General features: G+C 45.7%; 44 protein-coding genes (1 of these 44 running past the window's edge). 17 read left to right on the forward strand and 27 right to left on the reverse strand.

All coding sequences use genetic code 11. The features are described 5' to 3' along the window. From KDM90_RS04925 to mpl, 12 genes are all read right to left on the reverse strand, one after another. On the reverse strand, positions 1-3,575 hold a 3,575-nt coding region (locus tag KDM90_RS04925), incomplete at its 3' end, for a beta strand repeat-containing protein (protein WP_212674507.1). Between the two features lie 91 nt (positions 3,576-3,666). After that, on the reverse strand, positions 3,667-4,299 hold the full coding sequence (locus tag KDM90_RS04930; RefSeq protein WP_212674508.1) for a response regulator transcription factor: 633 nt from the start codon (positions 4,297-4,299) through the stop codon (positions 3,667-3,669). Positions 4,300-4,302: 3 nt separating this feature from the next. Next, entirely contained in the window at positions 4,303-5,715 is a 1,413-nt protein-coding gene (locus KDM90_RS04935) for an HlyD family type I secretion periplasmic adaptor subunit (protein ID WP_212674509.1), read from the reverse strand. Continuing rightward, a complete protein-coding gene (locus tag KDM90_RS04940; RefSeq protein ID WP_212674510.1) occupies positions 5,712-7,916 on the reverse strand; it encodes a type I secretion system permease/ATPase in 2,205 nt (734 codons plus the stop codon). Before KDM90_RS04940 ends, KDM90_RS04935 begins: the two co-directional genes overlap by 4 nt. 246 nt (positions 7,917-8,162) lie before the next feature. Further along, positions 8,163-9,137: a magnesium/cobalt transporter CorA gene (corA, locus tag KDM90_RS04945; protein WP_212674511.1), complete on the reverse strand. Its 975-nt coding sequence runs from the start codon at positions 9,135-9,137 to the stop codon at positions 8,163-8,165. 16 nt (positions 9,138-9,153) lie between these two features. Continuing rightward, positions 9,154-9,843, reverse strand: coding sequence for a monofunctional biosynthetic peptidoglycan transglycosylase (gene mtgA, locus KDM90_RS04950; protein ID WP_212674512.1), 690 nt, complete (start codon positions 9,841-9,843; stop codon positions 9,154-9,156). Between the two features lie 2 nt (positions 9,844-9,845). Then, a complete protein-coding gene (gene aroE / locus KDM90_RS04955) occupies positions 9,846-10,688 on the reverse strand; it encodes a shikimate dehydrogenase (protein WP_212674513.1) in 843 nt (280 codons plus the stop codon). Then, on the reverse strand, positions 10,685-11,581 hold the full coding sequence (locus tag KDM90_RS04960) for an energy transducer TonB family protein (protein WP_329605296.1): 897 nt from the start codon (positions 11,579-11,581) through the stop codon (positions 10,685-10,687). Before KDM90_RS04960 ends, aroE begins: the two co-directional genes overlap by 4 nt. A gap of 93 nt (positions 11,582-11,674) precedes the next feature. Beyond that, the gene (locus KDM90_RS04965; protein ID WP_212674514.1) at positions 11,675-13,759 is read right to left on the reverse strand and encodes a ribonuclease catalytic domain-containing protein; all 2,085 of its coding nucleotides are present in this window, start codon (positions 13,757-13,759) and stop codon (positions 11,675-11,677) included. Positions 13,760-13,870: 111 nt separating this feature from the next. Continuing rightward, the gene (locus tag KDM90_RS04970; protein ID WP_212674515.1) at positions 13,871-14,437 is read right to left on the reverse strand and encodes a chorismate--pyruvate lyase family protein; all 567 of its coding nucleotides are present in this window, start codon (positions 14,435-14,437) and stop codon (positions 13,871-13,873) included. Then, the gene (locus KDM90_RS04975; protein WP_212674516.1) at positions 14,424-14,996 is read right to left on the reverse strand and encodes a YqiA/YcfP family alpha/beta fold hydrolase; all 573 of its coding nucleotides are present in this window, start codon (positions 14,994-14,996) and stop codon (positions 14,424-14,426) included. Before KDM90_RS04975 ends, KDM90_RS04970 begins: the two co-directional genes overlap by 14 nt. A 12-nt stretch (positions 14,997-15,008) precedes the next feature. After that, positions 15,009-16,439: a UDP-N-acetylmuramate:L-alanyl-gamma-D-glutamyl-meso-diaminopimelate ligase gene (gene mpl, locus KDM90_RS04980; protein WP_212674517.1), complete on the reverse strand. Its 1,431-nt coding sequence runs from the start codon at positions 16,437-16,439 to the stop codon at positions 15,009-15,011. Positions 16,440-16,580: 141 nt separating this feature from the next. Here mpl and KDM90_RS04985 point away from each other — a divergent pair, with 141 nt between their 5' ends. The 7 genes from KDM90_RS04985 to KDM90_RS18240 all read left to right on the forward strand — a co-directional run bounded on the left by KDM90_RS04985 (position 16,581) and on the right by KDM90_RS18240 (position 23,053). After that, positions 16,581-17,183, forward strand: a complete 603-nt coding sequence (locus KDM90_RS04985) for a hypothetical protein (RefSeq protein ID WP_212674518.1) — start codon at positions 16,581-16,583, stop codon at positions 17,181-17,183. Further along, on the forward strand, positions 17,173-17,712 hold the full coding sequence (locus tag KDM90_RS04990) for a TlpA family protein disulfide reductase (protein ID WP_212674519.1): 540 nt from the start codon (positions 17,173-17,175) through the stop codon (positions 17,710-17,712). The genes KDM90_RS04985 and KDM90_RS04990 overlap by 11 nt, the downstream gene beginning before the upstream one ends. Positions 17,713-17,791: 79 nt before the next feature. Continuing rightward, positions 17,792-18,229 (forward strand): type II 3-dehydroquinate dehydratase, encoded by a 438-nt coding sequence (aroQ, locus tag KDM90_RS04995; protein WP_212674520.1) that lies wholly within the window; start codon positions 17,792-17,794, stop codon positions 18,227-18,229. A gap of 123 nt (positions 18,230-18,352) precedes the next feature. Beyond that, positions 18,353-18,814, forward strand: coding sequence for an acetyl-CoA carboxylase biotin carboxyl carrier protein (gene accB, locus KDM90_RS05000; RefSeq protein ID WP_212674521.1), 462 nt, complete (start codon positions 18,353-18,355; stop codon positions 18,812-18,814). A 113-nt stretch (positions 18,815-18,927) separates the two neighbouring features. After that, a complete protein-coding gene (gene accC / locus KDM90_RS05005) occupies positions 18,928-20,295 on the forward strand; it encodes an acetyl-CoA carboxylase biotin carboxylase subunit (RefSeq protein ID WP_212674522.1) in 1,368 nt (455 codons plus the stop codon). Between the two features lie 139 nt (positions 20,296-20,434). Next, on the forward strand, positions 20,435-21,349 hold the full coding sequence (gene prmA / locus KDM90_RS05010; protein WP_212674523.1) for a 50S ribosomal protein L11 methyltransferase: 915 nt from the start codon (positions 20,435-20,437) through the stop codon (positions 21,347-21,349). A gap of 12 nt (positions 21,350-21,361) precedes the next feature. Beyond that, positions 21,362-23,053, forward strand: coding sequence for a DUF3426 domain-containing protein (locus tag KDM90_RS18240; RefSeq protein WP_212674524.1), 1,692 nt, complete (start codon positions 21,362-21,364; stop codon positions 23,051-23,053). Positions 23,054-23,105: 52 nt separating this feature from the next. Here KDM90_RS18240 and KDM90_RS05020 read toward each other — a convergent pair whose 3' ends face one another. The 3 genes from KDM90_RS05020 to KDM90_RS05030 form a co-directional block, all read right to left on the reverse strand. Beyond that, positions 23,106-23,870: a response regulator gene (locus KDM90_RS05020; protein ID WP_212674525.1), complete on the reverse strand. Its 765-nt coding sequence runs from the start codon at positions 23,868-23,870 to the stop codon at positions 23,106-23,108. Between the two features lie 113 nt (positions 23,871-23,983). Beyond that, complete coding sequence (locus tag KDM90_RS05025; protein ID WP_230409622.1) at positions 23,984-25,120, reverse strand: HD-GYP domain-containing protein; 1,137 nt, start codon at positions 25,118-25,120, stop codon at positions 23,984-23,986. 175 nt (positions 25,121-25,295) lie between these two features. Further along, positions 25,296-26,381, reverse strand: coding sequence for an acyltransferase family protein (locus KDM90_RS05030; RefSeq protein ID WP_212674526.1), 1,086 nt, complete (start codon positions 26,379-26,381; stop codon positions 25,296-25,298). Positions 26,382-26,896: 515 nt separating this feature from the next. On the opposite strand from KDM90_RS05030, the gene KDM90_RS05035 reads away from it, so the two are divergent. After that, on the forward strand, positions 26,897-28,198 hold the full coding sequence (locus tag KDM90_RS05035; RefSeq protein WP_212674527.1) for an MFS transporter: 1,302 nt from the start codon (positions 26,897-26,899) through the stop codon (positions 28,196-28,198). Between the two features lie 196 nt (positions 28,199-28,394). Here KDM90_RS05035 and nagZ read toward each other — a convergent pair whose 3' ends face one another. From nagZ to KDM90_RS05065, 6 genes are all read right to left on the reverse strand, one after another. After that, positions 28,395-29,906, reverse strand: coding sequence for a beta-N-acetylhexosaminidase (gene nagZ / locus KDM90_RS05040; RefSeq protein WP_230409623.1), 1,512 nt, complete (start codon positions 29,904-29,906; stop codon positions 28,395-28,397). Positions 29,907-29,983: 77 nt separating this feature from the next. Continuing rightward, positions 29,984-30,994: an SIS domain-containing protein gene (locus KDM90_RS05045; RefSeq protein WP_212675004.1), complete on the reverse strand. Its 1,011-nt coding sequence runs from the start codon at positions 30,992-30,994 to the stop codon at positions 29,984-29,986. Beyond that, the gene (nagA, locus tag KDM90_RS05050; protein ID WP_212674528.1) at positions 30,987-32,153 is read right to left on the reverse strand and encodes an N-acetylglucosamine-6-phosphate deacetylase; all 1,167 of its coding nucleotides are present in this window, start codon (positions 32,151-32,153) and stop codon (positions 30,987-30,989) included. Before nagA ends, KDM90_RS05045 begins: the two co-directional genes overlap by 8 nt. Next, entirely contained in the window at positions 32,150-32,884 is a 735-nt protein-coding gene (locus KDM90_RS05055) for a GntR family transcriptional regulator (protein WP_212674529.1), read from the reverse strand. Before KDM90_RS05055 ends, nagA begins: the two co-directional genes overlap by 4 nt. A gap of 30 nt (positions 32,885-32,914) precedes the next feature. Beyond that, positions 32,915-33,886, reverse strand: coding sequence for a glucosamine kinase nucleotide-binding domain-containing protein (locus tag KDM90_RS05060; protein WP_329605297.1), 972 nt, complete (start codon positions 33,884-33,886; stop codon positions 32,915-32,917). A gap of 318 nt (positions 33,887-34,204) precedes the next feature. Next, positions 34,205-36,994 carry a TonB-dependent receptor gene (locus KDM90_RS05065; RefSeq protein ID WP_230409624.1) on the reverse strand — a complete coding sequence of 930 codons (2,790 nt, stop codon included), beginning with the start codon at positions 36,992-36,994 and terminating at the stop codon, positions 34,205-34,207. A gap of 913 nt (positions 36,995-37,907) precedes the next feature. Here KDM90_RS05065 and KDM90_RS05070 point away from each other — a divergent pair. Together KDM90_RS05070 and KDM90_RS05075 are read left to right on the forward strand one after the other, a co-directional pair. Next, entirely contained in the window at positions 37,908-39,440 is a 1,533-nt protein-coding gene (locus KDM90_RS05070; protein WP_212674530.1) for a tryptophan halogenase family protein, read from the forward strand. Continuing rightward, complete coding sequence (locus KDM90_RS05075) at positions 39,440-40,147, forward strand: DUF6445 family protein (RefSeq protein ID WP_212674531.1); 708 nt, start codon at positions 39,440-39,442, stop codon at positions 40,145-40,147. The genes KDM90_RS05070 and KDM90_RS05075 overlap by 1 nt, the downstream gene beginning before the upstream one ends. Before the next feature lie 115 nt (positions 40,148-40,262). Here the strand turns inward: KDM90_RS05075 and KDM90_RS05080 are convergent, their stop codons facing one another. Beyond that, entirely contained in the window at positions 40,263-42,908 is a 2,646-nt protein-coding gene (locus KDM90_RS05080) for a TonB-dependent receptor (protein ID WP_212674532.1), read from the reverse strand. An 861-nt stretch (positions 42,909-43,769) separates the two neighbouring features. Between KDM90_RS05080 and KDM90_RS05085 the strand changes: the two genes are divergently transcribed. Continuing rightward, complete coding sequence (locus tag KDM90_RS05085; RefSeq protein ID WP_212674533.1) at positions 43,770-44,522, forward strand: YoaK family protein; 753 nt, start codon at positions 43,770-43,772, stop codon at positions 44,520-44,522. A 178-nt stretch (positions 44,523-44,700) separates the two neighbouring features. On the opposite strand, the gene KDM90_RS05090 is transcribed toward KDM90_RS05085, so the two are convergent. Continuing rightward, positions 44,701-46,161 (reverse strand): M20/M25/M40 family metallo-hydrolase, encoded by a 1,461-nt coding sequence (locus tag KDM90_RS05090; protein WP_212674534.1) that lies wholly within the window; start codon positions 46,159-46,161, stop codon positions 44,701-44,703. A 419-nt stretch (positions 46,162-46,580) separates the two neighbouring features. Here KDM90_RS05090 and KDM90_RS05095 point away from each other — a divergent pair, with 419 nt between their 5' ends. Continuing rightward, a complete protein-coding gene (locus KDM90_RS05095; RefSeq protein ID WP_212674535.1) occupies positions 46,581-46,913 on the forward strand; it encodes a DUF3579 domain-containing protein in 333 nt (110 codons plus the stop codon). A 246-nt stretch (positions 46,914-47,159) separates the two neighbouring features. On the opposite strand, the gene nhaD is transcribed toward KDM90_RS05095, so the two are convergent. Beyond that, entirely contained in the window at positions 47,160-48,455 is a 1,296-nt protein-coding gene (nhaD, locus tag KDM90_RS05100; RefSeq protein ID WP_212674536.1) for a sodium:proton antiporter NhaD, read from the reverse strand. 181 nt (positions 48,456-48,636) lie between these two features. Between nhaD and KDM90_RS05105 the strand changes: the two genes are divergently transcribed. The 4 genes from KDM90_RS05105 to KDM90_RS05120 all read left to right on the forward strand — a co-directional run bounded on the left by KDM90_RS05105 (position 48,637) and on the right by KDM90_RS05120 (position 51,197). Beyond that, positions 48,637-49,092: a NanQ anomerase/TabA/YiaL family protein gene (locus tag KDM90_RS05105; protein WP_212674537.1), complete on the forward strand. Its 456-nt coding sequence runs from the start codon at positions 48,637-48,639 to the stop codon at positions 49,090-49,092. 73 nt (positions 49,093-49,165) lie between these two features. Then, a complete protein-coding gene (locus KDM90_RS05110) occupies positions 49,166-49,765 on the forward strand; it encodes a LemA family protein (RefSeq protein ID WP_212674538.1) in 600 nt (199 codons plus the stop codon). Beyond that, positions 49,765-50,685 (forward strand): TPM domain-containing protein, encoded by a 921-nt coding sequence (locus KDM90_RS05115; RefSeq protein WP_212674539.1) that lies wholly within the window; start codon positions 49,765-49,767, stop codon positions 50,683-50,685. Before KDM90_RS05110 ends, KDM90_RS05115 begins: the two co-directional genes overlap by 1 nt. Further along, complete coding sequence (locus tag KDM90_RS05120) at positions 50,685-51,197, forward strand: TPM domain-containing protein (protein ID WP_212674540.1); 513 nt, start codon at positions 50,685-50,687, stop codon at positions 51,195-51,197. The genes KDM90_RS05115 and KDM90_RS05120 overlap by 1 nt, the downstream gene beginning before the upstream one ends. Positions 51,198-51,288: 91 nt before the next feature. On the opposite strand, the gene KDM90_RS05125 is transcribed toward KDM90_RS05120, so the two are convergent. Beyond that, complete coding sequence (locus tag KDM90_RS05125) at positions 51,289-52,299, reverse strand: class 1 fructose-bisphosphatase (RefSeq protein WP_212674541.1); 1,011 nt, start codon at positions 52,297-52,299, stop codon at positions 51,289-51,291. A 45-nt stretch (positions 52,300-52,344) separates the two neighbouring features. Next, a complete protein-coding gene (pepN, locus tag KDM90_RS05130; RefSeq protein ID WP_212674542.1) occupies positions 52,345-55,035 on the reverse strand; it encodes an aminopeptidase N in 2,691 nt (896 codons plus the stop codon). A 325-nt stretch (positions 55,036-55,360) separates the two neighbouring features. Between pepN and KDM90_RS05135 the strand changes: the two genes are divergently transcribed. Then, complete coding sequence (locus tag KDM90_RS05135) at positions 55,361-56,080, forward strand: DUF4136 domain-containing protein (RefSeq protein WP_212674543.1); 720 nt, start codon at positions 55,361-55,363, stop codon at positions 56,078-56,080. 75 nt (positions 56,081-56,155) lie between these two features. Here the strand turns inward: KDM90_RS05135 and KDM90_RS05140 are convergent, their stop codons facing one another. Then, positions 56,156-57,671 carry the 3' portion of a DUF1631 family protein gene (locus KDM90_RS05140; protein WP_212674544.1) on the reverse strand. It continues 644 nt past the right edge of the window, so 1,516 of the gene's 2,160 nt are visible here — the last part of the coding sequence; its start codon lies beyond the right edge, outside the window; the stop codon is at positions 56,156-56,158.

The following is a 57,671-nucleotide window of genomic DNA, read 5'->3' on the forward strand; positions in this document are numbered from 1 at the left end:
GACACGCCCGCTGGGACGATCAAGTTGCTACCGACCAAGCTCACGCCATTGCTGAATGTCGGGGTGGTGTTGTAATCGCTCGTCGCTGTCGCGCTGCCGCCACCCAAGCTGTACGCATAGGTCGAGGCAATCGTGGTGCTGCCCGTCAAGGTCACGGTGTAGCTTAAGCTATTGCCTTCCACCACATTGTTGTCACCCACGCCTGGGGCACCTGGTTCCACCGTGCTGATGCTAGGTTGGTCATTGTCAATGATGCCGCCGGCACCGGTCACGCCACCGATCACCAATGGCAAACTTTCTGGGGAGGCACTGTCGACGATCGTGTCGTCGATCGTCGCCACCGTTACGGTGAAGCTAGACACGCCCGCTGGGACGATCAAGTTGCTACCGACCAAGCTCACGCCATTGCTGAATGTGGGAGTGGTGTTGTAGTCACTCGTTGCCGTGGCTGTACCGCCACCCAAGCTGTACGCATAGGTCGACGACACTGTTGTTATCCCAGACAAGGTAACCGAGTAAGTCAAGTCATTGCCTTCAACAACATTATTGTCGCCAACTCCAGGCTCTCCTGGCTCAACGACTATCACTGTCGGTTGGGTTGCCTCGGTAATTGTTCCAGTTCCAACAATTGCTGCCGAATTTTGAGACGTGGCAGCAGACAAGGTAATTGTTTCATTCGGTTCAACAATACCATCTTGAATTGCTAAAATCCTGACAAGAAAACTAGTCGCACCTGCTGGAACTTGAACGTTGGATCCAAGCGTATTCCAACTTGCACCGCCATCTGTCGAGTACTGCTGTGCTCCAGTGTCAACACCTATGATTGCCGAGCCAGATGCTGCATTCACATTGACCGTTGTTGCAAAATTACTCGCATTACTTAAACCGACGCTAAAAACTAAATTACCGCCTTCCGCTACGCTTGGGCTTGATACAGAAACAACCGTTGGAAAATCAGAATTATTACCACCGTCACCTGTACCATCATCATGAATAGTTGTCACAACATTGCTCGCTCCTAAGGCGGCATTAGTTGGGTTAGACAAAACCACTCTAAAGTTCTCAGCACCTTCAAATACCGTATCATTGGTGATGGCGACTGTAACTGTCTTACTAGTTTCCCCTGGTGCGAAAGTCACCGTACCTAATGCAGCAGCGTAATCACTACCTGCAATTGCGGTGCCGTTCGCGGTGGCATAATTCACGCTGACTGGAGCTGTGCTCACCGAACTTAATGTGATGGTATAGGTAACCGTTCCAATCGCTTCATTGACATCGGCTGGTCCTGCAATACTTACAGTTGGAATTGCACCATCGATAATCGTACCAGTACCAACCACAGGTGCAGTATTTTGCTCTGTGGCTGCCGCTAAAGTTAAGGTCTCATTACCTTCCAAAATCCCATCAATCACTGTTCCTATTCGCACTTGGAAGCTACTTGCTCCAGCGGGCACAGTCACTGAACCTGTCAAAGGATTCCAGCTGACGCCACCGTCAGTCGAATATTCCTGTCCCTCAGTATCAATACCCAAGGTCGCGGAGCCAGAAGCAGCCGCCACACTGACCGATGTGGATGTTGTACTCGTATTACTTAAACCAACTGTAAAAACTAAATTGCCACCCTCAGTAACGCTCGGACTGGAAACCGAGATCACTCGTGGAATATCATTCCCAGTACCAATTTCATCGTGAATCACTGTGTTCGCGACACCATTACCAATGGCAGCATTGGTTGGATTCGATAAGACCACTTGATAATTCTCGGCACCTTCGAATATGGTGTCATTGGTAATGGCTACAGTGATGGTTTTACTTGTCTCCCCTGGAGCGAACGTAACACTCCCGGCGACGGATGTGTAGTCGCTACCAGCCAAAGCAGTTCCATTCAAGGTACCATAATTAACACTTACCGCCGCGCTGCTTGCCGTGCTCAAACTAATCGTGTAAGTCACCGTGCCGATGGACTCATCCACATCACTTGGACCGCTAATACTAATTGAAGGTACCGTTCCGTCTAAAATCGTACCAATTCCACTCGCAGGGGCAGTATTTTGGTTGGTCGACGCAGATAAACTAATCGTCTCACTTCCTTCAGCAATACCATCGAGTATCGTTGCGACACGCACCAGAAAACTTGTAGAGCCTGCTGGCACGCCAACTGTGTCCGTCAAACTTGACCACGTTGCACCGCCATCCAACGATACTTCCTGCGCTCCTGTATCAACACCCAGAATTGCAGTCCCGGACGCAGCCGAAACACTCACTTGTGTGGTACTTGCACTGGCATTGCTCAGGCTCACAGTAAAGACTAAATTACCGCCTTCCGCTACGCTCGGACTAGAGACCGAAATTACACTTGGAATATCATTGTCAATACCACCCAATCCAGTTCCATCATCATTGATTGCCGTGGTCGTCGCGCTAGCTGTGCCTAAGACCGCGTTGTTTGGAGTCGACAATACGACTTGTAGGGTTTCTGTGCCCTCGTACACAGTGTCATTGGTGATGGCAACCGTGATAGTTTTACTGGTCTCGCCCGGTGCAAACGTCAAAGTACCGAATCCCGCTGCGTAATCACTACCAGCAAAAGCAGTACCATTTACAGTGGTGTAATTAACATTGACTGCTGCGGTACTCGCGGCACTTAAAGTGACTGTATAAGTTACCGTTCCAATCGATTCATTAACGACGCCAGGACCACTTAGACTAATTGTCGGTGTCACTGGATCAACGATAGTCGATTGTCCAAGAATCACATTGGTATTGGACGCCGTACTTGCCGCAAGCGAATAAGTTTCATTTCCCTCTGTCACACCATCGTTCGCTGTTGCAACGCGAACCAATACACTCGTCACACCAGCGGGCACAATAACGCTACCATTCAAAGGAGTGAAACTTACGCCCCCATCCACGGATACCAACTGCGTTGTTGTATCAACACCGACCGTCGCAGTTCCAGAGATCAAACTCAAATTTAAATTGATCGCTTCAGACGATGCACCGCTCAAACGAACTTCGAATTGATTGACACCCCCTTCGGTAATGCTCGAACCTGAGACCGATGCAACTTCAACCGACTGCGTTGCCGGTGCTGCAGCCGTGTCCGCTGGCGGAGCTGCTGGCGTTGTTTGGACGTCGCCAACCAAAGTCGTCGGCGTGACGTTTTCCGCAATACGATCGACGCGAACAAAACTATTCCCATCGCCAGCATCACCACCGCCTAAGCCGGCAGCAGTTTCTTCCAATAATTTATCGAGGCTATTTTCACCAATAACTGCATTGGTGACATTTTGTGGAGAGGCATCTGCTGGCAATAAAGCTGCGTTGGCAATCTCGGTTTGAGAGGGAGCAAACACACTGGCGTCTAACGTGACCGTTTCATTCTGACGCACAACATAGCTGTGACCGGAGTCGAAAGCCAATTCTACTTGCGCGCCCGATGCGGTGACAATCACATCTTTTTCCGTGACAACATCGCCTACTTTAAGTTGACGTTGAGCTCCGTCGGGCGACTTAACAATTGCTTGACCTTGGATCGCAACTACTTTGCCAATAATGTTTGTCGAATTTGCCATATTAAGTCTCCAGACGGATAAATTGAATATCCAGACTCTAACAAATTCGTTTCCCTAGGATAATTGTACTAAGGTACTAGAGAATTTTGATTTAACTATCTTTTACAAGAAGTGCAAGTTGAAGTCGATTTTTTAATTGCAATTTATCCAAAACTGCACCGACATGGGCTTTGACTGTGCGCTCAGTGATATGCATTTGGGTCGCAATTTCTTTATTGGTTAGTCCGACTGCGATCGCTTTTGCTACTTCTAGCTCTCGCCCGGTTAACAATTTTGACCAGGTTCCCAAGACTTTTTCTAATTTCTGCTCTTCAATCTCGTTCTGACCCAATAATTTTTGCATGATTGACTCGCCAATCCAGATCCCACCCTGCTCAACAACACTGGCAATATTCATCAAAACTTCCACGCCCGCATGGGTGTTGCAGTAGGCTTTTGCCAACATCGAAAAAACTGCAAGCGCCTCTAGATCATTTGGCATATCGCTCATCGCAATAATTCTCGCCTGATGCACTTTCTGCTTCACCTCTAACAACTGTGCTGCAATAGTTTGATTCGCGTGTAAATGGAGCCAAACAATCGTATTGTTTTTCTCGTCCACAATGACATTAGAAATCGGCAACGCCTTCACTGAGGGGAAGGCTTTTTTCAATGAACTGGGCATCTCCATTGAAGTGGAGCAAAATACGTGTTGAGTTAAACTGACTTGTTCAAACAATTTCATCACCTAGCGTTCCGTGAATGCTGTTTGTTTTGCGCGCAAAACGGGTTTCAACATATAGGAGAGTATCGTCTTCTTTCCAGTGATGATATCAACCTCAGCAACCATACCTGGAATAATTGGTTGTCCACCATCCAAAGTCGCCTTATCGGTAGACACACGAACTGTGTAAAAAGTATTCCCACGGTCATCTGTCACTGAATCAGCACCAATATGTTCAAGCTTGGCACTTAGACCGCCATAAGTAGCAAAGTCATATGCTGAAAACTTCACTACAGCTTTTTGACCAGGGACCAAGAACGCAATATCTTTAGGTGCGACTTTCGCCTCCAAAATCAATTTACCATCGCTTGGAACTACCTCAACCACATCTCTACCCGGCTGCACCACGCCACCAATCGTATTCACCAAAAGACGCTTAACCGTACCCCGTACCTGCGAACGAATTGCCGTCTGCTTCACTTTATCGGCCAAACCTGTCCCACTTTGTATGAGAGAGTTCAAACGTGCCATAGTCTCAGAAAGCTCTTTACTTGCATTATTTCGGACGGCCAATTCCACTTCTTGGATTTTTCTTGTTGCTTCATTCATCGCGGCTGCCGCGCGCGCAATCTGTGCTGCAGCGACATCACGTTCCCCCTTGAAACGAGAGACATCTCTTTCTAAGCGTAGAATTTCAACTTCAGAAACGGCCCCCGTACTCAAAAGTGGTTTTGTGACGTTCAATTCTTTCAGGCTCGATTCGTAGGCATTTGCCGCTTGTTTTTGCCGTGCAATTCCTTCAGCTTGTTCTTGACTGCGCTGCTCGTACTGTTGCCGTGCAATTGACACTTGCGCGTTCAATTCTGAAGTCGCTGTCTCATAAAGTTTTTGCTCTTCCTCAGCAGTCTTTGGATCTTCCGCCACGACTTCTGGAGGCGGCAAAAAAGCTTTTCCCTCCCCAATCGCTCTGAGACGGGCAGCTTTCGCTGTCAGCGATAGGTATACTGCACGATTCTCTTTCACTGAAGATTCAAAGCGGGTTGGATCAATTTGCAATAGAACCTGACCTTCGTTCACAACTTGGCCTTCTTTAACCAAGATGTCGGTTACGATCCCACCATCTAAGCTTGGATAAACTTGCAACTGCTGCAAAGGAATAACTTTTCCCTCGCCCTTGGTAATTTCATCGACATGAACAAGCGCGGACCAAGCAATAAATAAAAGCGCAAAAAACAAGACTGCTCGCAATAGGATGCGCGCACGCAAAGGCTCCTGCTGCGCAATAATGCTCTCTGCATCTCGCATAAAATCCGACTCGGGAAGTCGCGCATCGTCACGCCAATGTTGCAACCACCCCCCAGGTGTGATGCCAAGACGCAAACGCAGCCTCTCGAGTGCTGCAAGGAGCTTTAAACCAAAGCGTTGCCAAAATCTCATAGTTTCGCTCGTCCTATTTGACCAGTCTGCAAAGCGTGCATCACTTTATCACGCGGACCATCAGCGACAATCGTTCCATGATCCACGACGATAATACGCGTCGCTAAATCCATTAAACTTGGCCTATGGGTCACGATAATCATCGTTTTGTGCCTACCGTACCGTCCGATCCGCTCTTTAAATTGCGCCTCTGAAGGATAATCCATTGCACTCGTTGGCTCGTCCAGCAGCAACACAGGAGGATCTAACAAAGCAGCTCGGGCAATCGCGATACTCTGGCGTTGACCACCAGATATCGACTCGCCTCGTTCGCTTATTAGCATATCAAAGCCTTCAGGGTGCGCATTCACAAACTCCGTCAGCCCTGCCAACTCCGCCGCGGCAACCACCGCGCGGTCATCTGCATAAGGCGCACGAATCGTAATATTTTCCCGCAACGTCCCGTAGAACAACATCGAGTCCTGCTCGACATAGCCTAAGTTACGCCGCAAATCAGCGGGATCAAGCTGCCTCAGATCCACGTCATCTAGCAACACCGCACCTTTAGACGGTGCATACAAACCCAAAATCAATTTCTCCAAGGTCGACTTGCCCGAACCAATACGCCCAATAATGACGACATGCTCACCTTGTGCAATTTTGAAATTCACACCTCGCAACGCTTCTTCACTGCGACCTGGGTAGCTAAAATGGACATTACGAAACTCAATTTGCCCCTTAATTTCCGGCCTATGCACGAAAGCTGTTTCATCACTACGCTCTGTCGGGGTCGCCATAATTTTCTCTAGCGATGCGAGCGAGTTCTTGGCACCTTCAAATTGCAACATCAAACCAACTACTTGCGCAACTGGTGCCATCGCGCGTCCCGCGAGCATCGTTGATGCGATCAATCCACCCATCGACATCATCTTCTCTTGGATCAAATAAACACCAGCAACAACAACAGCCACATTCACTAGTTGTTGAATCGTTGACGCCCCATTCATACTCGACGACGATAGCAGCTTCAACTCAGAATTCACCTTGGCGAGAAACGCGGTTGTTTTCTCCCATTTCTCTTGCATTTGACTCTCAGCGCCATGCGCTTTAATCGTCTCTAACGCTGTTAGACTTTCGACTAAAGTTGAGTTTCTTAAAGCAGCAGCACGAAATGTTGTTTCTGATAATTCTCGCATTTTGTGCTGCACTGTGTAGCTGTAGATAACGACTAAAATGATACCGATTAATGGTAAGAGTGCGATTGGCCAAGCAATCCATACCAATGCAAATAAGAACAAAATCGCAAACGGCAGATCGATTAAAGCGGTGACTGTGGCGGATGCAATAAAATCACGAACAGCCTCGAACGACCGCAAATTCGACGCAAACGCACCGACCGAAGCTGGTCGCTCCGACATTCGCATACCCAAAACTCGCTCCATAATCATTCCGGAGAGCTTTAAATCGATACGATTGCTGACTAAATTAATAAAATGCCCCCGCAGCACTCGCACGACATAATCCAATATAAGGACGAGTGTGATCCCAATTGCAAAGACCCACAAAGTTTGAAATGCAAAATTTGGTACAACCCTGTCATACACGTTCATCGTGAACAAAGGCATTGCTAGTGCAAATACATTGATCAATAATGCGGCCGCTAAAATATCTTTAAAAATCGGGCTTTGCTCCAATACCGCGCCCCAAAACCAATGTTTCTGAGGCACAGACACCAGTGGTGGCGTTCGTCGATCGAAGCGGAAATGGGGGCGGGAAAAGATGGCGACACCCGTGTAACGCTCAGCAAGTTCAGTGCGTGACATACTGACTGCGCCTTGTCCAGAATCTGGCAACAATAACTGCGCATGTTCACCGTCTGCACTCCACGATTGCAATAGGCAGGCCTCATTATTCTTCAGTAGGAGAATGACAGGCATCAACGCAGTATCAATTTTGAATAACTCGCGTCGAACCACCTTAGCCGAAAAACCTGCATGCGCAGCGGCACGTGCAAACAATGAAGGCGTTAGGCCCGCTGCAGGAAGCGGCAAGCCAGCAGTTAATGCCGCACGTGTACTCGGGCGACCATGAATTCTCGTTAATTCAACCAAACAATCTAGCAAAGGATCACGATGCAATAAGTCTTCTCGAATACCAGATCCAAACCCGATATTGCTGGTAGGCCTGCTTTGTTGGGCAGATTGAGTATCTTGCTGAGTCATTCGTTATCCGCCATCTGAGGTCGTATCAAGAACATGTAAAAAAATCACAACTATACATATCAAGGTTCGCAGCTTCCATCCAAAACTATTCAGCACAACATGCTGCGCGCTAACAAATTAAGGACAAATGCGCTGTTCTAGTTGATTTTACAATAAGGGTAAATTTCCCGAAAGGAAATTTACCCTTAAAGTCAGCGTCTTTACAATTCTTAACGAATTTACACGAATGCAGTCAGAGGGTACGACTTATTTTAACCAGCCGCGGTGTTTGAAATACCAAAATGGCGTGATTGCAGAAATCAGCATGAGTCCGAGTGCAAATGGATAACCAAAACTCCACTCCAACTCAGGGAACCACACTTTAAAGTTCATCCCGTAAATACTCGCAATCAAAGTCGGCGGTAAAAAAGCAACGGAGGCAACCGAGAATATCTTAATAATTTTATTCTGATTAATATTAATAAAACCGACCGTCGCATCCATCAAGAAGTTGATCTTATCAAACAAAAACGACGTATGACCATCTAAGGATTCGATATCACGCAAAATCTGCCGAGCCTCTTCAAATTGCTCCGCATTCAACAGTCTTCCGCGCATCAAAAAACTAACAGCTCGCCGCGTATCCATCATATTTCTACGAATCCGACCATTCAAATCCTCCTCCTGTGCAATCGCATTCAATGCAACTGCAGCATCTTGATCTGAAAAATCTTTTTGCAATACCGCTCTACTGACATCCTCTAGATTTTGATAAATACCTTCTAGCGCATCAGCTGAATACTCAGCATCCGTCGCATACAAGTCCATCAATACATCTTTATAGTCGGCAATTGATCCGGGTCGCGAACGCGCACGCATTCTGACCAATCTGAAAACAGGCAAATCCACAGTGTGGACAGAAAACAAAATTTCTCTTGCCAAAATAAAGGCAACTGTCACCGTACGCGCTGGCTCGTCATCGTCGTCGTCATCAATTAAGAAATCTGTCCGCAAATGCAGATCACCATTATCCGCTTCGTAGTAACGCGCTGAGGCTTCAATATCTTTTACCTCATCCTCGCCAGGCAAGGTCACTCCATAAATTCCTTTAACCCATTCGCGCTCTTCTTCATTCGGATCGGTCAAATCTACCCACACAGGCAGAGTATTTTCCAAGTCCTCACGACTTTCAATGTGGATTTGACTCAACCGACCATTGTGCAAAACAAAAACATTAATCATGCCAACCCCTTGCTCGCTATGGCAACTCTGATGAGTTCATGCGGCGTAAAATAATCTCACTGCGCTTTTGCAAATAAGCGGAGCCCGTGTTCTTATCGTAATATCGCGGTTTCGGTAACATCACTGCCATTTTCGCAGCCTGCGCTGCGGACAGTTTTGCAGCACTGATGCCAAAGTAGTGTTGCGCAGCCGCTTCAGCACCAAACACACCAACACCCCACTCCACCACATTCAAATAAATTTCTAGGATGCGCTCTTTATCCATGCACATCTCTAACATAAAGGTAATGATCAATTCCTGCCCTTTACGCAAATAACTGCGCTCACCCGACAAGAACAAATTTTTCGCTAACTGCTGAGTAATTGTCGAACCGCCTGAAACCACTTTACCTTTCTTCTTGTTTTTTTCAAATGCCTTTTGCATTGCATCCCAATCGACCCCGTCATGCTCAGAAAATCCATCGTCTTCTGACGCGATTACCGCCCGTTTAAGATTTTTTGAAATTTTCGAATAACTTACCCACTTTTGCTGCAGTTGAAATTGAGGATTTTTCTCGCGTAAAACTTCGTCTTGATGACGCATAAAACTTGTCGAAGTAGGATTGAAACTACGCCACCAAACAATTTGCACAAGAAAGTACATCTGAACCAACAAAAACAAACTTATTGGAAGCACAATCAACCACATAAAGAGTCGCTTTTTCATCGTTAGACTCCTACTCTTGGGCGCAAAGCATTGATCACTTTGAGCGTTTCAGGTCGAATCCCCCGCCATATCCAAAATGCTTCCGCAGCTTGTTCTACCAGCATCCCCAAACCATCGCGAATTTGCGCGCCAGCCAGAGTAGCAAACTGATTAAAAGGCGTCACCTGATCACCATACATCATGTCATACGCAAGACATCTGTCCGCAAAGATGCTGGCGGAAATCGGCGGCAAATCACCATGTAAACTCGCCGAAGTTGCATTAATCACGACGTCATAGTTCCCATTTAGCTGTTCCCAACTCAAGGCCTGCATCGGTATCGGTGCGCCTCCCGAAATCTCTCGCTTGGCGAGATTGATCAAATCCTCAGCTTTCTGCTTGGTACGATTGGCGATGTCGAGACGTACTGGATTTTGTTCCAACAAAGGCAAGATTGCACCGCGTGCAGCACCACCTGCCCCCAACAGCAACACCCGACACCCAGCAATCGGGCATCGTGCGTTCAACACGATATCGCGAACCAGACCTGCACCGTCCGTATTGTCACCTACAATTTTGCCCTCGCGAAAAGACAATGTATTGACAGCTCCCGCCATTCGCGCACGCTCACTCAACACGTCAGCCAGTTGAAACGCCTCTATTTTAAATGGCACTGTCACGTTTGCGCCCAAACCACCAGATTCAGCAAATTGATGGATCGATTGCGCAAAGCCATTTAACGGAGCAAGATACTTTCGATAATCTAAATTTTGTCCTGTCTGCTCAGCAAATAGCGCATGAATAATAGGCGATTTACTGTGCTGAATCGGATTGCCGAACACACCATATTGGTCAGGCAGACTCATTGCTGCCCCCCACGCATCTCTGTCTCAAGTTGTTGATCCCGCGTAAATTTGAATCGCGTAATGACAATCCAAATGTCGTCCTTATCTTTGGATCGCATATTCGGGGGAAAACTTCCAAATGGCGCAGCTTTCCTGACAATTTTAAGCGCGGCCGAATCTAACGCCGCGTTGCCAGAAGTCTTTTCCACTTTGGGGCCACCAGCTTTTTCATAAATCGTTCCATCCTGAAAAATCGGAATATAGATGATCACCTCACCATACATCTTCTTTCCGTTAAATTGAGGAAAATTAATGGTGCCGATCTCTTCTATCTTTTTTTGCAAAGCTTTGTAATAAATCGCATGTCCCACCGCCTGTGTACTTGGCGATAAAAACGTCTTCCTCGGGCGTTTATTTTGATCTTCTATCGTCTGCGAGATCTCTGCAATCGAACGCGCCAAGATCTTACTACTGTCGGTTTGATCCCTACCGTTTTCGGTTTGCTGGTTATCTTCAAGTTGTTTTTTATCGAGAACTCTTTGTGATTTAAATCGAGTTTCATTACGCACTTGATCTATCAATTGCTTCTGACGCTCTTCAAGTTCTTCGATTTTTTTCTGTGCAACTTGGACACTATCACCATCTTCACTACGACGCATATCTGGTAGTGGTGACTTCGAACGCCCTTCATCATTGGCGCCGCCACCATCTAGGTTGACCTGCGCCAAGGCTTGGGCTTGCATTGGACGTTTCGCATGTTTGGCATTAACAAGAATGATTTCCAAACCAGAATCCTCAACCGCCACTGTGTCGGCCTTGGGCAAAACAAAGTGCACCATCAATAAAATGGTATGGAAAAGTACAGAGACCAAGATCGCTGCGCTTAATATTAAATTATCAAGAATAAGCTTCACAAATTGCGTTCCTCATTGCACTTCTACTTCATTCTGTGTCCATGCCATCCAGCCAAGATACTCGTTCTACCCTGAGTGCCGCCTGAAACAACTTTAGCTAGAAGTGTTCTCATCATCTGCTGCATCTGCAACCGAATTTGACTCCTGAATCGGGCCCAAATTCTGCATCGCTTCAGATTCTGAAATCGTTGGTGTCGTCGTCAAGGTCTCTGTCGATTCATGTCCTTCCACTCCGGGCGGATCTTCTGGTGCTTCCTCCAGATCGTCCTCCGTAACCGTACTGAGCATTTCCAAGACGCGAACTTCGATACTCAAATCCAGCTCATCCCATCGAATCACTTCAAGACGAACCTGGGCTCCGCGCGCCATCTGTGGCATCCCAGGCAAGCGAATAATCAATGGAATCTCGAGCAAACGCAAGACTTCCTCTTTTAAAACAACAGCGTCAAATTGTTGTCTTTGCTCTTGTCCGATCCAGCGCAAGCACCAATATCGTTCCATATTGGTTTGAAATTCAGCATAGGCTGCATACGCAGCCTCAAACCCCGATACGATGGCAAATAAATCGGCATCTTTAGGTTTAAATGGTGCGACCAACGCAGCGGTGACGCCATGTTGTATGCATGCGATGATTTGCCATTGATTCACCAAATCGGTATAACGTCGCAAGGGAGAGGTGCTCCACGCATATTGATCTACTCCCAATCCTTGGTGGGGTGCCGCGTGCGTTAACATCCGAACTTGCATTTTGGCAGCCCAACCACCACTACCGCCACCTTGTGCTCTGTAGATACCCGGAATACCATGATCAGCCAACAGTTTTCCCCATGTGCTATTCGCTAATATCATGAGCTCTGCGACGATTTTATCAAGAGGTGCTCCGCGTTTGCGTCGCACAATACTGACGACATCATCTTCAACATAAAAATTAAAATCAACACGGTTTGTCTGTTCTGGTTTTAGACCAAAACTTTCGCGTTTTACCATCCGTCCAGCTTCCAAGACCTGGGCCCACTTCCACAACAAAGCAATATCCTCTTTGTGTGGATAGTCGCCTGCACTGTTTGCCAGATTTTCCTCCGTGACCAAAGAATCAAGATCGTTATGGCGAAGATTCGCATTCATCGGAATCGCTTCAAGCTTGCTCTCGCTTGCTTTGATTGCCCAATCATCCGTATTCAATGTGACATATAAAGACACCGCTGGTCGTGTTTGCCCGGCCCCAAGTGTGTAAATATCGACCAACTCGTCCGGCAACATTGTTATTTTGTCGCCTGGCATATATACCGTTGACATTCGACTGCGCGCAATCAGGTCTAATCCGTCGTTACGCTGAATTCCCAAAGCGGGCGCAGCAATATGAATACCCACTTTAACCGTACTTGCATCAATATGCGTTATCGAAAACGCGTCATCAATTTCAGTCGTCGTCACATCATCAATTGAAAATGCACGCACATCGGCAACTGGTAAATTTTGTGGCAAGCTTGGCATGGGGGTCGAAGGAAAGCCCGATCCCTTTGGAAAATATTCCAACAAAAACTTAGAAAGATGAAAGTGCTTGGCATTGGTTAATCCGCCAGTCGCTAACATCAATCGCGCAGCGTTCATCTGTAACACGCTACAGGCCTCGACTAAAGCTTTGTATTCAATACTATTTTTATCTGGCTTAAAAAGTAGCTGCAAGCCGAGATTTTTGAAGGCATCTGGCAAACGAAGCTGCTTTAATTCTTCAACGTAAGCTGCTTGAATCACCGCCTGCTGCTTCTTCTTTTCGATACCTGCGAGTGCTGCCTTTAGTGCAGCCTCAGGTGCTGCTTTGTAACGCCCACGTCCTTTCTTATAGAAGTAAAATGGCGCACCGTGCAACGCGAAGAGTAAGCTAGCCGCTTCGACAGCTTGTGGAGCATGTCCAAAATACTCGGCTCCTAGTTCGACAAATTCAAATTCATCCTGTCCAGCGACTTCCCACAAAAACTCCAAATCAATATCTGCAGCTTGTTGCTTTGCCGACTCCAACAATTCCGCTGCGGCTGGACTGCTAAAGTGTAGTAACACATCCTTTGATTTCACTTTAGTGCGTTTACCACTCGGTAGTTCGACCTGAAAAGCCTCTCCAGCCTGCGATAAAACACTACCTGCTTTGAAATCACCGGATTCTTCAAAAAATAAATTCATTCTATGTTTTTCTTTCATTGAGGCGCACTGAGACGCACATCAGACACTTGCAATATTTTCCATCGAGGTAAACTACGAATGGATGCCTCACACCTTGTTCATCGCCACCCACTATAAATGATCTATGTCAGGCAGGAAAACCTCGGTCACTAACAGAGGTGAGCCAAGTCGCGTGAATATCGATCGCCTTGCCCATAAGTGTGGAACGGGCGATTGAATTAAATCCAAACTCAAAATCCTCTTCACCAAAGGATGCCTCGCGTGTAGGCGTGCGTAAAATAATGCACCGCGCTTTACTTTTGGATCATTAAACAAGGTGGTACCGAGCGATCGATTTCCCAAACTCGCGAACAAAGGCCACTGCTTCGCATTCGCTATCAATGGCAGGATGGTATGCGCATAGACGACAGGAACATCATCGCAGCACAACAAAACTTCGCGGGCAGTCACTTGCAGAGTTCGTTGCAGACGAATCTCGGCATATTCATCGGCTAAACATTTGGCACGCCCTTGTGATAACCGATGCACTCGAAACTGTTCAGAATGTGCCATCAGTCGTGCAGTCAATGAATCACGATTCGACAACCAGTCCGCAATTTTTTGTGGAGCTTGAACGCCATTGATATGTCGATGCCAATGCGCAACTGATGGCGTCACTTTTACCCTATTTGTCCGCATCGCAAAACGCCAAAATCTGTTCTAAATAATCTGGGAATTCACTAATACCGTGATCACTCCCTTGGATGATCAACTGCTGAGCCTGCGCATAATGCATCTGCATTTCACGCCAATCTAGAACTTCATCTCCGGTAGCAGCGATCAATAAATACCGCTTTGGTAGTGTAATCTGCTCAACTTCAAATTGTTTGAGTTCTTCGAGATATTCTTCCTTGAATTCAAATAATTCTTCGCTGTGATAAGCCGTTTGCATACCGACATATTTTTCTAAATCGCGTGGCGGTTTTACAGCAGGATTGAGCAATATCGCTTTACAGTCATTTTTTTCCGCCAAAAAATTCGCATAATATCCGCCCAATGAAGAGCCGATGATCGTGCATTTTTCTAGCGGCTTTTCATCGATCAAAGTCTGGGCCAGTTCGATCGCCAACTTGGGGGACGCCGGGAGCTGTGGGCATGCAAATTCGTTGTTTCTCCCCAATGCAAGAAAGTGCGCGGCAAGGACTTGCGCTTTATATGAAGCGGGTGAGGATCGAAAACCGTGCAAATACAATATCATTGTGAACCGCGACTAAATCACTGCGTTAAATTTCTTTTCAAGTGCATTCAGAATTAACTGATGTACCCCACCAAATCCACCATTACTCATTACCAACACCGTATCACCAGGTATGGCATCAAGCACAATGGCATTCACTAGTTCGCTTAGCACATGATGCGTCGCCACGCGCGAGCCGAGCTCCTGAAAAGTTGAGGCAAGATCCCAACCGATTGCATCTTTCCCCTCCTGCGCACCAAACACATACGCCTTATCTGCCGCGGAAAGACTCGCCGGTAAAGCCTGTTTTATCGCCCCCATCTTCATGGTATTTGAACGTGGCTCGAGAACAGCCAAGATACGCCCCTTGCCAACTTGCCGGCGCAAGCCTTCAAGAGTGGTCGCAATTGCGGTAGGGTGATGTGCAAAGTCGTCGATCACGCAAATGCCGGCGACTTCGCCGCGCTTCTCCATGCGCCTCTTCACATTCACAAAGCGAGCCAGCGCTTCAATTGCAAGCTGCGGCGCCACTCCAACATGACGTGCCGCTGCAATCGCAGCGATTGCATTCATCCGATTGTGCGCACCGTTTAGTTGCCATGCGACGACACCCTGTGATTGTCCCCGGAAAAAAACCTCAAAATCCTCATTTTCCTGCAATCTAAAATACCAATCAGTCTGATCATCCCCATCAGAAAAAGCTTCCTTTTCACTCCAACACCCACGCGCAATCACATTCCGCAAGGTCTGCTCTTTTGCATTCACAATTAAGCGCCCAATACGAGGAACAGTTCGAACGAGATGATGGAATTGCGTTTCAATTGCACCAATATCGGGAAAAATATCCGCGTGGTCATATTCAAGGTTATTCAGAATCGCCGTCTTTGCGTGGTAATGAACAAACTTGCTACGCTTATCAAAAAATGCCGTGTCATACTCATCTGCCTCGATGACGAAGAAATCCGAGGCATGATGAGTTTCTTTTTGCGCCCCCCCGACATCACCGCTTCGACCTGATAAACGAGCCGAAACACCAAAATTCAGCGGAACCCCTCCGATTAAAAAACCAGGAGAATAACCCGCATACTCCAAAATCCAAGCCAACATTGACGATGTTGTTGTCTTACCATGGGTTCCAGCGACGGCCAACACCCACTTATCCCGAAGCAATTGCTCACCTATCCATTGCGGCCCAGAAACATAACGTAAGCCGCGATCGAGTATCGCTTCCATCAACGGATTTCCGCGAGACACCACATTTCCTATGACGTAAAGATCCGGATTTAACTCAAGTTGCGAAGGATCAAAGCCCTCGATCAAACTAATTCCTTGCGACTCGAGCTGAGTACTCATCGGTGGATAGACATTCGCGTCACACCCCGTCACAGTGTGACCCGCCTGTTTTGCTAACACAGCGAGTCCACCCATAAACGTACCGCAAATGCCTAAAATGTGAATATGCATATTACTCTGACTACTTTCAAGTGAATTTAGGATCAGTGCCCTGCTGTTGAGCTTTTTAGATCGCTGATTTGATCATTTTTCAACAGCGACCGCAATTCTACCTGAGACACGCTACTTCGCCGAATACGATATGATAGAAGGATGACGAATTTTAATTTTAGCGAGGGTGATCAAATCACCCATCTTCGAAACGAGATTGCCTCACTTGCTGCGAAAATGATCGCTGAGGAAGGGGCTGAATATGGCACAGCAAAAAAAAGAGCCGCCAAACAATTACTAGGAAATCAACGCATTAATGGGAATATTCTTCCCAGCAATGAGGAGATTGAACAAGAAGTCCGCAGCTATCAGGCTTTGTTTTTTGCAGATACACAGCCGGCACGGCTACAGCAATTGCGACGTTTGGCTGCAGAACTGATGAGTGAACTAAAGCAATTCAATCCCTACTTGATTGGTGCCGTTTTTAACGGAACTGCTGGAGAGCATTCAGACATTTATTTGCAGCTCTACACTGACAACGCGAAAGACGTCGCCATTTACTTGTTAAATCTCGGCATCAATTACGAAGTATCAGAGCATCAAACCAAGCGTGGAGAACCAATAGAGACGCTAAGTTTCTTGCACAAAGACGAAGGCGTCCATTTAATGATCCATAGCTTAGATGACTTAAGGCATACGGACAAAAAAGAACGCACAAACCTCACCGGCTTGGAAAACCTCATTGGAAAAGAGAATGAAAAATAAAACATTTACAATTTCAGCTTTAATTATTGCGGCCGTTTTTACCGCAGCGGGCTTAAGCCTAGGTGCAAAAAAATATGAACCTGTACCAGCGACGGATAGCGCAGCAAAGCAATTTTTTTCTTTGACCCTCAACGATCTCGAGGCGAAACCGCAGCCAATGAAACAATGGCAAGGAAAATTTCTCGTGGTTAATTTTTGGGCAACCTGGTGTAAACCATGTGTCGAAGAAATGCCAGAGCTCAAACAGTTGCAAGCAGACCTGAAAAATAATAACGTGCAACTTATTGGAATGGGAATTGATACTCCATCGAATATGCAAGAATTTGCAAAAAAATATCAAATTAGCTACCCCTTATACGCCGCAGGAATGGATGGAACCAGCGTATCACAGCAAATGGGAAACAAAGCAGGCGGCTTACCATTTACGGCCTTGATTTCCGAGGATGGCAAAGTGATCAAAACCTACAGCGGTCGCCTTAAAATGCCAGAATTACGTGCCGACATCACACGACTTAATAAGAAATCTTAAAAAGAAAGATGATTTTTACTTGCCAATTAGTGGCAAATAACGGCAAAATGCATGCAAATCGACAATCTCATTGCAATCTATGGCACGCAAAATATTGCTCATCAACGGTCCCAACTTAAATCTGCTTGGTACCAGAGAACCCGAAGTGTATGGAAAACAAACGCTGCTTGACATAGAAAACGCTGCAAAATCACAATGTATCTCTCACGACGCTGAATTTGATTGTTTTCAAAGCAATCACGAGGGCATGATCGTTGACAGGATTCACCTTGCCAAGCAGCAACAATTCACTGCAATCGTCATCAATCCAGGGGCTTACACTCACACCAGTATCGCCATTCGTGATGCTCTTGCAGGTGTCGCCATCCCATTTATTGAGGTGCACATTTCAAATGTTTACCAACGTGAAACATTTCGTCATCACTCTTATCTTTCCGACATCGCAAAAGGTGTGATCTGCGGCCTCGGTACAGATGGATATCGCTTTGCAATTGACTTTGCAATAAAAAACCTTTAAATTCTCGCATCTTCACGCAATTAACACACATTACTCATATAACTATTAATTGCGTCCATCCCAACAATCGCGCTAAAGTGACCAAAAGTACGCTTTAACGCTCCATTTTTCAGGAGATTTCACATGGATTTAAGAAAACTCAAGACCCTTATTGACCTCGTTGCAGAATCAGATATTTCTGAACTAGAAGTCACAGAGGGCGAAGGTAAAGTTCGCATCGTGAAATCTGCACCAGTACAGCAAGGCCAAATGGTCATGATGCAACCACAAATGCAACATGCGATGCCTGCGCCTGCCGCAGCACCGGCCGCAACTGCACCCGTTGCACCTGCCGCTGCACCAGCTACCGAAGGTCACATTGTCAAATCACCCATGGTTGGAACGTTTTATCGTGCAGCGTCCCCTGGCTCTGCACCGTTTGTTGATATTGGCAAAAATGTAAGCTCCGGCGACACCCTCTGCATTATCGAGGCAATGAAACTCCTGAACGAAATCGAAAGCGATTTCACTGGCAGCATCAAACAAATTCTGGTCGAAAATGGTCAACCTGTTGAGTTTGGTCAACCATTATTCATCATTGGTTAACCTAAGCTCTTACAGTTTGATGACGCCGTTTGCTTCATGATTCGCGCCAACAAAGCAAATCGATAGAGCAACGACGCTCTCGGGCTATAACCTCTGCCAAAGCAAAGTAAATTATGTTTGAAAAAATTCTTATCGCCAATCGAGGCGAAATCGCTCTCCGTATTCAACGCGCATGCCGCGAAATGGGGATCAAAACTGTAGTCGTCCATTCTGAAGCCGACCGCGAAGCAAAATATGTCAAGTTAGCAGATGAATCAGTCTGTATTGGACCAGCACCATCCACTCTAAGCTACCTAAGCATGCCGGCAATCATTAGTGCAGCAGAAGTAACCGATGCACAGGCAATTCACCCAGGATACGGTTTTCTATCTGAGAATGCAGACTTTGCCGAACGTGTAGAGCAATCGGGTTTTGTCTTCATTGGCCCTCGTGCAGAATCCATCCGCTTGATGGGGGATAAAGTATCCGCGAAACATGCAATGATCGAAGCTGGCGTACCTTGCGTACCCGGCTCAGAAGGCGCCCTACCAGATGATCCAAAAGTCATCGTGCAAACTGCTAGAAAAGTTGGCTACCCAGTTATCATCAAAGCCGCTGGGGGCGGTGGTGGACGCGGCATGCGGGTAGTACACACCGAAGCAGCCTTGTTAAATGCGGTCACAATGACCAAAACCGAAGCGGGCGCGGCATTCGGCAACCCAGAAGTTTACATGGAGAAATTTTTGGAAAATCCACGTCACGTGGAAATCCAAATCTTAGCGGATCAACATGGCAATGCAGTTTGGTTAGGCGAACGTGATTGCTCTATGCAACGTCGCCATCAAAAAGTCATCGAAGAAGCCCCAGCGCCTGGGATTCCACGCAAAATTATCGAAAAAATCGGTAATCGTTGCGCCGAAGCTTGCCGTAAAATTGGCTATCGCGGTGCCGGTACTTTTGAGTTCCTGTATGAAAATGGGGAATTCTATTTTATTGAAATGAATACGCGCGTACAGGTTGAGCACCCTGTCACTGAGATGATCACTGGCGTGGACATTGTGCAAGAACAAATCCACATCGCATTCGGCAACAAACTTCGGTTTAAGCAATCTGACATCGAATTGCGAGGTCACTCAATTGAATGCCGTATCAATGCAGAAGATCCATTCAAATTCACGCCGTCACCAGGTCGCATCGTGACATGGCATACGCCGGGCGGGCCAGGCATTCGTGTGGACTCTCACGCATATGCTGGTTATTTCGTGCCCCCGAATTATGATTCAATGATAGGCAAAGTGATTTCTTACGGGGCAACGCGCGAACAAGCGATACGTCGCATGCAAATTGCTTTATCGGAAATGGTTGTCGAAGGAATTCAAACCAATATACCGTTACACCGTGAGTTGATGGTTGATGCACGATTTATTGAAGGTGGAACGAATATTCATTATCTCGAACATAAACTCGCTGATATGCCGGTATTATCGAAAAAAGAAAAATAAAACGCATGCGCTTTAATGTGCAGTAGTTTCCAGAACGCGATTGAGATACTATATTCAATCGCGTTTTTAATTGAAATTGATTTAACCGTTCGTTCTCGTGAATTGTCCGGTACTACGAATTGGAAAGAGAAGGCAGCTAATGGCTTGGATAGAAATTATTATTGAAGTAGAACGAGAATATGCAGAAAATCTATCCGATGCCTTAATGGAAGCTGGCGCACTATCTGTGTCAGTCGAAGATGCCGATGAAGGAACAGATGCTGAGAAACCCCTCTTCGGCGAACCAGGCATGGAAATTACTGAGCGCGCTTGGGAGCGCAGCCGCGTTGTTGCGCTAGCGGAAATGGATGCGGATCTGCAATCCCTACTCTCAGAAGCGGCAACATCGATCGGATTGCCAAGCGTGCCAAGTTTCACTACACGCACTGTCGAAGAACAAGACTGGGTGCGATTAACGCAATCACAGTTTGAACCTATTCATATCGGTAAAAACATTTGGGTAGTACCAAGCTGGCATGAGATTCCAGATCCGAATGCACTTGTGCTCGAACTCGATCCAGGTCTGGCCTTCGGCACAGGCAGCCATCCCACAACACGATTGTGCATGGAGTGGCTAGAAGCAAATCCTCCCCAAGATGCGACAGTGCTTGATTATGGTTGCGGCTCGGGAATTCTTGCTATGGTCGCGAAAAAACTGCTCGCCAGTCATGTTGTGGGCGTTGACATTGATCCGCAAGCGATTGAATCTGCGAATTTTAATTCCACGCAAAATCATTGCGAGATCGAATTTTATTTACCAGAACCATTTGCTGACAACTATCCCTCCTCCCATCAATTTGGCGTAGTGGTCGCGAATATTTTATCTAGCCCATTAAAACTCATGGCGCCTATGCTCGCGGGACGTGTCGCACCTGGCGGGGCTCTCATACTCTCTGGCGTATTGGCACGGCAAGCAGAAGAAGTGGCAGCCGCATACGCTCCCTTTATTCAACTCAGCGTTTGGCAAGAACGAGAGGGTTGGGTCGCTTTACACGGTCGCCGTACTCCAAACTAACTTGAACGATATATGGCACTCGCAACGCAATGTCCCCACTGTTTGACAAGTTTTCGGGTCGCCAACGACCAATTGAAATTACACGCCGGCATGGTACGATGCGGCGCGTGTAAGCAAACATTTAACGGGATTGAACATCTGCTTGCGCCGGACCTTACACCAAGAAAAAAAGAGAGCAGCCCAACCGTAGAAATATCACCTCGACAGACTGATGCTGCAGATCAAATCAATCCATCCAAGATTCTGGTCGAGAAAAACGCTGCTACGGCATCAACACCACAGCGTTTGCCGGAGACAGAGCAAGGTCAAGGACTCAGTCAGCTAGCCCCCGACAATTCTTTAATTAAGAGCGCCACAACAAGCAAGGAACAATCGAAGTCTGAAGATCCTGGTACGAATGACTTGCAAGTTAAAGAGGTATTCGAAGACAAAAACGCCGAAGTTTTCGTCGACACGAGTCCAACAAATGATCAGACAGATCAAACACCCATCGATCAGCCCCAACACTTAGAAGAGAATTTTCAAGATTCGAAACGCTTATCTGAACCCACAAATTGTAGTGTGCACGATTTAGACGTAGAAGTGATCAATTCATCTTCACTTGATTTCGACCAGTCCGAATTTGAAGAAACTGAATCTGAAACTGAATCCGAATCGGAATCTGACTTCCAAGCAATTGCATCGCAGGAGTTCGATTCAGGCACAGGGCAAGAAGAGGAAATCGAGCAAGCATCGGAAATAGAATTCGAAGCGCAACAACAAGAATTAATCAAACAATTCTCAGCACAACTTGAAACGATCGCGCCTGAATTGGGTGTCGCTAGCGAGGACAAGGGCTCGCATTCAGAAGAAAAACTTTCGAACAAACTTGAGTTTGAACTGACACCTGAAGAGCGAGAATTAATTGATCAAGCTGAACATCTGCATCAACTTGAACTGCAAACTAGGGCCGCACTGCTTGATGAAAACGCCAAAGAGTGGTCACAACATGAATCAGAAACCAACTCGAGCGCGCTCGAGATGGAAGTCGATGATATCGAGATACCTGAGCCAGCAATGGTCAACGCGAAGGTCCCGCATGAGGTTGTGACGCCAACGCCTATCGTCAATAAAGAGGCAATTGAAAGCACAAAAGAGAGTGAATCAGAGTCACTCGAACTGGAAGACGAGTCCGAAATTACGCCGGACTTTGTATTACTGGCTGAGAAAAAACAACGCTACAGCAAACACAAGCGTTGGGCATATCTGACAGCACTATTCGTATTGGGCTTAGGCATATTAGGACAAAGCATTTATTTTTCGCGATCAATTCTTGCTTCACAATTTCCTTCCACCAAGCCGCTGTTGACCCAAGCGTGTCAACGACTTCAATGCAAAATCCAATTGCCGGCTGAACGTCGCATGTTGGAATTAGTCGGCAGTGAATTGTTAATCTTAAATGAAGACTTACGGATTAGCACGCTCGCATTTCAAATTCAAAACAAAAGCAATACCGTGCAAGAATGGCCGGTTGTTGAACTCACTTTGGAAGATGTGCGTGGCAAGACGGTACTACAAAAGATTTTTAAACCAAGCGATTATCTTAGAACGCCTTCAGACCTTCCCAAAGGCATGCCTGCACGTAGTGAAAGCAATCACAAGATCCATTTTGAACTAGATTCAATCAAAGCCTCAAATTACTTAGTCAACATTTTCTACCCATAATCAGGGACTTTCAACCGCACGCCAATCACACCCGACAGCGTGCTTCTTCTCACTATATTTGCTTGCGTAAATTGCGATAACGTTCAGCGCGAGTAGAGATTGCCGAAATCAATTTTTCTGGGTCAATTGGCTTGGTCAAAAACTCGTCAGCACCCGTTTCAAGTGCCCCCAATTGCTTTTGCATTTCCGTTTCTGATGACAAAAAGACGATAGGAATATCCATATAATGATTATTCTGTCTGACAACCTTTGCCATTTCAATTCCATTACATTGGGGCATATACAAATCCGTTAGGATCAGTTCTGGCTTAAATTTCTTTATCGCATCCAAAATCTGGGTGGGGTCCATCAATGCTTTCACATGCATCCCTGAGCTACTCAGCACAGCATCGAAGAAACTCAAGAAAAATTCATCGTCATCCACCACCAATACGCGATAAGAACGGACAGTGTTTTTTGCGATTTTTTCGTCAATGCGGACACTTAGTGCTTGCACATCGATGGGTTTAATAAAATACCCCTCCGCACCTTCTCGAACAGCAGTCAAGCGGTCCTCAAAATTATCATTTGTTGAGATATAGATTGCAGGAAAACTTGTAATCACCCTCGTTGCCATTGCCTCCTTTGCGATCTTACCTTGCGGCGAATCAATATCCAATACGACGGCTGCAGGTGCCCTTACTAAAATCGCAGAACGAAATTCGTCCAAGTCTGAAAATCCGACAACTTCGTGCTCATAAACACTGAGCGCCGCAGATAGCTCTGCCGCATATTGCGTATCAGCAGAAAATACGTACACTAAATCAAAATATCGCATGGAGCTCGATTCCATTTCGGTTGATGAATCAGCTATTTCGAAAGATTGTGTCATTTTAATTATCGATCCTAAATTTGTTTCTAGCGCTATTTGAATTCAAGGGTAGCCTCCTATTATTGGGCTGCTACATCCCCCCACAATTGGCGCATCGAAAAACGAATATTGACTTGATCACGATGAAGTACTTCTCGAATTGCGTGCAGCGTTCGTTGGGTATCTCGCTTAATCGGCGCTGAGAGAGGTGCGCCGCGTGGGCCGATCAGACAGTGTACATACGGAGTTGTGGTGGTCGCACCTTTACTCGTCACGACACCGATCTCGCCATTTTCTAACTTAACGAAAGTGCCAATTGGATATGTTCCCAACTCGCGGATAAACAAAGTGACCAACATTAGGTCGACTGTCGTCTTTCCTCCAACCAAAATGTCACGCAGCGCTGCATTGGGCAACAAAGATTTGCGATAACTACGGGCGCAAACACGAGCACAATATCGATCTGCAATTGAGATAATTTTGGCATTTTGCGGGATCTCAGCACTCCGTTTTTTTAACGGGTATCCCGTACCATCTTCGTTCTCATGATGATGCAAAATCCACGACAGCCATCCCTCATCCCGGATTCCTGCGCTCATCAGTTGTTGCACACTTTCTTGAGGATGTTTGAAAATCAATTCCTGCTCGGCTGGATTGAGCCCTTCACTTTTTTCTTGCAGACGCTCTTGTTGACGTAACATACTCAAATTCATTGTCAAACAAGCCGCTGCAAGTAAAGTAATTTCCTCTTCGGTTTTCTTAAGTGCTCGTGCAATCACGATGGACACAACCGCACTATCGACACAATGACGCGCGGAGTAATTGCCTTCTTGATGTAACAAAATACATCCCAAAGCGACATCTGTATCGAGATAAGTTGCAACGACGACTTGCTTTGCTAGTGCTAAGAATTTCTCTCGCGCATTTTGCTCAGTCGCCAAGTTGTAAGATAAGGTCCGCAGCTCATTACGAACCTGTGAGATGATTCTGAGTACTGAAGCTTGCTCTATAACTTTAGGAATTTTTTTGTCGCGCGCAGCTTGATCCAATACTTCGCCATCAACAAATAACCCGCGTTCTATCAAAGTTTCAACTTGATGGCTGCTATTCACAACAAACCCGCGACGCAACAGCAAATTTCCATCACTGCCATAAATATCCCATTGCAAAGGTTGACCCAATACAATGTCTGACATAGAAATACGCTTATTCGACATGCATTACCCCAAATTAAATAGGTGAGCCTGAAGCTTGGCAGGCTTTAGTCGTCAAAATCTGTGCTTACTTCTATCGTATCAGAGTCTAGTCACTACGCTAGGTTTTCTTGAATTGCGTTGTTCCACGATGCAACATCTTGCCTCCACAATTCAGAAAAAGAGGCAAAATGTGCAATCAAATCGAAAACCGCCAACCTCTGCGTCGGAGAACCCACATGAGCAATGCGAAGATCGCAGTAAATAAGACTGCCGCCAATAAAGAGCTGAAAAAAGGTCCAAATCGAGGAGTGATTTGCGTCGCAAACCAAGCAGCATAGATCTTATCCATCAAGCCTGTTGCAGCCAATATACAAGTTGCGACCCACGAACCTGCGTACGCTGCGATTGCATTCACGCCAAAACTAATACCAATCGGAGGAAACTTAGCAATATCGATCAAGCGATGCATTCCGTATATCGTCAAGTACGCAAAGCCTCCTGTCCATAGAACAAATGAAGAAGTCCAGAGCTGTTTATTCAACGGAAAAAATGGGGACCAAATCCATCCGACAAAAATCATCATAAGTCCTGCTAGCCAAATCCGTGAAGTTTGTCCGCACCGCAATAGAGCCCCTAACTGGAGTCCAAGCATCACAGAGGCGAGAGCAGGCAAGGTACTAAGTACGCCTTCTGGCTCCTGAGCACGACCTGTCAAGGGATCAAAACTGTAAGCGAGATGCCCTAACATCTTGGAATCGATTTGGTCAACCAAATTTAGATGAGGTTGGTAAGAACCTGACGACCACAGCATGGCCCAATAAACCAGCAAGATGCTGACAATTATGCCAACTTGAGTACGCCAGCTTCGAACGTATAGCATGATGCAACCAGCAAACAAAAAACAAATCCCTATCCTCTGCAGTACACCAAGCAACCTAAATTCCCGACCAGGAATGAGCCACATAGCAATCAAGTGTAACAAGATACCTAAGCCCACAATTTTCACCGAGCGCCAAACGATCTTCGGCATCAATTCAGAAGGAAGTTGACCTTGTTCTAATTTGGGGGCAAAGGCCAACTGCATGGATACGCCGACAATGACAAGGAAAAACGGGAAAATGAAATCTGCTGGCGTCGTTCCATGCCAAACCGCGTGTTCCAACCAAGGATAAACGTGCTCCCAATCACCGGCATTATTGACCAACAACATCGCGGCAACGGTCAGCCCTCGCAACGCGTCAATTGATAAATATCGAGCTAATTTCTCTGTGTTTGTACTCATCTTCGAATTACTTTCAATGTGAATAGACTCGTGTGTTTGCCATCGATCGCAGAACTAGCGCGAAAGGATATAAAAGACGCATCGCTGCTGCGCTGCAATACCAGTTCAACAAAAAATCAAACAAAATGTAAGGGTATTAACGAAATCCAGTCGAATATTTCTTGCATGCCTCAATTCTGACAAAACAATGGCGTGCACTGTCGCTTATTGCCATCGCAACGCAAATTTTATCCATAAAAAATACAGTATAGTGGTATATTGGTACTTAAGTGGCATTATTTTTATAAAACCAGTTGACCGTGTTACGCGAGCCTAGTATTTTGATCATCAAGCATCACAAATAATCTTAATTTGCTCACTTAATCTTTAGGCTATCTATCAATCTGTAATTTATTTTGAATCGGTCAAATCTTTATCCTAGTTTGGGGTAAGGATGGAATCGCGACTCCGCGAAACTGTGGACATTCAAATCAATTGATACAGCTAAAACATGACCTTAATCGGAGATCTCTTCAATGACTGAACGTAAGACCCGCCATCCACTCGCATGGGTACCTACACTTTACTTTGCCGAAGGTCTACCACTCTGGGTTGTCCTAATTGTCGCTGGAGTCATGTTTAAGAGCATGGGAATTTCCAACGAGGACATTGGACATTGGACCGGCGTTCTAGTCTTAGCTTGGGCCTTTAAGCCACTCTGGAGCCCCTTGTTAGAAACGTCAAACAATAAGCGTTTCTTTGTTGTACTTTTTCAAATTATCGGTGGCGTCGCATTAGGACTCATAGCGCTCACACTGCAAGTCCCCAATTCGATCGCTGTCATTGTTGCTTTATTAGGTGTCGTCGCGCTTGCATCGGCGACCCATGATATCGCAGCAGATGGTCTCTATATTGCGAGTTTATCGACCAAACAACAAACTGCCTTCGCAGGGTGGCAAGGGGCGTTCTACAATGCCTCGAAATTTGTCATCTCTGGTGGATTAGTCGTATTGGCAGGTGACCTGCAAACAAAAATGAAGATGCCACCAGAGCAAGCATGGTCCATCATTTTTGCGATTATGAGTGCAGGCTTAATTGGCATCGCCATTTATCATTGGTGGTCCCTACCATCCAACCCTGTTAGCAACGTTGCGCCAACATCGATTAAAGAAGGCTTCAAGACATTGCTCGAGGTAATTATCGACTTCTTCAAAAAACCAGGCATCTGGTTGAGCATCTTATTTATCTTATTATTCCGTGCTGGTGAAGCACAAGTCTCGACGATTGCGCCATTGTTCTTGCTTGATGCACGTACTGCTGGCGGATTAGGTTTAACCACCGCTCAAGTTGGCTGGGCATATGGTGCAGCAGGCACAATCGCATTCATCGCTGGCAGCATCATCGGTGGCTATTTTGCTGGTTGGCTAGGGCTGCGACGAGGGATGGTTTTCTTAATTATTGGCATGAATTTGCCAAATCTTGCCTTCTTTTTCTTATCCAGTACGATGCCGGAAAACTTAACCATCATTACCGCAGCGATTTTCATCGAAAATTTCGGATTTGGTTTTGGATTTGTTGGATTAATTCTCTATATGATGCAGGTCCTGTCTGTTGGAAAGTATCAGACTGCCCACTACGCCTTTGGCACGGGTTTCATGGCATTAGGCTTGGTGTTGTTCCGCACATTTAGCGGCGACATACAAGCTGCGCTCGGCTACAAGAACTTCTTTTTATGGGTGATCATTTCTGCGATCCCTGTCTTGCTTCTATCGCTTTGGATCGTTCCAAAGTCCATTGAACAAGAAACGGGAAACAAAGCAGAACTGCCTCAGGATTGAATAGCGCCAATTGACGCACATCATATTTCTATCAAAGCTAAAGACCGTACCAATTCAATTGGCACTTTAGCTATGCGCTTTTGTTTTGCGCTTTGGTCTTGAATAAATTGACAAGTCAAAAGCGCAAATAAAAAAACTTGGATGCTTTCACATCCAAGTTTTTTTCTACCAATTTCACTTTATTTCACTGAATCCATCAATCTGCTTGGTCGAAATTCATCACCGGCATTTCACCATCTGCACGACACTGCCCCTTCAACCAATTGGCGACGGCTTGAATCGCGGGATCGGCAAAGCCGTAACTAATTAACGCAGGTGCATCGATATCTAAAGTTTGAAATGGATTCCATAAAACCAAATGTAAATCAGGTTTCCAAGTTTGACGTGCATGCTCGTTATATCGAATCCGTACCGTCGAAGCTAAAATCAATTTCCGGCCATCTTGCGGAATACTGGTCCAATCAAATGTATTCGCATCATCAAAAGTCGTCGTCTCAACATCATAAATTTGCGCTAACACTGCAGAGACCTTGTGCGCTGGAATTCCAGCTTCCGAGACGCCATCACTTACCACATCGGCACTGATAATCAAACGTACTCGACTACCCACTGCCGGTGCTTGCGGCTGACGATGCGGCGTCAAACCTCGTTGCCATGCATTTGCCATCAGCTGACGATCATTTGACTCTTGATCCTGAGCATAAGGTCTTACCTGACTAGGATAGGTCTGCGCTAAGCGACTAACACGAGCCAACTTCTGTTGCACGGCTTGATAGGGAATATGTCCTGATTCAATGGCTTCGCTCAAAGCTTCCAAAGTTTCTATCTGGGTTTCGACATTACCAAGTGCCATGACCATATCCGCACCAGCAGCGAGCGCTTTGACTGCCGCCGCACCGACACCATATCGTCCAGCTATCGCGTGCATGTCCATTCCATCCGTTATCACGACACCTTGATAATTCCATTCTTCACGCAAGATCCCCGTTAGAATTGATTTCGACATCGTTGCAGGGTTGTCGGGATCAATTTGCGGATACACGATATGCGCCGTCATCATCGCGGGAGCATGTTTCGCCGCCGCTTTAAAAGGCATCAGTTCTAAGGCGTCCAACTGTTGACGTGATTTATCTACAATCGGCAAATCGCGATGCGAATCAACGTGCGTGTCACCATGTCCAGGAAAATGCTTGACGCAACAGGCCACTCCTTCGCTCAAACTACCTTCCATCCATGCACTGGCTAACTTTTCTGCTTGGATAGGATCTGCTCCAAACGAGCGCTCCGAAATAACAGGATTATTGACATTATTATTAAGATCAAGAACAGGGGCGAAATTCCAATTAAACCCGAGAGACTTTACCGCTCGCGCGACTGCAGCACCGACCTGACGACATAATTCAGGGTCCTTACTAGCCCCTAAAGACATTGCTGCTGGCGGTTGTGGAACCCAAGTCGCCCGAACCACAGCCCCACCCTCCTGATCAATACCAATCAATGCTTCAGGACCCATTACCGCCCGCAAATCGGATGTCAGCTTTACCAACTGTTCCTGACTTTGCATATTTTGTCGAAACAGACAAATCGCACGGATATGATGCTCACGAATAAAATTTGCCATTTTTTCGCTGAGTACCGTTTCCGGCATTCGAATCATTATCGATTGCCCTGCCAATCGCTGCGCTTCTTCTTTACTAATTAAACTCATTGGATTTCCAAATAAAGACCAAGGAAAAAAGGACAAAGAAAAGCGGGAATCATCTTGATGAATTCCCGCTTAAGTCATTAATTTGTTTTCGTAACTTTACTGAGGTGACGCGGTTTGTCGGGATCGAGTCCACGCGCGACAGACAAATGCGCAGCCATCACATAAAATGATTGGATCGCCGCAATTGGATCAAGATCCGGTGTCGCAGTCGTTGCCAAGGTCAAATTACGTTCCTTCACATCGGCTGGTGCGGCCAACAACACATTCGCGCCACGGCCGCGCATTTCTTCTGCCAGTGCGATCAGGCCCGCCTGAGCGGGTCCGCGTGTCGCAAAAATCAACAGTGGATATCCATCGTGAATCAAGGCCATCGGACCATGTTTAATTTCTGCGCCACTGAAGGCTTCTGCTTGAATGACAGACGTTTCTTTAAACTTCAAAGCTGACTCTAACGCAACGGAGAAACTAATTCCGCGACCGACCACCATGATTCGCTGTGCAGGTACCAAAACATCCAATGCGTTCGACCAATCAAGTTGAGTTGCGCTCTGCAAAACTTCAGGCAATTCCTCAATACCGGCAAGAAAGGCCGGATCATTCTGCCAATGTCCTGCAAGTCTTGCACCTGCAACCATCGAAGTGATAAAGCTCTTGGTGGCGGCCACACTCAATTCTGGGCCAGCATGCAAAGGCATAGTCCAGCCAGCGCCTTGCGCCAACGGAGAATTCGCATCATTGACGAGTGCGACTGTGGTTGCACCATTGTCGCGAAAATAACGAATCGGCTCAACCACATCTGGACTTTGACCCGATTGTGAAATGGCGATTGCTAGGGCATTCTTTACATGTAGCGGTGCTTGATTTAATGTAACTAGTGACATCGGCAATGAAGCGACGATATGTCCAAGACGTGCCATGATCAAATACGCTGCATAATTGGCAGCGTGGTCTGAACTTCCGCGCGCGACAGTTACAACAGAAGACGGGGGCGTTGCCCGCAAATATTGTCCCAATTCTTCCAAGCGTTGACAATCATGACGCAATTGTTCAGCAACAAATTCACCTGACGAACAGGCCTCTTTAAGCATCTTCGAGCTCAATTTTTTCTCCCTCAATATAAACAGCAATCAGATTCAAATCCCGATCAAGAACTACTAGGTCTGCATAAGCCTCTTGTTGCAGACGGCCACGATCAGATAATCCTAAAAAATCTGCTGCGTAGGTAGAAACACGTTTAGAGGCATCATCTAGCTCCAAACCAATCTTGACTAAATTTCTTAGCGCTTGATCCATGGTCAAGGTACTGCCAGCAAGCGTGCCATCAGCGAGACGCACGCCGCCAAGGCATTTATGCACAACTTGACGACCAAGCATATAGTCACCGTCAGGCATTCCGGATGCTGAGGTCGAATCAGTGACGCAATATAATTTTGGAATTGCACGCAATGCAGCTTTAATTGCACCTGGATGTACATGCAATAAATCAGGGATAATTTCTGCGAAATTCGCATGGGCCAGAGCAGCGCCAACCATACCTGGCGCTCGGTGGTCAAGACGTGACATCGCGTTGTACAAATGGGTAAAGCTACTCGCACCATTTTCTAGGGCAGCAACGCCGTCTTCATACGTACCAAGTGTATGCCCAAGTTGCACCCGCATACCCAAAGCGGTCAATTGGCTAACCATCGATAAATTGCCCTCGACTTCTGGCGCCAAAGTAATCAACTTAATCGGTGCGATCGCGTTCAAGTGCTTCACTTGTTCGATTGATCCAGCATGCGCAAAATCCGGTTGGGCACCTAATTTTCCTGGGTTGATATAAGGACCTTCCAAATGCACTCCTAGAACGCGAGCAGCACCCGATTGTCGTTGCTCACAAACGCTAGACAGTGCCTTCAATGCATTTTCCAAATCTGACATTGGTGCCGTCATTGTCGTCGCCAACATACTGGTCGTACCGTGTTGCGCATGCATCCGCGAGATCACTTCAATCGCACCGTCGGCTTCCATCGTATCTTTTCCACCTGCACCATGTACGTGCAGGTCGATGAATCCAGGCAAGATATAAATTGCTTCTTTGGCGTTCGTTGGGGTCAAATCCGCTTGGATACTCTCTATCTTTTCAGCGAACGAAATCACACCACTCACCCATCCTTGCGGCGTCAAAATAGTACCACTCAATTGTTGTACTTTTGATGGACGCGCGGCATCCGAAACTTGTTTTACTCCCGCTTGCTCGACACTCATCTGAACAACTCCACCACAAAGTCATAATAGTCACTACGGCAATAGGAATGGGTCAGCTCAACGGCCGCGCCACTTGCGAGATAACCGACGCGAGTAATTAGTAACATTGCTGTACCTTGTTTTAAGCCAATTAACTTGGCTTGCTCAGCGGTCGCGCTGACGGCTCGGATATGTTGTAAGGCACGCGTTGGAGCAACATTATTCAGCTCGAGGTAACCATACAAACTATCAGTCACCAACTTCGGGTTCGATAAATATTGATTCGGAATCGTTGTGCTTTCAATCGCCATGACAACATTGTCAGCAGTTCGCAATCGCTTCAATCTTGAGACCACCGCATGCGGCGACAAGCCTAGCGACAATATTTCCTCCGGCGACGCGACACCAGTATCACGCGACAACCATTGTGAACCAGGCATAAATCCGCGTTGACGCAACTCTTCACTAAAGTTGGTTAAACGGGATAGCGGCTGTTCTAACTTAGGCGTAATGTAGGTACCTGAACCATGCTTGCGGGTCAGCAACCCGCGTTCGCAAAGCATCTCAATGGCTTTGCGGGCGGTAACACGAGAAATTTCAAGTGTTTCCGCTAACATGCGCTCAGATGGCAAGGCTTCATCTGGCTGCCAATAGCCATTATGGATTCCATTCGCTAGCTTATTCGCCAACTGCAAATACAAGGGAGTCGAACTATCTCCATCCGGTTTAAAATCGAGTAATTGAGCCAGCATATTTTTATTCCTTTGAACTTCAGTATCAAACTAAGGTTTCATAAATTGGTTTTTGACCAAAATAAGTGCACCAGCTGCAGAATCGCCCTTTGGCTTAGTCACCCGCGGCAATAGTTTTTCTGGCAGATAACTCCAAATTGCGTCAGCAAGTCCACCACACAAGGCTATCGGCATCGTGCCGTGTGGATCCAATGCATCGGCCATTTTCTCAACTTCTTTGCCCGCTTCTAGCAAGATTGCTCTCGCTTTAGAATTCGATGGCGCATAGTCAATTACCAACGGTGCGAGCTGTGCAAATTTCGTTTGTGTTGCACCGCCCAACCATGCAAACACAGCATCTTTCCCACCGCCACAGTAGTCAATCACTGCTTCCGCAAATACATCTGACTCACTACGTCCATCCAATACATGCTGCACGTGGTTGATAGCGCGCAATCCCATCCAAGCTCCACTCGCTTCGTCGCTCGAGGGAAACCCCCACCCACCAACTTCGCGCCGACTGCCATCGAGCTCCATCACCTCACCGACACTACCAGTTCCTAAGGCAATAATCGCGCCCGCTTGCCCTTGATGAGCGCCCAGCAAAGTCGTGCCAGCATCAGTTTCAACGACCAGACCTGCAAAACCTGGATTGGCAGCAACAAATTCAGCTGCCCATTGTTTATTATTTACTCCAGCCAAGCCGCACCCGATTGCAATCTTATTCAAATCGGGAAAAACAATACCAGTTTCTTTAAACGCTTGTTCAATTGCTGATAAAATAGCTTTCCATGCAGCAGCAGCACCATGCATCAAACCAGACGGGCCTGCGCTTGCACGAGCCAACTCTCGACCGTTCTGATCGACCAATAAAACGCGAGTCCCAGTGCCACCACCATCGACACCGATAAGATATTGAAACTGCGTACTTTGAATTTGCTGAGTTTGCTTCACGGTTTTTTCCAACAAAATACATGCGCCATCAGCACGTAAGCTTAGGCGAAAATTGGGACATAGATACACTTTAGGTGTTTCTAAAGTGGCTGTCAATAGGTATTTAAGTGGTATTCAAAGAATTTCACTTGAACCCAACAACTTATGCTCGCCCAACGGCATTTATTGATCAATACCTTCAGAATACTGATTTGAGCGCCCTTCCAAACTAATCTGGATATTGAAAGACAATCAAAACAAAACTCTGGAATGGAAACAAAACCAGAATTACCATACCACTTCGTAAATTTGGTTTAAAAAAAAGTGACGAAGCAAGATTTGCCTCGTCACTCCTTATACTCAGCCGCAAGATGTTTGGGTAATCGTCAAGACCATTACCCACTCAAATTACATTTTCGCGCGGAGTGTCAGATAGTACTGACGACCACTTTGGTAAATCGAACGAGGCTGATTTTCATTCAATGCAAAATACTTCAAAGAAGGATTATTTAAATTATGCGCATCCAACGAAATCGCGAAATGCTCATTAATTTTGTAACCCAAAGAAGCTGACAAAGATCCAGTTGCTGCTTGTGAGAATGCTGTTTCACGATCCAAGCCACTGTAGAACGCAGAGCGATAGCTATAAGATAAGCGTGCATTGAAAGTGTCATCCTCATAGTAACCACTCAAGTTGTACGTGTTTTTCGAAGCACCAACAACCTCTTGATCTTTCGCATCTTTTGCATCAGCGTAAGTGTAGTTTGCTGCAACACCAAAATTAGATCCAATTGGTTGTTCATATGCAAGCTCAAAACCCTTCACCTTTGCGCTGGAATTGACTGGAACACTTAGAACGTAAGGAACCATTGCGCCTTGTGGGATCGCAGAGCTGGTCGTGAAGTAACTACGGTTCACTTGACCAATTCCAACATAGCTCGTCAAATCCATGTAGTAGACACTACCAGAAACCAAGGCACGCGGTGCAAAATACCATTCCAAGGATGCATCAAGATTATTCGAACGAATTGGCTTCAAGTTCGGATTCGCACCACTACCGCTACCAATGCCAGTTGCTGTCGATGGTGGGCTCAAGCTGATCGCACTTGCCAATGCACCAAAGTCTGGACGTGTCATTGTTTTCGAGACGGCTAAACGCGCAACCAAGTCCTTTTGCACATCAAAACGCAAGTTCAAGCTTGGCAATACATCGTTATAGGTATTATCACTTTTCTCGAAGTGGAAGGTACCGAAATCCGAAGTTTTTTGCCCAGCGCCCGGACCAGAAAGAGTCGAAACTACACTCTCTTTGGTTTGCACGACGCGCACACCTACATTCCCACTCCAACCCTCTCCTTCCATATTGCCTTGAACATAGAATGCATTGACATTTTCTTTCAGTGCAAACTGCGTTCCATAATCTAAACGTGTACCGTTATTGTCGCGGTTAGAATACTTGTTGAACTCAGCCAACTGGGCTGGCGTGTAGTACCAAACATTCGATGGGAAGTTACCACCCAAGCCATTGCCATAGTTAGACGGATACGTTGCCACTGTTGAAGGGAATTTTGCGGGATCGTTTTGTGCCGTTGTACCGACTGGACACCAGCTCGATTGAGACCAATCCCATGGTGCCTGCGTTCCAGCAGCATTTTTACAACCTGGACCTTGACCCAAGGCAGCGCCGCTATCGCGTTTATGTTCAGTTGCACGGACACCAAATTTCAGAGAGCTAAATACACCTTGATTCAATTGATATTCGCCATCCAATTTCGCCCATGACTCTTCGTCATTCACGAGCGTATTTTGATAGCCGAAGACCCAACCCAAGGTATCTTTGGCACGACTAGCATAATTTGTATTACCTAAACTCCAGTCAGCAGCATTGTTGACGCCATTGATTTTGTAAGACGCACCAGAACCCACACCGACATTCCATTCAGCAACGTCTTGAGTTGGCGTTTTACCTTTCGCTTTGGAAGTGCCAAGTTGTCCATTAAAACGCAAATCAGAACTTGCTTTCCATGTCGCATCTGCGCTAAAGAAATTGACTTCTGAACCTGCATCTGGACGTGAGATCTGATCGTAGACACCGTAAGTCGTGCCCGCAACTGGCTTGAAGGTGGCGCTTGTCAAAGTCTTGACACCGTTATTGTTAGCTACGGTGTAGCCTGGTTCAGGAGCTTGTCCGTTACCACCATCAATAAAATGCGAACCCCACAACATATAGTTGCGATTGTAGTTGGCGGCGTCCAATTTAGAACTAAAACCACTCAACACAATATCAAACTCTTTGCTTGGCTTGAACTGAGCGCTCACTAAACCACCTGTGCGATGACGCGTTTGTTCAAACAATGCAGCACCCATCAAACTGGGATAATACGCGCCAGCCAAGTCAGGATTGGTTTTTGCCATTGGACTGGTTGCAGAAATTTGTGACCAACCCAAAATTTCTTGACCATCACGGCGCAAACTACGTTTTTCTGAGAAGGCTTGAACCATCAAACCAAAAGTGTTGTAATCATTTTTCCAGTTAATCAAACCACTCAATTGCGGATCAGATTTTGCCGGCAAATCTGCATACACAACACCTAGCGAAGCCTCGGCAGTCAATTGTTTCTTGAAATCTAAAGGTTTGCGGGTAATAACGTTGATTGAGCCAGCAACCCCACCCTCAACCAAACTCGCTTGAGAAGTTTTATTCACTTCAATACGACCAACCAACTCGGAAGGCAATAAGGTATAGCTGATCGAACGACCGACACCTGCACCAGACTGATTTAATACAAACCAATCACCAGCAGCCATGTTATGACCATTGATCAAAGTTTGCGTCAAACTTGGATTGGTACCACGCATACTGACGCGATCATTCTCATCAAAACCACCTTCATTACCGGATGCCGAACTTGTCGTCACACCTGAAACACGCTGCAAGGAGTCTGCCACATTTTTGTCCGGCATTTTGCCAATATCTTCTGCAGTAATGACTTCAATATGCGATTCTGCATTACGTTTTTGGTTCAATGACTGCTGCATAGAAGCACGCACGCCCGTCACGATGACTTGCTGCTGCTCTTCCTTCTCAGCCTTCTTCGTTTCAGCTTGTTGAGCTTGTGCCGACATTGCAGCGGTCATCATCAACACCGCAACCGCAGTAGCAATTGGCGTCAGACCTGATTTCAGATTACTCTTCATTTATTCCCCCAAGGATTCCAAAAAACATTAAGTGCAAAACAAACTCCAAAAGAAATTCGCTTTGCGCGATTTACCACTTATTAAACATTTCAACTTAGCGTGCAAAACGCTCTTCGCAACAACGACTTCTGAGCAACTTTAGTCCTTACCGCTGTACCAAAGTCCGTCGAAAGTAAATCACGAAAGGCAGTGACAAAAACCATCCCCCCACAGGACATAACTTCCTCAACTTCAAAGCCTCTTCATCACTAACACATCAAAATTGAGCTTCTGCTTTGATGTACTCTCACTTTAGAATCTTCAATACCAATTGTCAAACGGTATTCATGTGGTATTACATTTATTTGATTGGTATTATGGAAATTTACCCCATTGGTATTAAGATCAATTACACATCAAATCAAATAACACCTTGATTTAAAAGTGAAAAATATTTAAAAATACAGAGAAATTGGCCATTGGTATGTTGAGTCAATCCAACACACGTATTAAAAATACCACTTTAGACCGAGCATACAACTTCATTCCTTCGACTTGCCCCCAGCAAGGTGTTAATTAAACTAGATAATTTACCTTCCACTTGAAGCAATTCCGACACCGTTTCAATTTCAAAGGCTGTTAGCACAAAGCAATCATGGCTCAATTTTCGAATCCAATCGAACGCCAAACAAGTTTCATCGTCATCAAGTAAGGCAACCCATCTCGTCGTCTAGAAAACGCATGCGACGCGATTTTGCTATGCATCGAAACATGCCAAATCGACCTTGTGACTGCCGTAAAAGTATGGAATACTCCAGTCTCAAAATTCGATTTAAATCCCGCCAAATCCCCTCCCACATTGGTATCGAGAAGACCCGCTTTCAAGCAGGTCTAAGAATTTTTGCGTTCTTCTCATTCTATTTGTGGGTGTCATATGAAAGTTAAACAAATCGCGATTATTGGTGGTGGCACAGCTGGATGGCTGGTTGCAAACCATTTGGCTGTCGAACTGCGCGCTGAGTCGGATATTGAAATCACGGTGATTGAATCACCTGAAATTGGCATTATCGGGGTTGGCGAAGGCACAGTCCCACACATCAAAAAATCACTACAAAAATTCGGTATCTCCGAAGCCGACTTACTTGCCACATGCGACGCGACCTTTAAAGTCGGTATTAAATTCGTCGATTGGATGGAACAAAGCAAGGAGCAATCGTCATGGTATTACCATCCTTTCGCTTCGCCCTTTCCTGGCGGTGTTGATGCGACCGCTCTATATCAGCAGCACGCGCATGCAATGCAGTTCTCCGACTTTTGCGAATCGGCGACGCTGGCCGAATCGCTGAGATCGCCCAAGCAAATTTCCTCACTTGAATATGAAGGTGAGGTCAATTATGCCTATCATTTCAATGCCGTGAAATTTGGACAATTGCTCGCAAAAAATGCGCGTGAAAAATGGAATGTAAAACATCAACATGCAACGATTATCGGTGCCCAGTGTGATGAACTAGGTGCGATACAACACGTGATTTATAAAGATGGTCAACGACAAGCGTTTGATTTCTACGTTGATTGCTCAGGCTTCCAATCTATCCTATTGGGCAAAGCCTTAAACGTAAAATTGATCGACAAATCATCACAAATATTGACCGATTCAGCACTCGCGGTACAAATTCCAACGACTAGCAATGCAAGCTTGGCCCCCTATACTTTGGCGAAAGCCCATTCAGCAGGTTGGATTTGGGATATCCCCTTAATCAATCGTCGTGGTGTCGGATTCGTCTATTCCAGCGCCCATCTCAGTGAGTCGCAGGCAATTGAAGGCCTATCGCATTATTTACAAATTGACGCTGACCAATTATCTCCGCGAAAAATACCTATGCGGATGGGCTATCGCGAAAAATTTTGGCATCAAAATGTTGTCGCGCTTGGGCTAGCTCAAGGATTTGTAGAGCCGTTAGAAGCGACTTCTATCTTCGTCACCGACTTTGCAGCAGAATTGTTTGCAAGTCATTTTTCCACCAATAAAGAAAACATGTCGATCGCGTCCGAGTATTGTAATCGAGTGGTCACCTATGCATGGGAGCGGGTAATCGACTTTGTGCAGTTACACTACTATCTCTCGAATCGAAAAGATTCGGATTTTTGGATTGACAACACTAAGAATTCAAAACTATCCGATGTCTTATCTGAAAGGCTTGCGATGTGGCGTTTTATTTCTCCAAAGAAGTCCGATTTTTTCAGCCGTTTTGATCTTTTTGATGTGGATAATTTTTTGTTTGTGCTGTATGGAATGAAATTCAATACGCGCGATAAAACGATGACCACTTATGAGGAGCAATATTTTCGAAAAGAACTCGATAAAATCAGACAACGCAGTCATCGACTCAGCAAGGAGCTATTAGACCATCGCGACTGGCTAAATCAATTTCATCATGCGTACAAAACAGCTTTCGAAAGACGATAATGTCCAAGCAATTTCTTATCAACCCCGCCATCGAACTTCAGTCCATCGCGATCGGAGAGCACCATGCCATCATGATTGATGACTTCCTACTTCACCCACAAGAGATGGTAGAAATAGCGGCCAAGGAAGAATACAGCACCTATCCCGGCTATGCTGAACGTAAAGGTTATCCGGGAATACGCGCGCAGGCGCCAGAGCTCTACTCGCAAACCATCACGAGCTTTTTGGAACCTATTATCAAATTACATTTTTCAATTCCAAACGATCTCCCCCTACGCAAAAGTATTTGTGCTTTCTCTTTAACGACAATGGCAGCAAAGGAGATCGGCCCCTTGCAGAGAACACCTCACTTTGACGCCAGTACGCCGCACCATATGGCCGTCTTACTTTATCTATGCAATGAGCGCCATGGCGGAACTGGCTTCTATCGCCACAAAGCAACTGGGATTCAACAAATCAATTCAGGCAATAAAGAACGTTATCTAGACGTCTACTATGAAGAAATTAATCGCGTCCCGCCAGCACAACGCTACTTTGACGACAGCACGGATCACTTTCAATTCCTCGGTATGATTCCTGCAAAATTTAACCGTCTCGTGATGTATCAAGGTAGCCTACTTCATACCGCCTGCATCAATCCTTCAATCAGCATCAACAGCAATCCGACAACCGGGCGACTCACTGTCAATACGTTTTTCGATTTTTAGGATTAATCGAAAACTTAAAAGAAAAGGACTTGCTTCGACTTGCTTGCAATGCGTTTTCTAAAGGCAAAAAAAACCCGACGATTGTCGGGTTTTTTTTAGACATGGCTAATACTGCTTAGAATTTTGCACTGAGGCTAATTCTATAGACAGTCTCACCCAAGAAAGACCATGCTGGGTAGCCGGCTTTTAAAGGATCTTTGACTGTTGTGCTTGCAGCAGCAGCTCCGTATTGCACGTCATCTTCTTTCAATAGATTTGTTGCTTCGAAAGCTAAACGCAAGTTCTTGTTAATGTTCCAACCAAAGCTTGCATCCAAAGTTCCATATGCATCATGCATACGATTACCGTACCAGCCAGTCTCACGAACCATGTATTTTGAACGCCAGTTATATGCTAAGCGAGCAGAATACGTTTCGTTTTCCCAGTATCCAACCAAGTTCGCATTATGTTTGGACGACAATGTGAACACGTTCAATTCGTCTTGGTAGCTCGTTGACGGTGCTTTTGCATTCGCCAAAGTGTAGTTCGCTACGACGCCGAATCCATTATCAAAGGAATGATTGATTTGTGCTTCGATACCATCAATCTTGCCACCACCCGCATTGATGTACTGATTCACTGTCCAGCTATCTTTTCCGCTGTCTGGGCTAACAACACCAATGCTTTGGTTGATCTTAGTTGCAGTCGTGATGAAGTTATTGATGTTCTTGTGGAAATACATGACAGAGATCAAATCGCCTTTGCCATAGTAATATTCCAGCCCCAAATCAAACTGGGTTGACTTCATCGGTTTCAAACCTGCACTACCGAAACTGACAGATTCGTTCCCTGCAACGGTATCTTGGAAGCCAGTCTGTGTCGCAATAAACATGTTTTCGTAATTTGGACGGGTAATAGCTTGCGCTGCCGTCGCACGGAAAATCATATTATTGTCGACGTCATAGGCCACATTGAGACTTGGCAATACATCGTTGTAAGAAGCTTTTTCAGTTTTCTTCGCACGACCCCAACCTGCATTTTGCGCGATATCACCAGCAGCAACAGCCGTACCGTCTAATTTATAACCTTCCGCTGTTACATCAGAACTGATATAGCGGAGGCCGAAATTGCCGTGCCACTTATCTTGTTCGAAGTTAAACATGCCGTACAGAGCAGTATTGTCTTCGTTCAATTTGCCGTAGCCACCACGTTCTTCAACCCAACCCGTCACATTCTGCGTTGTATTCGCCATCATCGCTGCAATATTTGGACGTGGAGAAGCCCAGCCCAATGAACCCATCGCGATAGTGCCATCGTACAAGCTGGAAGTCGCCACTTCTTTTGCAGTTGCCGCAAAGACTGCGCGATCAGTTGCCTTTTGGAACGTATGATCAGACTTGCGGAAACCCGTCTTGAATGATGTGATCGCACCCCAATCAACGTTCAATGTCAAATCGGCCTGTGCAAAATTTTCTTTGTCCGCGTTCGGTCCGCGTGAAGTTGCCCAAGAACCCGCTGGGCCAGTCGAAGCCGGCAAATTGGCAACGGAGACATTTTGGTTAGACGCTGGAGTGATAACAATTTGTTTGCCTGTCGCGTCAATTGCGCCAGTCCATTTTGGCAAGGAAGAACCTGTCGTCCACCAACCATAGGAATAGTTGGTCGTCATCGAAGTGCCGCCATCTGCTTTCGTGGTGCCTGCTACGGCGTCAAGCTTAATGCCGTTCGCTTTGTAGGTACCATTCAAGGTAAAGCTATCCGACGTCATTTTGCCTTGGCGCGCCCAAGTCTGTAAGAATGCATCGGAGGCTTTTGCTGCAGTCGTATTACTAGTCAAGCACACACCATCAGGATTAAAAGCAGACTTCACGCTTGTGTTACGTGAGGTGCAATTTGGATCATGGAAAATGTAATGACTCGTATTAGAGTTATCAGCATCAAGCTCCAACTTCATATAATTCAAGCCGAGATCCAAGCCTTGAACTGGACGAGCCTGCAAGTTAATATTCAAAGCAGAACGTTTACGTTCTTGAACAAAAGTTGTCGGCGCGACGTCAGCAGACCAACGGGAATCAGACTCGACACCACGACGGATGTAATCACCCTTTTCATTGGCGCCAGCAATCAAGATACCAAAATTGTTCGCATCGTTTTTCCAGCTAAACATCGCTGACAAATCTGTCGATACTTTATCGCTCACGCTTCCTTTGCCGGCTTTTACGCCGACATAAGCGGAACCTGATTTCAAATCTAAAGGCTTACGAGTCTTAACAATTACAGTCCCGCCGATGCCGCCTTCCGTCAAATCTGCTTGAGATGACTTATAAACGTCCATACCGCCGATCAACTCTGATGGCAATAAAGAATAGTTAAAAGAGCGATCCAAAGCTTGTTGATCATACCAACCAGTTGAAGCAACTGTTTGGCCATTCAACGTAGTGTAGGTCATTTGTGGATCTGAGCCACGCACAGAAACCGATGCACCTTGACCAAATGCACGACCAACAGTGACGCCTGGAATACGACCCAAAGACTCACCCACATCCGTATCTGGCAATTTGCCCACATCTTCAGCGGACACGGCATCAACAACAGAATTCGAATTGCGTTTAATATTGACCGCACTTTGCAATGCGCCACGAATACCGGTCACAGTGACTTGCTGCGGCTCAGCCTTGTTCACATCAGCTTGTTGCGCGTGTGCTGACATTGCCGCCGTCATCACCAAGACAGAAACCGCTGCCGCGATTGGTGTCAAACCAGGCTTCAAATTACTTTTCATTTATTCCCCCAAGACTTCCTAAAAAAACGTTAATGCCTAGCAGATTTTCATCAGAAACATGCCCAGCGCGATTTACTACAATTGAAGAAAAGCCGACTACTTAACGATAGCCCCGCAATAGCTAGCACAGTGCGGCACCCTATTCATTTAAAAACCAATCAATATGTGCCGCACTTTTCGCCAAATCGAGACTACCGACGACCGCAATCTAATTCTAAAAACGATGCGATCCATCAATCTTCGGAAACTCCCCCCACAGGAATATTTATTCGGCCAAACCGCTCAACAAAGAGAAGACAGCAAACTAAACATTTAATTTTCGAAGAGACTTCACTTTAGATTTGCTAATACCAATTGTCAAGCGGTATCTAGGTGGTATTATTCAAAATAGTCAACAAGAATTCAAATATACCAAATGGTATTAATTTACCATTCCAAAATCCAAATTAAGTTATTGATTTTAAACATTTTAATTACCAAAAATTTGAGACATGCTGCATTTGGTATGTTGACTCAATCCAACATACCATTTCAATAAAAGGTATTTATTTGGCATTGATAAGTGCTTTCTTGAGAAATAAGTTGCTTATCAAGAATACTTATTAAAAAATACTCTGAAAAAGTCGAACAGGAAGCAATCGGCGCACCAAATGGATATACCCTGTAAGTGTCAATGAGGAAAATAGAATGCTAAAATTGTTATGCAGTCACCAAAGTTTAGGTGATTTACCAAGCGATTGATTAAAACTTGGAAACATGTCTAACTCTGGAGAGGTATACTCAATTGCAATTCGACAGGCTCGGAGCAGCGATTCAATCAATGCTACCTTTACGCGAGCGGCAAAAATTTGCCGAGCATCTATGCCACAACACTACTTAGCCAAACTGACAGCAACCGAACGCAGCGCCAAAACAAACCGTCACCTTGGGGTGGCACTTTGCTGGATCGCTGGGGCGTTAAATGCTGGAGGATTTCTTGCTGTTGGCGAATACACGTCCCACATGACAGGCTTACTTTCGAGCGCAGCGGATAACCTGGTTTTAGGGAATGCGACCACAGCGCTAGCGGCGCTTTTTATGCTGCTGTCATTTGTGATAGGCGCCGCATGTACTGCACTCATCGTGAATTATACAAAGCGTCATTTCCAACACTTTATCTATACACCAGTACTTTTACTCGAGGCTATACTATTGCTTGTATTTGGGATGTTAGGCCAAGGGCTATTGCAGCACGAGATGATTACGGTTTCTTTCACTGCGATTTTATTGTGCTATATGATGGGCTTACAAAATGCTTTAATTACGAAGATTTCAAATGCAGAAATTCGTACCACTCATGTCACTGGTATAGTCACCGACATCGGCATCGAGCTCGGCAAGCTCCTTTATTGGAATCGAAATCTCGCCACACCAACCGATACGAAAGTTATTGTCAATCAGCAAAAACTAAGCTTGCATCTTCAGCTTGTTTTCGCATTTGGCTGTGGTGCCATTATGGGCGCATTTGGCTTCAAGCACCTTGGATTTATTGCCAGTATCCCACTCGCGCTCGCGCTAGTTGCTTTAGCCCTCGCCCCGGCACTTTCGATGAGATTGACGAATAAAAAAGATTGAACGCTGACCATTATGAGCGCGTGATTAAAAATCTGTCGCCACCTTGAATACCGCGCCGAGAGGAGGATACCAAAGCAAGTTGTGCGATTGAAGCGAAGCGTCACCAGTCAATCTTGGTCATGTAAGACAAAAGAGCTCAGTCCAATTCATCGTCAAACCGGACCGAGCCATCTATCCATTACTTCTTATTCAGTTTCTCCAATTCCGGTCCAGAGCCGAAATGCAATGGCGCCTGAGCTGCCATCCAAGCGAAGACGGCATAAGTAGCAGCGGCTTGGTTGATTCTAGCTGGTTCGATTTTATCGAAAGTGTCATCTGGGGTGTGATGCAAATCAAAATAGTCATCAGCCTTTAACGCAAGTCCAAAACTCGCCGCCCCAGCCAAGCGCAAATCACCCATATCTGGACCAGGGAATGCATTATTATCACCAGCCTCGATCCCTAAAGGTGCGAGTACCATCTGCATTTGCTTGACTAAAGGCAGTGCCTCAGCCCGAACGAACGAGGACATTTTAGTCACTGGGCCTTGTCCAAGATCCGCTTCGGCGGCAGCCTGAATTCGAGAAATCTGCTGTCTGTGTGCCTCCAAATAGGCTTTGCCACCAAACAATCCTTGTTCCTCGTTGGCGAACAAAACAACTCGAATCGTGCGCTTTGGTTTGATCCGATTCCGCTGTATAAATTCCGCAGCAGACATGGCAATCGCACAGCCTGCGCCGTCATCAATCGCACCCGTCCCCAAATCCCATGAATCAAGATGTCCACCGATTAAGACATATTCATTGGGCAATTCGCTGCCCGTGATTTCTCCGATCACATTGTATGAAGTATAACTCCCATTGGCGCTCGAGCTAAGTTCTAATTTAAGAGAAACAGGTTTACCGCGCTTTATCATGCGTGCCACCATGTCGGCATCAACGTTTGACATCGCGGCGGCAGGGATTGGCGGTACGCCTGCCTCATAGCGCATGACACCGGTATGAGGAAAGCGATGGCTATCGGTACCTACTGAGCGAATGATAATGGCGACAGCACCTTTCCGAGCCGCCTCGCTCGCTCCACTAGACCGTCCTGGTACAACCAATCCATATTCATTCGAATTTTGCATCTTGTGATTGATGAAAACTATTTTGCCTTTGATTTTCTCTGGAGGCGCTGCGACTAAGTCCTTCAAGCTCGCAAATTCAATTAAATCCGCAACTAAGCCATTGTCTGGCGTTGCGATACTATTCCCCAATGCCGTGATTGCTAATGGCTGTGGAAAGGGCGAAACAATTTCAGCTTTCTCAACCCCACGTTTCCAACTTGGGAATGTGACCGGTTCTTTCCACACTTTATCAAAGCCTAGCTCTTTAAACTTCGATTCCGCCCAAGCTACTGCTCTCGCGTCGCCAGGAGTACCCGCCATTCTTGGCCCGACTTCTGTTGTCAATGATTCCAAGATTTTGTAACTCAAATTATCTTGACGTGCCGCATCGCGAATCCATGCAGCAGTTTGTAATTCTCTTTCAGAAAAAATCGTATTCACTCCTGGCTTTTCCATAGAATTGGCTTGCAGAGAAAATCCTCCACTTAGCCCTATTGCCAACAAACACATCGAAACAAGGTGAAATGATGTACTACCAGTTAGACGCCGCATATGTGTCCCTTCCTATCACGAATTAATGTAATTTTTATACAGTCATGCAGACTGACATCTGTTCCAGACCTCACTTCGCCAACAAAGTTCAGATCCGACACTTCACAAACATGAAAAATTTTCTCGTGGGGCGATAGCTCCAACTCCAGAATCTCTAACACCTATGGCGATAAGCGATTGTTTTTAAAAGATTTAACGATAAATCATCAGGATTCGCTTGACCATCTTTACACCTCCCAAATTTGGACTATACTTAACATCATTGCACTAAAGAAATTTTTTATTCCTGTTTTAGTTGAAGTCTTCTATAAGATATAATACATAGGTAGCTTACAATTGCATGCTACATAAAGGATGCGTCAAGCGCTTCAGCTCTAACCTAAACCAACTTGCACTTAGCCGTTTTACCTGCGGACCACATGACCGATTCAGCTAAATCAGCCCAAAAGCCAATACGTGAATTCTTTATCCAAGGACTTACTAGCGATGGCAAGCAATTCCGCCCAAGCGATTGGGCAGAACGATTGTGCGGCGCTATGTCATGTTTTCGTCCTGAGGGTGGCCGGAATGCGCATTTGCAATATTCCCCTTTTGTTCGACCAATACTTTTGAACGGTGTGCGCTCGGTCGTGGTGAACGAAGCTTTGCGGGAAATAGAGCCGCTGGCTTTCCATTTCGTGCTGAGTTTTGCAAAAGACAATGATTTACAAATCTTAGATGCATGTCTATTGCCAGAACGAACACAGACCTAAGTTTGCTATTTTTCGTACAGGTATTTCCCAACACAGAGCGTGATCGCAAAGCAAACTATCAAAGCGGTCACACTAGCGATGATCCAATAAGGATCCAAAGCCCCCCCAAACCACCGCGAAAAATTTAAAAACCACGCTTGAGAATACAGCCGCGTAAAAGCTAGGTAACCAAAGTCCATTGACCCGACGGTGAATTAGAATTGCACAAACCGCCGCCAATAAAATCAGCGCCAAATATCTTTATGCTCAAGTAATGGCGCCAGTATGGGTCAATGCATATTGCAAAATGTAAGCTAGTGCTCCAGCAAAATAGCCCAGCAATGCAAGACCGCTCATTTTCTTTACATACCAGAAAAAGTCAATTTTTTCTAAACCCATTGCTGCAACACCCGCTGCAGATCCAATAATCAGGATGGAACCACCAGTACCAGCACAGTAAGCCATAAATTCCCACAGAAAACTATCGATGGGAAATTGACTTAAGCTATACATTCCCATCGATGCTGCGACCAAAGGAACATTATCAACGATCGCGCTAGCCAAGCCGATTAATAAAACGATCAGATCCTGGCGTCCAACATATTGATCCAACAAATTCGCCAAAGAACTCAGAATGTGCGCGTGTTCCAATACCGCGACAGCCAATAATATTCCAACAAAAAACACGATAGAACTCAGATCAATCCGAGTCAATGCGCTCACAAGTGTGAGGCGCTCTTTTTGTTCATCCGTTTTGTCTCTATGTAGTAAATCACCGACCATCCACAATATTCCTAACCCAAATAAAATACCAATAAATGGGGGTAGGTGCGTCCAAGTCTTGAATGCTGGAACACAAATCAAAATCGCTAAACCCAAATAGAATATGCAGTTGCGTTCAAATTTTCCCGCCAGATTGACAGCATGCTCACCGTGAACTGACGTGACCAATAACTTATTTCCTAGAACGAGGCTTGTTACGATCAAAGGCACCAATAAATTTATTAAACTAGGCAAGAATAAACCTTTCATGATTTCAATCGCTGATATTTGCCCACCGATCCACAGCATGGTTGTGGTCACATCACCGATCGGGGTCCACGCACCGCCAGCATTCGCAGCAATCACAATTATCCCAGCGAAATACAATCGGTCCTCACGCCTCTCCAACAATTTTCGCAACATCGAAATCATAATAATGGTGGTCGTCAAATTATCCAGAATCGCACTTAAGAAAAAAGTAATGACCCCCACTATCCACACCAAATGTGAAAGCCGCTTGGTTTGAATTCGCGAAGTAATGACTTCAAAACCATTATGTGCGTCGATCACTTCAACAATCGCCATTGCGCCCATCAAGAAAAAGACTATCTGTGCAGTTGAAGTCAACGATTCCGCTAATTGATGTTCGACCAAGCTAACATCATTTTTTGTCAGTGCATAAATGCTCCAAAGCAGACCCGCACCAATCAACGCTGAAGCAGTCTTATTCACTTTGATTGCGTGTTCGAACACAATCGCTAAATAGGAACACACGAATACACATATCAATAAATTCAACATAACAGCAATTTCCCATTCAAATGCGGCGGGGGGCACTCTGCAAAATTAAACCGCATACTCTACATGACTCTCGAATCAATGTCCTTCAATTCAACATGGTAGAAATCAAATTCTCTGCGATAATGGATTAAAAAGGACACATAGAATGTGTCTAGGATGAACTTCTAAGCTTTGAGGATTTATGTATATCGGAAAATTAAATCAAGATACTAGCTATTTTCCCGAACCTTTGGCTTCTGCAATCAGACATTTAAACTGCACCGATTACAGCGGTCATGAAGCGGGAAAGTATCCTATCGAGGGTGAACGTATGTTTGCGATCGTTCAAGAGCCCTTCACACAATCTTGGGAAACAGGCTACCCAGAATTCCATGCACGTTATATCGACATACAGTTGGTATTGGAAGGGGAAGAAGCGATTGGATATTTACCGCCCAATTCAACACTGTGTCCGCACGAGGATTTTTTAGCAGATCGTGACATTGCGTTTGTGCCGCAACAAACTAGGGAAACGCGGATCGTCCTGACCAAAGGTATGTTTGCAGTTTTCTTTCCAGGTGAGCTACATAGACCTTGCCGCGCAGTTGATAGAGGAATGCAAATTAAAAAAGTTGTGATAAAAATTTTGGCAAAATAACCGAAGATTTTATCGTTATGCATAGAGTAAGCTTCCGCCGTGTTCATTTTTATTCTTTGAAGAGGTCATTTACATGAAACGATTGCTTTTAACATCCCTACTTACCATTAGCCTCGCCTCTGGCCTAAGCGGCTGCGGTTACAATACCTTGCAAGCGCAAGATGAAACAGTCAAAGCGTCTTGGTCAGAAGTACTCAATCAGTACCAGCGTCGCGCTGATTTAATTCCGAACTTGGTACAAGTTGTTCAAGGTTACGCTGGCCATGAAAAAGATGTTTTGCTTGGCGTAACAGAAGCACGCGCTAAAGTGGGTGGCATACAAATGACGCCAGAACTGGCGAAAGATCCAGAAGCACTCAAAAAATTTCAAGAGGCGCAAGAAGGTATGACTTCTGCCCTCTCGCGCTTGATGGTGATTTCTGAAAACTATCCTGCTCTGAAAGCAAATGAAAATTTCCGCGATTTATCCTCACAATTGGAAGGAACAGAGAATCGCATCTCGGTCGCACGCAATCGTTATATTCAGGATGTCAAAGTCTACAATGTCACCGTGCGTTCTTTTCCTAACAACTTGACCGCAAAAATGTTTGGCATGGAAATCAAGCCGAACTTTACAGTCGAGAATGAAAAAGCCATTTCGACCGTCCCTAAAGTTGATTTCGGTAAAAAATAATGCAGAAGCTAAGGATTAGCGTTCACTTCCTATGGCTAATTTTGCTTCCGATGAGTATTTTGATCGGAAGCAGGCCTGCATACGCAGATCAGATCGCCATTCCTAAACTAACACAACGAGTAACCGATCTTACGCAAACCCTTACTACAGAGCAAACAGAATCATTGGCGCAAAAATTAGCCCTTTTAGAAAAAACAAAAGGTAGCCAAATCGCCATACTCCTAATCCCCACAACTGGAGAAGAATCTATTGAACAATACTCGATTCGTGTTGTGGATGAATGGAAAATTGGCCGAAAAGGTACTGCGGATGGTGCGCTGTTTCTTATCGCAAAAAATGACAAACGAATGCGCATTGAAGTTGGTAGAGGGTTAGAAGGTGCTTTGACCGATGTAGCAAGTGCACGCATCATTCGTGAGTTCGTTAGACCGGCTTTCAAACAGAATGATTTTTTTGGCGGCATTAATTTGGGTGTGGATAAAATTATTACCGTGATTGAGGGAGAGCCACTCCCAGCACCCGAAGCTAGCCAAGGACATTCCGCAAATTTCACTGACAAAACACAAATACTAGGGGTCCATCCGCTCGTATGGTTAGTCTTACTCATATTTGGCTTAATTTTAAGCAAAATAGTCGGCCCTTGGCCAGGTCGAGGTGGGTTGGGAATAGCCAGTGCTGGGACAGCACTGTTTGCTGGTGCTCCGATTGCGATGGCAGCACTTGCGGGACTCGCGATGGTAGTTCTATACAGTTTGCTCGCAAGTCGCCTCTTTTGGGATATCGCAGGAACGGTCATTCAAAGCGGAACGATCGGTGGTTTTGGTGGTGGACATTCTAGCGATGAGAGTGGGAGCAGCAATGATAGCTTCAGTGGCGGTGGCGGTGATTTTGGAGGCGGTGGTGCCTCGGGAGATTGGTAATGAATCAACATCGCGTTTGGTCAAATCTACGAACACGGTTTCAAATCAATCCGTATCGCAAATATTTCAATCTCGAAAATAGACAAAGACTGGGCACTTCCATCACTCAGGCAGAACGCGGCCATCGTGGTGAAATCAAAATTGTCGTTGAAACGCATCTCAGTTTAAATCAATTGTCGCGCGGGCTCACTCCTAGGGAGCGGGCGCTCGAATGGTTTTCTAATCTTCGGATATGGGATACCGAAGAAAACTCAGGGATATTGTTGTATCTCCTTCTCGCTGAGCGCAGAATTGAAATTATCGCCGATCGCGGCATTACCAAAATGGTTGAACAATCTGCTTGGGACAAAATCTGTGCAGATTTGCAAAATCAACTCGCTGCAGACAAAGTAATTGATGGTCTATGCGATGCAAGTCAACGATTTGGAGATCTGTTACGTCAACATTTTCCGCAAGTGGGTGACAGCGCGAATCCTGATGAGTTAAGCAATGAAGTGATCTTTATTCCATAAACCCGTCTACAGGCGAACTGCCTCGAAAAGTGAGCTTTAGATGAAGCCTAAAGTCGCGCGGTGCCGAGACCACACCGCGCCACTCGCGACATCAGTTTGAATGTTCAGCGTGATAACGCGTGATCAATTCCACTTCATTTTTCGATCCCAAAAACACGGGAACGCGTTGATGCAATGCATGTGGCTGAATATCTAACATCCTTTGTTTTCCGTCAGTCGATGCACCGCCTGCTTGTTCAACAATCATCGACATAGGATTAGCCTCATACATCAAGCGCAATTTACCCGCTTTATCAGGCTCACGTTTGTCCGCCGGATACATAAAAATGCCACCGCGGTGCAAAATGCGGTGTACATCAGCGACCATAGAAGCAATCCATCGCATATTGTAATTTTTATTTAGAGGGCCGGTTTTTCCTGCCAACATCTCATCCACATAACGCGTAACAGGTGGATACCAATGACGCACATTCGACATGTTAATTGCAAATTCTTGTGTATCAACTGGAATCTGAATATTCCGTTCAGTCAGTACCCATGAGCCCATTTCACGATCTAGAGTGAAACAGTTAACGCCATTACCGGTCGTAAATATCAACATTGTTTGTGGACCATAAATCGCGTAACCAGCCGCGACTTGCTGACTACCTTTTTGTAGAAAATCTTGCTCTGTGGGGATTGCCATCCCCTCAGGCGCTTTCAATACCGAAAAGATTGTACCAATTGATACATTCACATCAATGTTACTTGATCCATCAAGTGGATCAAACAACAGCATATATTCGCCTTGCGGATAACGATTCGGAATCGGATGAATCGTTTCCATTTCTTCGGATGCCATCGCGGCCAAATGTCCACCCCACTCGTTGGCCTCTAACAAGATTTCATTTGATAAGATGTCGAGCTTTTTTTGAACCTCACCCTGTACGTTTTCGGAATGTGCCGTCCCCAGTACTTCGCCCAATGCCCCTTTACCAACAGCATGGCTAATGGTCTTGCAAGCACGGGCCACCACTTCGATCAACAGTCGTAATTCAGCCGGAATATTGTTATTCAGCCGTTGCTCTTCAACCAAAAACCGAGTCAAACTAATACGTTTCATATTCATCCTCTTTTAAATTAATCTGTAATTATTGTCACTTCTGCCTTAAATAGCTAAAGCCTTACTAATCACTTCCGCCACATCTTTAGATAGACTCTTCGTTTTAGCGACTCTTTCTAAAGCTGCCTTCATTCGCGTTTGTTGGGCTTTGGGATATTTTGTCCAGCGATCCAAGCTACGTGCAAGACGTGCAGCAACTTGCGGGTTGAGTTTATTCAAAGCAATCACCGAATCCGCCCAGAATTCATAGCCGCTGCCATCCGCGCAATGAAATTGCGCTGGGTTCGCATTACAAAATGCAAAGATTAAACTCCGAGCACGGTTAGGATTACCCATACTAAAGGCCTTGTGCTGCATTAGCTGACGCACTTGCGTAACATCAGTAGTCGGTGCAGTTGCCTGCAAAGTAAACCATTTATCGATGACTAAGGCATCATTCTGAAACTCTTTATAAAATTCGAGCAATACTTGATTTCGCGTTTTTCGATAAACTTTGTCTAATGCAGAAGAACAATGCAACATTGCGAGCAAAGCTGCCATTCTATCAGTCATATTCTCTGCATCTTGATACTGTGTATAGGCCAGTTCATAAGTGCTTTTCTCTGCCCACTCAACCAAGTATGCTAATGCACAATTTTTCAATGCGCGCTTACCTGCAGATAGAGCATCAGGACTATATTTTCCTGGCGTCTGATTATCCTGATAAACCTGCAACAAATCGGACTTCAAGTATTGCGCTATTTCAGCACGCGCAAATTGTCGCGCTTGATGTATGCCTTGTGGATCTGCCACTTTCATTTCCTCTGCAATCATCGCTTCGGACGGTAAAGTTAACACCAACTCACGGAATGCTGGATCGAGCGAAGTATCGATCAGGGTTTTCTTTAGGGCATCGAGGAATAAAATATCTAAACTTAGCGGAACGCCCTTTTGAATTGCCGACACGAGATTTAGAAGGCGACGCATTGCCAAGCGCTGACCAGCCTCCCAGCGACAAAACGGATCGCTATCATAGGCAAGTAAGTGAGCGAGTTGTTCATCGCAATACTCAAATTCCAAGATAACTGGGGCAGAGAAGTTACGAAGCAGTGACGGCGTCACGTCTTGCTCAACATTGACAAAAACAAATTGTTGTGACTCCCTGGTCAACTCTAAAATCTTAGTACGCGCAACAATTGTGTCGCCTTCCAATTGCAGCGGCACTTCACCTCCTTGCACATCGATTAAGCCAAAAGCAACTGGGATATGAAATGGCTTTTTCTTAGACTGACCTGCCGTTTTTGGACAACTTTGGGTCAAACTCAGAGAGTAAGTTTTCTTGCTTCCATCATAGTGTCCCTGCGCAGAAACGCGTGGCGTGCCCGCTTGGCTATACCAACGTTCAAATTGCTTTAAATCACGTCCATTGGCGTCCGCCATTGCCACACGAAAATCATCGCAAGTGACTGCCTGACCATCATGCCGCTGAAAATACAAATCCATGCCGCGGCGAAAACCTTCGTGCCCCAATAAGGTGTAATACATCCTCACCACCTCGGCACCTTTTTCATAGATAGTGACGGTATAAAAATTATTGATTTCAACAAAGGAATCTGGTCGCACTGGATGCGCCATTGGTCCTGCATCTTCCGAGAATTGCAACTGTCGCAGGACACGTACATCCTCAATCCGTTTCACTGCTCGTCCTGTTTCGGTGCCAACCAGGTCACCCGAAAATTCTTGATCGCGAAAAACAGTCAGGCCTTCCTTTAAGGACAATTGAAACCAATCACGGCAAGTGACACGATTGCCTGTCCAATTATGGAAATATTCATGCCCGACAACCGATTCTATCCCCGCATAATCCGTATCGGTAGCGACGCGAGGGTTTGCTAATACATACTTAGTATTGAAAATATTGAGTCCTTTATTTTCCATCGCTCCCATATTGAAATCACTGGTTGCAACGATCATAAAGCGATCTAAATCAAGCTCCAATCCGAACCGTTGTTCGTCCCAACGAATGCTCTTTTTTAAGGAATCCATCGCATGCTGGGTCTTATCAAGATTGCCCGGCTCAACCCATACTTGCAATAAAACTTGACGGCCGGATTGCAATTTGAACTTTTCTTCTTGGCAAACGAGTTTTCCTGCGACCAAGGCAAATAAATAGGAAGGCTTCTTGAAAGGATCTTCCCACTTAGCATAGTGTCGACCATCCCCTAGGTCGCCTTGTTCGATCAAATTGCCGTTAGAAAGCAACACTGGGTAAGCGTCTTTATCTCCACGCAACATGACGGTGAAACTTGCCATCACATCTGGACGGTCCGGAAAATACGTAATTTTTCGAAAACCCTCAGCTTCACACTGGGTGTAAAAATTTCCATTTGACACATAAAGACCCGACATCGTCGTGTTCTTATCGGCAGCAATAGTCGTCTCTACTTCCAAACACACTTCGTCGGGTGCATTCACAATTGTCAAACACTCTTTCGTCAGTCGATAAGCTGACTTCTTCAAGTCAACCCCGTTGAGACGTAACTGCAATAATTTGATATCTTCGCCAAACAAAATCAAATCATTCTCAGAACGATCAGGATTGCGCCGCATGAATAGGCGCGTCGCAACATGAGTACGAATCGGATGCAAATCAAAACCCATTTCGACTTTATCAACCCAAAAATTGGGCGGCGCATAATCCTTCCGGTAAATACTAACTGGTACTTCACTATCACTTTGTTGAATAGGTTTACGCATAATAAATTTTCTTCCATGGGGCCAGTAATGAAATTCCCGAATGACTAGTCAGACTTTACTGAAAGGACTGCAAACAAAATAAGCAAAACCGTTATTCTACCAAGCAGATGAGTCACTGCGCGGCAAAAAGCCTGGATTATGCCTAAGGAATCCATCGCAAATGCAGGAAAACAAGAGAAATCTCTAGCGATCTCTCAAAGTGGTATGCAAATCGCTCTGCTCTACGCATCGTTACAAATGCTCACAGACTTTCCCTCACATTTAGATCATGATAGAGTCACAACAGGTTTAAATTAAGAATTCTGAGTAATACTGGAGCAAAAAAATGAAACAGTTCTGTTCACGATACTTTCGCGTTGCTAGCCTAATTGGCGCACTGTTATTGACTGGCTGTGCCAGCACTTTTTCGAGTAAAGTCCAAACGGTCAATCAATTGCCAGAAACGCTAAGCGACAAGACGTTTGTCTTTCAAGCCCATCCTGAACAATCTAACGACCTTGAATACACACATGCCGCTGAAGATATCAAAGCACGACTTCAAGAATTAGGTTTCAGCCAAAGCGATGCATCGACTGCCCATCTTAAAGTCACGTTGCAACTCAATACAACGCCAGGCAATACGCATGTATCGAGTCCATTCGGTACACTTAACTACCTTGTAACGCCATCTGGCATGGTCATTCCAATCGGTGGTATTTCAAGTTTTCGTGCTTATACGCCCATGTTTCGCTATCCGCAACGTTTCTATAGCAGACCCATCATCTATTCGCGCTTGTATAGCCCTTTCTACACTCCATTTCTATGGGGACGTCGCTACGATCCGTTCTGGGGACCTGAACTCGAGATAAGGCAATCGTTCGAACATGGCGTCGAAATTGCAATTAGTGAGAATGCCACAGGAAAATTACTCTATGCGGTGAACGCGAAGACAGATCAAAATGATCCTTATATTGAATCCTATTTACCGCTATTGGTCGAAAGTGCCTTAAGGGACTTCCCAAGTAAAAGCGGTGATGCACGGATTGAAATTCGCGTCGAAAAATAATCTATGTCTCCCCCCGACAAATTGTTTTGATACATTGTCGGGGAATTTTAATGACCCGACCCTGAGCCGGGTCGACTAGATCGCCAAATCACGTAACGCATACGTCAATGCGCGGTCAATCAACGAATTCGCCAGCAAAGTTGTCGCTGTTCCAGAGCGGTAGCGAGCTTCCAAGTCCGCTGCGGAGATCGAGAAGGCTTGGTCGCCCAACCGATTTGCAAATATAAAACTACTTCGTTTTGGACTAATCCACGCGAGCTTAAAGCGAGTCACTTGACCATCCTCTTCATTGAAGTCTAGCCACATCCCCGTTTCAAGTGCAGCAACTTGTTTCATTGCCTCATCGTCTTCCTGCACGACCTTCTCTTGTGCAAAACGATCCAAACGTCGATTGCTCGCTCGCTGTGCGATGTTGACGGCGATTTCCAATTGACGCCTCGGCGACAACTCCAGTGGTGCACGTGCCATCGCTGCATGACGTTCCGCCAATTTGGAAAAAAATAGTACTCGATCTGGCTCATCCCAGCGAATCGCATTCAGCCAAGCATTCAATAAGGTCAACATCGAAGGTAGCTTGGAAATTAACTCTTTACGTTCTTCAGGACTATTTTTGGGCTTTAAACTCCAAATCAAATCATCCATCGTTTTCAAAGCGTTTTCCAAAGCGTGGGGCTTTTCATCCTTCACGCTGTGAGCAATGGTCAAAATACGTATCCACTGCTCCTGTAAAAAGACTTCTAAAAATCCGGCAACTTCGCCTGTCTCGACACGAATAGCGACATCGTGTTCAGCAAATTCCCGCGCGATTCGCATCTTCTCTTCACTCAACGCTGTCTGAACAGGCTGACTTATCGCCTCCTGAGCGCGCTGCTCTTCGTCTTTCAAATAACTTTCGAGATCAGATACCACATCAGAAAACAGATCAATTTGCTCATCGAATTCGGTTTGGACTCGTTCAACCACATCTCCAATTAGACCCAAGAGTGGATCAGATTCACTCGCTTCTTGATCGAGCAAAATGCCTGAATTTCCCAGCATATCCAGCAAAATTCTCGCTGGATGATTTTCGCGGAAAAAAAAGTCACGATCCAATAGTGCTACTCGAACGATTGGAATCTGCAATTGTCCCACCATACACTTAATATCATCACCTAAACTTTGATCCGCAAAAATATAATCAAATATTCGCGCGAGCAATTCGATGGTATTTCGTTCAACCACGCTCAATTTTTGCGCCGAACCTGCGTGCAATACTTTGTGCAATCGCGATTCATAGTGGGCGTGTGTTGTTTCTTGCTGCGCAATCCGCTTCTGCATCTCCAACAAGTCAGCAAAAAAATGCTGATCGACGCTGGCTTTGTCGGCATCTTCCTCGTCAGCCTCCAGATCGAGCTGATTGGTCAAGGTGTCACTGACTTGCGCCAAACTATGTAAATCGAAATGCGGATCGCTGTGAGCTAATTCGATTTGACCGGAAAAAACCCGGCGAAGTTTATCTTGCAAATAAGGGTCAAGGCTAAAGAATTTTTGTGCCGGTAAATAAGTCGCTCCCGCATGCGAAGACTCGCTCGCAATTTCACTTTCAGGATGA

The organism is Affinundibacterium fentianense, assembly GCF_018139545.1.
In the GTDB taxonomy this organism is placed as follows: Bacteria; Pseudomonadota; Gammaproteobacteria; order Burkholderiales; family Burkholderiaceae_D; genus Undibacterium; species Undibacterium fentianense.

Excerpts from the sequence above, each read along its gene's own strand:
- KDM90_RS05035 (WP_212674527.1), top strand. The coding sequence starts at position 26,897 with ATGACTGAACGTAAGACCCGCCATCCACTCGCATGGGTACCTACACTT.
- KDM90_RS05025 (WP_230409622.1), bottom strand. The coding sequence starts at position 25,120 with ATGTCGAATAAGCGTATTTCTATGTCAGACATTGTATTGGGTCAACCT.
- KDM90_RS04935 (WP_212674509.1), bottom strand. The coding sequence starts at position 5,715 with ATGAGATTTTGGCAACGCTTTGGTTTAAAGCTCCTTGCAGCACTCGAG.
- KDM90_RS05070 (WP_212674530.1), top strand. The coding sequence starts at position 37,908 with ATGAAAGTTAAACAAATCGCGATTATTGGTGGTGGCACAGCTGGATGG.
- KDM90_RS05120 (WP_212674540.1), top strand. The coding sequence starts at position 50,685 with ATGAATCAACATCGCGTTTGGTCAAATCTACGAACACGGTTTCAAATC.
- aroQ (WP_212674520.1), top strand. The coding sequence starts at position 17,792 with ATGGCACGCAAAATATTGCTCATCAACGGTCCCAACTTAAATCTGCTT.
- nhaD (WP_212674536.1), bottom strand. The coding sequence starts at position 48,455 with ATGTTGAATTTATTGATATGTGTATTCGTGTGTTCCTATTTAGCGATT.
- mtgA (WP_212674512.1), bottom strand. The coding sequence starts at position 9,843 with ATGAAAAAGCGACTCTTTATGTGGTTGATTGTGCTTCCAATAAGTTTG.
- KDM90_RS18240 (WP_212674524.1), top strand. The coding sequence starts at position 21,362 with ATGGCACTCGCAACGCAATGTCCCCACTGTTTGACAAGTTTTCGGGTC.
- KDM90_RS04970 (WP_212674515.1), bottom strand. The coding sequence starts at position 14,437 with ATGCGGACAAATAGGGTAAAAGTGACGCCATCAGTTGCGCATTGGCAT.
- KDM90_RS05085 (WP_212674533.1), top strand. The coding sequence starts at position 43,770 with ATGCCACAACACTACTTAGCCAAACTGACAGCAACCGAACGCAGCGCC.
- pepN (WP_212674542.1), bottom strand. The coding sequence starts at position 55,035 with ATGCGTAAACCTATTCAACAAAGTGATAGTGAAGTACCAGTTAGTATT.
- accB (WP_212674521.1), top strand. The coding sequence starts at position 18,353 with ATGGATTTAAGAAAACTCAAGACCCTTATTGACCTCGTTGCAGAATCA.
- KDM90_RS05115 (WP_212674539.1), top strand. The coding sequence starts at position 49,765 with ATGCAGAAGCTAAGGATTAGCGTTCACTTCCTATGGCTAATTTTGCTT.
- KDM90_RS05125 (WP_212674541.1), bottom strand. The coding sequence starts at position 52,299 with ATGAAACGTATTAGTTTGACTCGGTTTTTGGTTGAAGAGCAACGGCTG.
- KDM90_RS05055 (WP_212674529.1), bottom strand. The coding sequence starts at position 32,884 with ATGCTGGCTCAATTACTCGATTTTAAACCGGATGGAGATAGTTCGACT.
- KDM90_RS04975 (WP_212674516.1), bottom strand. The coding sequence starts at position 14,996 with ATGATATTGTATTTGCACGGTTTTCGATCCTCACCCGCTTCATATAAA.
- KDM90_RS05030 (WP_212674526.1), bottom strand. The coding sequence starts at position 26,381 with ATGAGTACAAACACAGAGAAATTAGCTCGATATTTATCAATTGACGCG.
- nagA (WP_212674528.1), bottom strand. The coding sequence starts at position 32,153 with ATGAGTGTCGAGCAAGCGGGAGTAAAACAAGTTTCGGATGCCGCGCGT.
- KDM90_RS05045 (WP_212675004.1), bottom strand. The coding sequence starts at position 30,994 with ATGCTTAAAGAGGCCTGTTCGTCAGGTGAATTTGTTGCTGAACAATTG.
- KDM90_RS05020 (WP_212674525.1), bottom strand. The coding sequence starts at position 23,870 with ATGCGATATTTTGATTTAGTGTACGTATTTTCTGCTGATACGCAATAT.
- KDM90_RS05090 (WP_212674534.1), bottom strand. The coding sequence starts at position 46,161 with ATGCGGCGTCTAACTGGTAGTACATCATTTCACCTTGTTTCGATGTGT.
- mpl (WP_212674517.1), bottom strand. The coding sequence starts at position 16,439 with ATGCATATTCACATTTTAGGCATTTGCGGTACGTTTATGGGTGGACTC.
- KDM90_RS05065 (WP_230409624.1), bottom strand. The coding sequence starts at position 36,994 with ATGAAGAGTAATCTGAAATCAGGTCTGACGCCAATTGCTACTGCGGTT.
- KDM90_RS04990 (WP_212674519.1), top strand. The coding sequence starts at position 17,173 with ATGAAAAATAAAACATTTACAATTTCAGCTTTAATTATTGCGGCCGTT.
- KDM90_RS05075 (WP_212674531.1), top strand. The coding sequence starts at position 39,440 with ATGTCCAAGCAATTTCTTATCAACCCCGCCATCGAACTTCAGTCCATC.
- KDM90_RS04985 (WP_212674518.1), top strand. The coding sequence starts at position 16,581 with ATGACGAATTTTAATTTTAGCGAGGGTGATCAAATCACCCATCTTCGA.
- KDM90_RS04930 (WP_212674508.1), bottom strand. The coding sequence starts at position 4,299 with ATGAAATTGTTTGAACAAGTCAGTTTAACTCAACACGTATTTTGCTCC.
- corA (WP_212674511.1), bottom strand. The coding sequence starts at position 9,137 with ATGATTAATGTTTTTGTTTTGCACAATGGTCGGTTGAGTCAAATCCAC.
- prmA (WP_212674523.1), top strand. The coding sequence starts at position 20,435 with ATGGCTTGGATAGAAATTATTATTGAAGTAGAACGAGAATATGCAGAA.
- KDM90_RS04940 (WP_212674510.1), bottom strand. The coding sequence starts at position 7,916 with ATGACTCAGCAAGATACTCAATCTGCCCAACAAAGCAGGCCTACCAGC.
- accC (WP_212674522.1), top strand. The coding sequence starts at position 18,928 with ATGTTTGAAAAAATTCTTATCGCCAATCGAGGCGAAATCGCTCTCCGT.
- aroE (WP_212674513.1), bottom strand. The coding sequence starts at position 10,688 with ATGAGTCTGCCTGACCAATATGGTGTGTTCGGCAATCCGATTCAGCAC.
- KDM90_RS05135 (WP_212674543.1), top strand. The coding sequence starts at position 55,361 with ATGAAACAGTTCTGTTCACGATACTTTCGCGTTGCTAGCCTAATTGGC.
- KDM90_RS05095 (WP_212674535.1), top strand. The coding sequence starts at position 46,581 with ATGACCGATTCAGCTAAATCAGCCCAAAAGCCAATACGTGAATTCTTT.
- nagZ (WP_230409623.1), bottom strand. The coding sequence starts at position 29,906 with ATGAGTTTAATTAGTAAAGAAGAAGCGCAGCGATTGGCAGGGCAATCG.
- KDM90_RS05110 (WP_212674538.1), top strand. The coding sequence starts at position 49,166 with ATGAAACGATTGCTTTTAACATCCCTACTTACCATTAGCCTCGCCTCT.
- KDM90_RS05105 (WP_212674537.1), top strand. The coding sequence starts at position 48,637 with ATGTATATCGGAAAATTAAATCAAGATACTAGCTATTTTCCCGAACCT.
- KDM90_RS05080 (WP_212674532.1), bottom strand. The coding sequence starts at position 42,908 with ATGAAAAGTAATTTGAAGCCTGGTTTGACACCAATCGCGGCAGCGGTT.
- KDM90_RS04965 (WP_212674514.1), bottom strand. The coding sequence starts at position 13,759 with ATGAATTTATTTTTTGAAGAATCCGGTGATTTCAAAGCAGGTAGTGTT.